Below are 41,375 nucleotides of genomic sequence, written 5' to 3'. Positions count from 1 at the left end.
TCGTGCCGGGGCTGATCATGATGTCGGTGATCACCAACTCCTACGGCAACGTGGTGTCGAGTTTCTTCGGCAGCAAGTTCCAGCGTTCCATCGAAGAACTGATGGTTTCACCGGTCTCGCCACACACGATTCTGATCGGCTACGTCCTGGGCGGCGTGTTGCGCGGGTTGATGGTCGGGATCATCGTGACCTTGTTGTCGCTGTTCTTCACCCATCTGCAAGTGCATCACCTGGGCGTGACCATCCTGGTGGTGGTGCTGACGGCGACGATTTTCTCGCTGCTGGGCTTCATCAACGCCGTGTTTGCGCGCAACTTCGATGACATTTCGATCATCCCGACGTTCGTGCTGACGCCGTTGACCTATCTGGGCGGGGTGTTTTATTCGATTACGCTGTTGCCGCCGTTCTGGCAGACCGTGTCGTTGGCCAACCCTGTTCTGCACATGGTCAACGCCTTCCGCTACGGCATTCTTGGGGTTTCGGATATCCGGATCAGCGTGGCGATTGCCTTCATGGTGGTGGCGACGGTGATTTTGTATTTTGGGTGTGCGCGGTTGTTGGTGAGTGGGCGGGGGATGCGGACCTGAGGATGTTTTTCTTGGGGATTTTGGGTGTATATCCGTTTCTGCGGTAACGGCCACTTATGGTTTCGCCCTTACGGCGAGTCACTTTTTTACAAGCGCCAAAAAAAGTAACCAAAAAACGCTCGCCCCTTACGTACGGCCCCTCGCTGGGGCTCGGGGTACCTTCGCTCCGGCATTCATCCGGGGGCATCGCCTCCGGTCTGCTTCGCGACGACCTCCTCTCGATGTGTGCGGCTGCGCCGCACGGCGCTACGCGCCCACCCCCGGATAAACGCCTCCACTCAGCCTGCCGATGGGGCGGGTGAAACAAGAGGGCCGAGGCGGCCTACCGGCCGGCCTGTTTGTCTGGATTGTACGCATTTCAAGTGGGAGCTGGCTTGTCGGGTCGCCGCATCGCAGCGATGACGGCCTGACAGCCGACCAATCTCTACCTGATACCCCCCATCCCATTGTAGGAGCGAGCCTGCTCGCGAAAAACGTCCAGACACCGCGACCATCCAGCCAAGGCGCGTTATCGTTGACGACCATCGCGAGCAGGCTCGCTCCTGCATGGGAACGGCTATATCCGCAAAATCATGGCTGATTGTCAGGCCGCCATCGCTGCGATGCGGCGACCCGACAAGCCAGCTCCCACAAGGGGCGCGGTGCCGTATGGGAATGCATTCGACCTCAGCGAGGTCGGCTCGAATGCTGTATCGGTATGTACACGACCCACCTGAAAGACACCCCATTACATCCGACTCTGCTTGCGCCGCCTCCACTGCCGCGCGACCCACCACCGCCAATACAGCATCACCAGGCAATAAGCCAACGCTCCCAACACCACCCCCGTCACCACCGACCCCAGCAAAAACGGCTGCCACAACGTCGACAGCTCGCCGCTGATCCATTCCCAGGTCAGCTCATCCGGCAGATGCCGCGCGGGAACATCCAGCAACCACGCGCCGGTCTGATAGGTACAAAAGAACACCGCCGGCATGGTGATCGGATTGGTCAGCCAGACCAGGCTTACTGCAATCGGCATATTGCCGCGCACCACGATGGCAAGAGTCGCGGCCAGCAGCATCTGCAACGGAATCGGCAGAAAAGCCGCAAACAAGCCAACCGCCATGGCCCGTGCGACGGAGTGGCGATTGAGGTGCCAGAGGTTCGGGTCATGCAGCAGCGTGCCGAGAAAGCGTAAGGATTTATGTTCCCTGATGCTGGTCGGGTCTGGCATGTAACGTTTGAATAATCGCCGGGGCATAGGGATTCTCGGTCGGTCAAGGCGGCAAGTATGTCTCGATTCCATGAAGCGCCCATTCAGACTTTGTGACAATTGATAACGACGAGCGTGCCGCCAGACGACTATGCCTAAGGTCGGGACTCTCAAGGACGGGCTTATGCGCACAGGGATGATGGCGCTGGCGTTGGGTCTGCTGGCCTTGCGTTTTTTACCGGCATTGCCGCCGGTCGGGTTGTGGCTGTTGATGCCGGTTGTGGGTTTGATGTTGCTGCCGTTCAGAACTTATCCGGTGGCGTTTTTTCTGTTCGGTTTGAGTTGGGGTTGCGCGCAGGCCCATTGGGCATTGGATGACCGCTTGACGCCGGATCTGGACGGTGAAACCCGATGGGTCGAAGGGCGGGTGACGGGATTGCCCGAGAACGGCGAGGCGGTTGTTCGATTTGAATTGGCGCAGGCAACGTCGCGACACGCAGACGTGCCGTCGCTCATGCGCCTGGCCTGGTACGACGGCCCGCCGGTGAAAAGTGGCGAGCGCTGGCGATTGGCGGTCAAGTTGAAGCGTCCTGCCGGCTTGCTCAATCCGCATGCCTTCGATTACGAAGCTTGGCTGTTGGCGCAGCGCATTGGTGCGACGGGTACGGTCAAGGATGGCGCGCGACTGGTTGAGGCGCGATGGGCCTGGCGTGACGGCATCCGCCAAAGATTGCTGGCGGTGGATGCACAGGGTCGAACGGGGGCACTGGCGGCGTTGGTGCTGGGCGATGGTGCCGGGCTCAGCCGCGAAGACTGGCAAGTGTTGCAAGACACCGGCACCGTGCACTTGCTGGTGATTTCCGGTCAGCACATTGGATTGCTGGCGGGCGTGGTGTACTTGCTGATCGCCGGTCTGGCCCGCTATGGACTCTGGCCAACTCGCCTCCCTTGGCTGCCCTGGGCTTGCGGCCTGGCATTCATCGCCGCGCTGGTTTACGGATTGTTGGCCGGGTTTGAAGTCCCGGTTCGCCGTGCCTGTCTGATGATCGGTCTGGTGTTGTTGTGGCGTCTGCGTTTTCGTCACCTGGGTGCCTGGTGGCCGTTATTGCTGGCGCTCAATGGCGTATTGCTGCTAGACCCGCTGGCCAGTCTGCAACCGGGATTCTGGCTGTCCTTCGCCGCAGTCGCGGTTTTGATTTTTACCTTTGGCGGTCGTCTCGGCCCCTGGCGTTGGTGGCAAACATGGACCCGCGCCCAATGGCTGATCGCCATCGGTCTGTTACCTTTGCTGTTGGTGCTGGGATTGCCGATCAGTGTCAGCGGACCATTGGTCAATTTGCTGGCAGTGCCATGGATCAGTCTGCTGGTATTGCCTCCTGCATTGCTCGGCACTCTGTTATTGCCACTGCCTCACGTAGGGGAAGGCCTGTTGTGGCTGGCGGGCGGTTTGATCGATTTTTTGTTCAAGGGGTTGGCATTGGTCGCTGGGCGGATTGCAGCGTGGGTGCCCATGGCGATCCCGTTCTGGGTAGGGTGCGTGGGGGCCATGGGCGCCTTACTTCTGTTGTTGCCCCAGGGCGTGCCAATGCGTCCGTTGGGGTGGCCGATGCTGCTGTTGCTGGTGTTTCCTCCACGGGCAGAGTTGCCCGAAGGAATCGCCGACATCTGGCAGCTGGACGTCGGGCAAGGCCTGGCGATCCTGGTGCGCACTCGCCATCAGGCCTTGCTGTATGACACCGGCCCGCGCTTCGGTGATTTCGATCTGGGCGAGCGGGTGGTGTTGCCTTCATTGCGCAAGCTTGGCGTAAAAGAGCTCGATTTGATGCTGATCAGCCACGCCGACGCCGATCATGCCGGCGGCGCCCTGGCGGTCGCCAAGGGGTTGGCTGTGAAGCGTGTCATCAGTGGCGATCCGCTGGCACTGCCTGCCGAGTTGCAAGCCCAGGCCTGTGAAACCGACCGGCAATGGATCTGGGACGGGGTGAAGTTCCGGCTCTGGCAATGGTCATCAGCCGGTGACAGCAATCAAAAGTCCTGTGTTTTGCAGATCGAAGCCAATGGCGAGCGCTTGTTGTTGACCGGTGATATCGATGCCGCCGCCGAGCGATCGCTGCTCGACAGTCCACTGGCCGTACCGACCGACTGGTTGCAGGCACCGCATCATGGCAGCCGCAGTTCGTCGTCCATGGCGTTGCTCAATGGCTTGCAGCCTAAAGCGGTGCTGATTTCTCGTGGGCATGGCAATTCATTCGGCCATCCGCACCCAACCGTCGTGGCGCGCTATCTCAAGCGTGGCATTGCGATCCATGACAGTGCGCATGAAGGTGCCATTCATCTGCAACTGGGGCGGTTTGAATCTCCCCGCTCGATGCGTCTGGAGCGGCGGTTCTGGCGCGTCCCGCCAGTATCGGTTCAATAACCGAGCGTTACTAAAGCCCGACCGGATGCGACATCACGGTCTTCGGTGCGTCCACCCCCTATGTTAGAGTGGCGCACTTTTTCGAGGGGACTGACACTGTGTGGGAATTGGTCAAATCCGGCGGCTGGATGATGCTGCCGATCATCCTGAGTTCCATCGCGGCCATGGCAATCGTTGCCGAGCGTCTGTGGACCCTGCGGGCCAGCCGCGTGACGCCGGAGCATTTGCTCGGTCAGGTCTGGGTCTGGATCAAGGACAAGAAACTCAACAAGGACAGGCTCAAGGAACTGCGCGCCAACTCGCCGTTGGGTGAAATCCTGGCCGCGGGCCTTGCCAACTCCAAGCATGGTCGCGAGATCATGAAAGAGTGCATCGAAGAAGCTGCCGCACGGGTCATCCACGATCTGGAGCGCTACATCAACGCGCTCGGCACAATTGCCGCCATGGCGCCGCTGCTGGGCTTGCTCGGTACGGTGTTGGGCATGATCGATATTTTCAGCGCATTCACCGGCAATGGCATGACCACCAACGCGTCGGTGCTGGCCGGTGGTATCTCCAAGGCCCTGATCACCACGGCTGCCGGTTTGATGGTCGGTATCCCGGCAGTGTTCTTCCATCGATTCCTGCAACGCCGGATCGATGAGCTGGTGGTGGGGATGGAGCAGGAAGCGATCAAACTGGTCGAAGTGGTGCAGGGCGACCGCGACGTGGATCTGGCTGAGGGCAAAGCGTGAAATTCCGCCGCAAACCGCGGGAAACAGTGGACATCAACCTCGCGTCGCTGATCGACGTGGTGTTTATCCTGCTGCTGTTTTTCGTTGTGACCACCACATTCACCCGTGAAACCCAGCTGCGCGTCGATCTTCCCGAAGCGGTCAGTGGATCGCCCGCCGAAGACCAGAACAAGCCGCTGGATATCGCCATCAGTGCCGACGGCGTGTTCTCGGTCAACAACCAGGTGCTGCCCAAAAGTGATCTGGCCAGCCTGATGGACGCATTGCAGAAGGAGTCCAACGGCGATACCAGCCGGCCGCTGTCGATCAGTGCCGATGGTAAGTCCCAGCATCAGTCCGTCGTCACCGCGATGGACGCCGCTGGCAAACTTGGCTTCAGCCACTTGCGCATGACCACAGTCGAGGCGGCGCCGCCCGCGCCCTGATGGCCATGTCCGATCGCCTGTTAGCCGCATGGTACCGAGGCCATCCCGCGCTGAAGCTGTTGCAGCCACTGGAGTGGTTGTATCGGCGTGTGGTCGATAAAAAGCGCAAACGCTTTTTGGCGGGCGAGGGGGAAATCTATCAGCCACCGGTGCCGCTGATCGTGGTGGGCAACATTACAGTCGGTGGCACCGGCAAGACGCCGTTGATTTTGTGGATGATCGATCACTGCCAGCGCAGCGGTTTGCGGGTGGGTGTGGTCAGTCGTGGCTACGGCGCCAAACCGCCGCAGTTGCCATGGCGAGTCGAAGCGCAGCACAGCGCGGAAACTGCCGGTGACGAACCGCTGTTGATTGTCCAGCGCACCGGCGTGCCGCTGATGATCGACCCGAACCGCAGCAACGCCGTCAAAGCCTTGCTGGCGAGTGAACCGCTGGACTTGATCCTGTCCGATGATGGCATGCAGCATTACCGAATGGCCCGGGATCTGGAGCTGGTGTTGATCGACGCCGCCCGTGGCCTGGGTAATCGGCGTTGTTTGCCGGCCGGGCCTTTGCGCGAACCGGCCGAGCGCCTGCAAAGTGTGGACGCGGTGCTCTACAACGGCGCCACCGCCGATCGTGAGGATGGGTTTGCTTTTCAATTGCAACCCACTGCGCTGGTCAATCTGCGAAGCGGCGAACGACGTCACCTCGATCACTTTCCCTCGGGCCAGGCATTGCACGCGGTGGCCGGGATCGGCAATCCGCAGCGTTTCTTCAAGACCCTCGAAACGCTACACTGGCAACCAGTCCCGCACGCGTTCGCCGACCATGCCGAATACAGCCTGCAGGCCTTGAATTTCACCCCGTCATTGCCGTTGGTGATGACCGAAAAGGACGCGGTGAAGTGCCGTGCCTTCGCCGCTGCCGACTGGTGGTACCTGGCGGTCGATGCTGTGCCGACGCCGGCCTTCGTGGCCTGGTTCGATACGCAATTGATGCGCCTGTTGCCGGCTCGTCTCTTGCCTTAAATCCGTTTTTATCCAGGGAATGCTCATGGACACCAAATTGCTCGACATCCTCGCTTGCCCGGTCTGCAAAGGCCCGCTCAAGCTCAGCGCCGACAAGACCGAGCTGATCAGCAAGGGCGCTGGCCTCGCATACCCGATTCGCGACGGCATCCCGGTGATGCTCGAAAGCGAAGCGCGCACCCTGACCACCGACGAGCGTCTGGATAAATGACCACAGCCTTTACCGTTGTCATTCCCTCGCGCTACGCCTCCACCCGCTTGCCGGGCAAACCGCTGCTGTTGATCGCCGGCAAGCCGATGATCCAGCACGTCTGGGAACAGGCGAGCAAAAGCAGTGCCCAGCGTGTGGTGGTTGCCACTGATGACGCGCGCATCGTCGAGGCCTGCGAGGGCTTTGGTGCCGAAGTGGTGCTGACCCGTGAAGACCACAACTCCGGCACCGATCGCCTGGCGGAAGTCGCGGCGAAACTGGGCCTTGCTCCTGACGCTATCGTAGTCAATGTCCAGGGTGATGAGCCGTTGATCCCGGCGAGCGTGATCGATCAAGTCGCCGCCAACCTGGCTCTGCATACCGAAGCGCGCATGGCCACCCTGGCCGAGCCGATCGACGACGTGGAAACCCTGTTCAATCCCAACGTGGTGAAAGTGGTCAGCGACCTCAATGGCCTGGCGCTGACCTTCAGTCGTGCCACGCTGCCATGGGCACGGGACGCGTTCGCCCAGAGCCGCGAGCAATTGCCGGAAGGCGTGCCGTATCGTCGCCATATCGGCATCTACGCCTACCGCGCCGGTTTCCTGCATGACTTCGTCAGCTGGGGGTCATGCTGGCTGGAAAACACTGAGTGCCTGGAGCAGTTGCGGGCCCTGTGGCACGGCGTGCGGATTCATGTCGCCGACGCCCTGATCGCGCCACCTCCGGGCGTCGATACTGTTGAAGACCTTGAGCGCGTTCGTCGCCTGCTGGAGGCCTGATGCGGGTTCTGTTTGTCTGCCTGGGGAACATCTGCCGTTCACCCACGGCTGAAGGCGTGTTACGCCACAAACTGCGTGAGGCGGGGCTGGCCGGCCAGGTCGAAGTCGCCTCTGCCGGCACCGGCGACTGGCACGTCGGCAGGGCGCCGGACAAGCGCAGTCAGGCGGCGGCGAAGCTGCGTGGCTACGATCTGTCGACCCAACGCGCCCAGCAAGTGACCAAGGCTGATTTCGCCACCTACGACCTGATCCTGGCGATGGACAACAGCAACCTGCTCCACCTCAAGGCTTTGCAACCGGCAAAGGGCAAGGCCGAGCTGGATTTGTTCCTGCGCCGTTATCAGTCGGAAATCGACGAAGTTCCGGACCCGTATTACGACGGCGACCAGGGCTTCGAGCAGGTGCTGGACCTGATCGAGCGTGCGAGTGATTTGCTGGTGATCGAACTGAAGGGAAGGCTATGAGTTTGCAGGTTCGGTCGCAGGTTTCGCTCAAACCGTTCAATAGCTTTGGCGTGGATGTTCAGGCCCGGTTGTTTGCCGAAGCCCACAGCGACGCGGATGTACGGGAAGCTCTGGCCTACGGGTTGGAACATCAGGTGCCGGTGCTGGTGATCGGCGGCGGCAGCAATTTGCTGCTGACGGCGGATATCCAGTCATTGGTGCTGCGCATGGCCACCCGCGGGATTCGCGTGGTGAGCGATGACGGCAGCAAGGTGGTGATTGAGGCCGAGGCCGGTGAGCCCTGGCATCCGTTCGTGCAGCACACGTTGGCACAGGGGTTGTCGGGCCTGGAAAACCTCAGCCTTATTCCCGGCACAGTCGGTGCGGCACCGATGCAAAACATCGGCGCCTACGGGGTTGAGATCAAGGACGTGTTCGCCGGTCTGACCGCGCTTGATCGCCAGAGTGGCGAACTGCGCGACTTCAGCCTGCAAGAGTGCAACTTCGCCTACCGCGACAGTTTGTTCAAACAGCAACCGGGGCGCTGGCTGATTTTGCGCGTTCGCTTTGCCCTCAACCGTGTCGCGCCATTGCATCTGGAATACGGCCCGGTGCGTCAGCGCCTGACCGAGCAAGGCATCGAACACCCGACCGCCAGCGATGTCAGCCAGGCCATTTGCAGCATTCGCAACGAAAAACTGCCGGACCCGGCGGTACTGGGCAATGCCGGCAGTTTCTTCAAGAATCCGTTGGTGCCAGCGGCGCTTGTCGCGCAGCTCAAAATCCAATACCCGGATCTGGTGGCCTATGCGCAACCCGACGGGCAGATGAAAATCGCCGCCGGTTGGCTGATCGAGCGGGCAGGCTGGAAAGGTTTCCGTGATGCCGACGCGGGCGTGCATAAATTGCAGGCGCTGGTGCTGGTCAACTACGGCAGCGCCACGGGGTTGCAATTGCTCGACCTGGCGCAGCGTATTCAGAAAGACATTTCAGAACGTTTTCATGTCGAATTGGAAATGGAGCCGAACCGGTATTGAAGCTAAGCTTTCAGGACTGATTCTCAAGCCCTGCACAATGACCATTGTGCAGGGCTTTTTTGTTAATGCTGGGTTAACTTAGTCAGCTAACGATGCAAACGATTTGTTCTACCAAAGGCCCGGTGCAGACGCTGCCGTTTGCGCAAGAGAGCCGATTAGCCTGAGCCGATCTGCGTTCCGAACCAAGATCCAACGGCAGATTGCTCGACCCCATAACTCAAGAAATATGCGGGCGTGCCCATGATTACCCTGAAACTCAACGGTCAAGACCATCAACTCGACGTCACCGAGGACATGCCGCTGCTCTGGGCTATCCGCGACGTGGCGGGCTATAACGGCACCAAATTCGGCTGCGGCATGGGCCTGTGCGGCGCGTGCACCATTCATATCGGAGGTGCGCCGGCGCGTAGTTGCATCACGCCGATCGGCTCGGTGGTCGGACAGAACGTCACCACCATCGACAACCTGCATGCCGACCCGGTAGGTAAAGTGGTGCAACAAGCCTGGCTCGATACGGCGGTGGCCCAATGCGGTTACTGCCAGGGTGGACAAATCATGTCCGCCACGGCCCTGCTCAAGACCAACCCGAACCCCAGCGACGAACAGATCGAAGAGGCGATGGTCGGCAATATCTGCCGCTGCGGCACTTATAACCGCATCAAGACTGCCATCCGCCAGGCATCCACCCACCTGAAGGAGGCCAAGGCATGAGCCAGTTACCAATGGATTTCGCCCTGAGCAACCTCAGTCGCCGTGGTTTTCTCAAGGGCGTGGGCGCTGCGGGTGCCCTGGTGGTTGCCGCAAGCTGGGGCTGGCAAGACGCGTTTGCCGAAGAAGTGAAGAAATTCGGCGCCGACGGCATGCCCAATGGTTGGGTGGATGACCCCAAGGTGTACGTCAGCATCGCCGCCGATGGCACGGTAACCGTTGTTTGCAACCGTTCGGAAATGGGCCAGGGCGTGCGCACCAGTCTGACCATGGTGGTTGCCGATGAACTGGAAGCTGATTGGGCGCGAGTCAAAGTGCGGCAGGCGCCGGGTGACGAAGTGCGCTTCGGCAACCAGGACACCGACGGTTCGCGCAGCATGCGCCACTGGTACGAGCCGATGCGCCGCTGTGGCGCCGCCGCGCGGACCATGCTGGAGCAGGCCGCTGCCGATCAGTGGAAAGTGCCGGTCGGCGAATGCCATGCGCAGCTGCACAAAGTCATCCACAAGCCGTCCGGCCGTGAACTGGAGTATGGCGCGCTGGCCGCAGCCGCCGGTGCCTTGGCCGTTCCGCCGCGGGACAGCCTGAAGCTCAAGCAACCGTCGGAATTTCGCTACATCGGCAAGGAAGGCAGCAAGGCCATCGACGGTGACGACATTGTCAACGGCCGGGCAGTGTATGGCGCCGATGTGCATTTCGACGGCATGTTGTACGCCACCATTGCCCGGCCTGCGGTCTACGGTGGCAAGGTCAAAAGCTTCGATGCCACTGCGGCGATGAAAGTCCCGGGCGTGGTCAAGGTGCTGCAGATCGAAAGTCGTCCGCTGCCATCGGAGTTCCAACCATTGGGCGGAATCGCCGTGGTGGCGAACAATACCTGGGCGGCGATCAAGGGCCGCGAAGCGCTGAAAATCGAGTGGGATGACGGCGCCAATGCCAGCTACGATTCGATCGCCTACCGCAAGGAACTCGAAGCCGCCTCCCTCAAGCCAGGCAAAGTCGTCCGCAATACCGGCAACATCGACGAAGCCATGAGCAGCGCCGACAGCACGCTGGAGGCCTCCTACTATCTGCCGCACCTGTCGCAATCGCCAATGGAGCCGATGGTCGCCATCGCCCGCTACAAGGATGGCGCCTGTGAAGCGTGGGGGCCAAGTCAGGCGCCACAGGTCACCCGCGAACGGATCGGCGAGCGTCTGGGTCTGCCGTTCGATAACGTCACGTTCAACGTGACCTTGCTTGGCGGCGGTTTCGGTCGCAAGTCCAAACCCGACTTCATCATCGAAGCGGCCATTCTCGCCAAAGAGTTTCCCGGCAAGGCTGTGCGTGTGCAATGGACCCGTGAAGACGATATCCATTGTTCCTACTTCCACACCGTCTCGGCCGAATACCTCAAGGCCAGCCTGAACAAGGACGGCCTGCCATCCGGTTGGCTGCACCGGACGGTTGCGCCGAGCATTACCGCATTGTTCGCGCCGGGCATGAATCACGAGGCGGCTTTCGAGTTGGGCATGGGCTTCACCAACATGGCCTACGCCATCCCGAATGTGCGCCTGGAAAACCCCGAAGCCACCGTGCACACCCGCGTGGGCTGGTATCGCTCGGTGTCGAACATCCCGCATGGTTTCGCGATCCAGAGCTTTATCGACGAACTGGCGCACAAGGCCGGGCAAGACCCGCTCAAGTACCAGATCAAGTTGCTCGGACCGGACCGGCAGATCGATCCGCGCACCCTGAGTGAGGAATGGAACTACGGCGAATCGCCCGAGCGCTATCCGATCGATACCGGGCGACTGCGTACCGTGCTGGAAACCGCTGCCAAAGCCGCGGGTTGGGGCCGCGAGTTGCCGAAGGGCCGGGGCCTGGGGCTGGCGGTACATTACAGCTTCGTCACCTACGTGGCGGCGGTGATCGAGGTCGAAGTCAAAGACGATGGCACGTTGCTCGTGCACAAGGCTGACATCGCCGTGGATTGTGGGCCGCAGATCAACCCCGAGCGGATTCGCGCGCAGTTTGAAGGCGCTTGCGTGATGGGGCTGGGCAATGCGGTGCTGGGCGAGATCAGCTTCAAGGATGGCAAGGTCCAGCAGGATAACTTCCACATGTACGAAGTGGCGCGCATGTCGCTGGCACCGAAGGAAGTCGCTGTGCATCTGGTCACACCACCCGGCACCGTACCCTTGGGCGGTGTGGGTGAGCCGGGTGTGCCGCCGATTGCCCCGGCGCTGTGTAACGCGATCTTCGCCGCCACCGGCAAACGCATTCGCGACCTGCCGGTTCGCTATCAACTGCAAGACTGGCGCAAGGCGCAAGCCTGATGGACAGCGTCGATCTGAACGTCCTGCGCAGCGTGCTGGAGTGGCGCCGCGCCGGAAAGCGAGTGGTGTTGTACAGCGTGGTCCAGACCTGGGGCACCGCGCCCCGGGCGCCGGGTGCGATGCTCGCGTTGCGCGAGGACGGTGTCGTGATCGGCTCAGTGTCCGGCGGTTGCGTCGAAGATGACCTGATTGCGCGGTTGCATGACGGTCGAATGCCCTGCGACGGGCCGCCGGTACAGTTGATTACCTATGGCGTCACCCGCGAGGAGGCCGCACGCTTCGGTTTGCCCTGTGGTGGCACGTTGCGTTTGACCGAAGAGCGGGTCGGCGATGCGGATTGGGTGGCCGAGTTGCTGACACGCTGCGAGGATCATCAAATCGTCGCGCGTTCGCTGGATATCGAATCGGGCAAAGTGCTTTTGCAAGCGGCCGACAAATCGGACGTGCTGACGTTTGATGGAAAGACGCTGCGGGCCATTTATGGTCCGCGCTGGCGCCTGCTACTGATCGGCGCGGGACAATTGTCCCGATATGTCGCCGAAATGGCACGACTGCTGGATTTCGAAGTGCTGATCTGCGATCCGCGCACTGAATTCGTCTACGGTTGGGAGGAGCAGCACGGGCGCTTCGTCTCGGGCATGCCCGACGACGCAGTGCTCAGCATCCAGACCGACGAGCGCACAGCGATTGTTGCGCTGACGCACGACCCGCGGCTGGACGACATGGCGCTGCTCACCGCCCTGGATTCCAAAGCATTCTATGTTGGCGCATTGGGCTCGCGGATCAACAGCCACAAGCGCCGGGAAAACCTCGCGCAGCTGGGGTTGTCGCAACAGTCCATTGAACGGCTGCATGGCCCGATCGGCCTGCACATTGGCAGCCACAGCCCGGCGGAAATCGCGTTGTCGCTGATGGCCGAGATTGTGGCGATCAAGAACGGTGTTGAGTTGAAACAGAAAAAACCGTTGCGGGAGGGCGTATGAGCGAGCCCATCGGAGTCATCGTTCTGGCGGCGGGGCAGGGCAGTCGGTTCCGGCAGGTGGCGGGTGAGGAAAAAGACAAGTTGCTGGCGGACTGTAAAGGGCGGGATGGCGCTGTCCGTTCGGTGATCGAGCAGGTGCTGGTGAATCTGCCGGCCACGTTGGACCAACGTGTGCTGGTCACCACGGCGGATCGCCCGCAGGTGATTCGGATGGCCAAGGCTTATGGCTGCGAGATCGTGCTGGTCGAATCCACGGGAATGGGTGACAGCATCGCCGCTGGCGTGGCGGCTTGTGCGCAGCTCGGTGGGTGGTTGATGGTGTTGGGGGATATGCCGTTCATCCTGCCTTCGAGCATTGAACACGTTGCGGCGCAGGTGGCTGACGACTGTATCAGTGTGCCGGTTCAGGACGGCGAATATGGCCATCCGGTGGGTTTTGGCCGCAGTTTTGGTTCAGGGTTGATGGCGCTGTCAGGTGATCGCGGGGCCAAGCCGCTGTTTGCACAGGGGCGAGTGGTTGAAGCCGCGGTGGATGATCCTGGTGTGTTGTGGGACGTGGACGTGCCGGAGAAGTTGATCTTCGATTAAACATAAAAAAGCCCCGCCTGGGTTCACCAGGCGGGGCTTTTTACTGACCGACGGAATCAGACGAGTGGTTTAGGCTCGTGTTCCTTTTCCTCGGCTTGTTCGTGTTGCTCTACCGCTTCCTGTACGGAGCGCGGTGCTTCCTCGATCACCGACTCAACCTGCTCGGCGGCGACTTCGGCAGCCGGGACAGGTGCTGCCTCGACCACTTCGGCAGCAACCGGTGCCGCGACAGCAGCTTCAGTCTGAGCAGCAGCGGCAGCCAGTTCGGCTTCCTTCTGCAGGCGCTCTTCTTCACGCTTGCGACGACGCACTTCACGCGGGTCGTTCGGCGCACGGCCGCTTGGCGTCAGGGCGCTGACCGGAGCCGCTTCAACGACAGGTGCTGGCGCTTCGGCGACAACCGGTGCTTCTACCACTGGAGCTGGCTCGGCAGCGGCAACCACTGGCTCGGAAACCGACGCTGCAGGCACTTCAGCTTCGGCAGCCGGTGCTGGAGTTTCGGCAACGGCTGGCTCGGCGACCCAGTTGAACGCCGTTTGCTCTTCGCGGACTTCACGAACGGTTTCAGTCACGGTTTCAACAACCGGTTCTGCAACCACCGCAGGCGCTTCGGCAACCGCGGCTGGTTCAGCAGGCGCTTCAACCACAGGTTGTGCTTCTGGTGCCTGGGCCACTTCGATTTCCGGCGAAGCGGTTACTTCTACCGGCGTGGTCGCTTCAACGACTGGCGCTTCAACTGGAGCAGTCTCCAGGGTGGTGGCAGTGGCGCGTTCGGCTTGCTCGTGAGCTTGTGCTTCGGCCGGAGCGCTGATCACGCTGCTGGCAACGGCTGCGGTAACAGCCAGGCCGGCGGCCAGATCGGCAGTGCTTGGCGCTTCAGCGTTGTCGCCAGCTTCGGACTCTTCCGAACCTTCGATCACGTTGCCGTTGGCATCACGCTGACGCTCGCGACGGTTGCTGCGGCGACGCTGACCACGGGAGCGGCGGCGTGGACGATCGCCTTCGGCGCCTTCCTGACCATCTTCCTGCAGTTGCTCTTCGTTGGTTGGCAGTTCTTCTTCGGCTACAGCGGCAGCGGCTTGCTCGGCACGCGGCTGACGTTCTTCACGCGGTGGGCGTGGAGCGCGTTCTTCGCGTGGCTGGCGGGCCGGACGTTCTTCCACGCTCGCAGCAGCGGCCGGGGCAGCATCCAGTGGCTCACGCAGTTCACGTACGCGTTCTTCACGCTCGCCACGTGGCTTGCGATCTTCACGTGGAGCGCGTGGTGCACGTTCTTCACGCGGAGCGCGTGGAGCGCGTTCTTCACGGGCTACGGCTGGAGTCTCTTCCCGGGCTTCGCGTGGTTGACGCTCTTCGCGTGGTTCACGTGGTGCGCGTTCTTCACGCGGTGCACGTTCCTCGCGCGGCTTGCGTTCTTCATCGCGGCGACCGTTACGGTTGCGGCTCTGTTGGCGACCGTTGCGACGCTCTTCGTTGCGAGCAGGACGCTCGGTAGCCGGCTTCTCGACCACAACGGGAGCCACCGGCTCTTCCTTGGTGGCGAACAGGCTGACCAGCGACTTCACCAGGCCCTTGAACAGGCTTGGCTCTGGCGCGGCGGCAGGGGCGGCAACAGGTGCTGCGACCACTTCGGTCGGAACCGGAGCATTGGCGCGGGCCGGTGCGGTCTTGACCGCGGCTTCCTGGCGAACCAGGGTGCGGGTGGCGGCAGCTGGCTGGACTTCTTCGACTTCGGCAGCGGCTGCAGCGATTTCGTAGCTGGACTGGTTGGTCGCGGCTTCCGGGCTGTCATCACGCAGGCGCTGCACTTCGAAGTGCGGCGTTTCGAGATGATCGTTCGGCAGGATGACGATGCGGGCACGGGTGCGCAGTTCGATCTTGGTGATCGAGTTGCGTTTTTCGTTGAGCAGGAAAGCGGCCACCGGGATCGGCACTTGTGCGCGAACTTCGGCGGTGCGGTCTTTCAGGGCTTCTTCTTCGATCAGGCGCAGGATCGCCAGGGACAGCGATTCAACGTCACGGATGATGCCGGTGCCGTTGCAACGCGGGCAGACGATGCCGCTGCTTTCGCCCAGGGATGGACGCAGGCGCTGACGGGACATTTCCAGCAGGCCGAAGCGCGAGATGCGACCGACTTGCACGCGAGCGCGGTCGGCTTCCAGGCATTCGCGGACTTTCTCTTCCACGGCGCGCTGGTTCTTGGCAGGGGTCATGTCGATGAAGTCGATGACGATCAGGCCGCCGATGTCGCGCAGGCGCAACTGACGGGCGATTTCTTCGGCGGCTTCAAGGTTGGTCTGCAGGGCGGTTTCTTCGATGTCGCTGCCTTTGGTGGCGCGCGCCGAGTTGATGTCGATGGACACCAGGGCTTCGGTCGGATCGATGACGATGGAGCCGCCGGAAGGCAGTTCGACAACGCGCTGGAAGGCGGTTTCGATCTGGCTTTCGATCTGGAAGCGGTTGAACAGCGGAACGCTGTCTTCGTACAGCTTGATCTTGCTGGCGTACTGCGGCATCACCTGGCGGATGAAGGTCAGGGCTTCGTCCTGGGCTTCAACGCTGTCGATCAGCACTTCGCCGATGTCCTGGCGCAGGTAATCGCGGATGGCGCGGATGATCACGTTGCTTTCCTGGTAGATCAGGAACGGCGCGGCGCGGTCCAGCGAGGCTTCTTTGATGGCGGTCCACAGTTGCAGCAGGTAATCGAGGTCCCACTGCATTTCTTCGCTGCTGCGGCCCAGGCCGGCAGTGCGCACGATCAGGCCCATGTCGGCCGGTGCAACCAGGCCGTTCAGCGCTTCACGCAGTTCGTTGCGCTCTTCGCCTTCGATGCGACGGGAGATGCCGCCGGCACGCGGGTTGTTCGGCATCAGCACCAGGTAACGACCGGCCAGGCTGATGAAGGTGGTCAGGGCGGCGCCCTTGTTGCCACGTTCTTCTTTTTCGACCTGAACGATGACTTCCTGGCCTTCGCTCAGGACGTCCTTGATATTGACGCGACCTTCCGGGGCTTTCTTGAAGTATTCGCGGGAGATTTCTTTGAGGGGCAGGAAGCCGTGGCGCTCGGAGCCGAAATCGACAAAGGCAGCCTCAAGGCTTGGTTCGATGCGAGTAATCCGGCCTTTATAGATGTTGGCCTTCTTCTGCTCGCGTGCACCGGATTCGATGTCCAGGTCGTAGAGGCGTTGGCCATCTACCAGTGCAACACGCAACTCTTCAGGTTGAGTTGCGTTAATCAGCATTCTTTTCATGTAGTACCGTCGGTTTCCGGGCTGCCGGAAACGGCGTTCGGCACACACGACTTCTCACGGTCGGTGTCAGGTGCGTCGGGAGTGGTTGGCCATTCCCGTGTCCAGCGATGTCCGGCCAATGTGGGCCTGCATCGCGACGTACGCGTCCTGCTTGCTGTGGCTACTTAAGCACTCAGTCAGGAGGAGGAATCAACCGGCGGCTGTGGACGAGATGAAGCGTCTTGATAAAGCCTATTGCTACACAGTCCAGCGGTTGTGCATCTCCACCCTACACGTATCCCTGATAATTCGGGTGCTGCCGCGCGCAGAATCCGCAGCGGGTTGGCATTTACCGTGAGCTCCGAAAGGGGAGGTCACGCATCATGGCTAATTTAGGCAATGTTTCCGAAGCGTTCGCTCGGGGTCATTCGCAGCTGACTGCACTTTGTGAACTGGCCGTGAATATGGCGCGCAAAACGAGTCAAAACTCTGCTTTGCGGCGTGATTCAGGCCTCATGTCACCTGCGCTCGTTACACCTGCAAACTCCACCGTTACGTAGCGAAAGCCCCGTAGGACGGCCTCGCGTCCTGGTGAATTGCGTTGGTCAGGGTCGGTTTTTGACCGTTGGTCCGCTGTCCAGGCCGCTTTTGGCGGCGTTCGCGACTATAGCAGCAATGATTAAGTGCTTCAATTCCATAAAAAATTGTTATCATCCGCGCCATGACGACTACTGCCCCTTCGACCCCAGGCGTACAACTGCTTGAGGTCTCGCCGGAATATGCCGGCCAACGTATTGATAACTTCCTTCTCGCTCGGCTCAAAGGCGTGCCCAAGACCTTGATTTATCGCATTTTGCGCAAAGGCGAAGTGCGGGTGAACAAAGGTCGGATCAAGCCCGAATACAAGCTGCAGGCGGGCGATATCGTGCGCGTGCCGCCGGTTCGCGTGCCTGAGCGCGACGAACCCGTGCCGCTGGCACAAGGCCTGCTGCAGCGACTCGAGGCCTCGATTGTCTACGAAGACAAGGCGCTGCTCGTGATCAACAAGCCTTGCGGCATCGCGGTTCACGGCGGCAGTGGCTTGAATTACGGGGTGATCGAAGCCTTTCGTCAGTTGCGTCCCGATTGCAAGGAGCTGGAACTGGTTCACCGTCTGGACCGCGACACTTCCGGCCTGCTGATGATCGCCAAGAAGCGCAGCATGTTGCGTCACTTGCATACGGCACTGCGCGGCGATGGCGTCGACAAGCGCTACATGGCGCTGGTTCGCGGTAACTGGGCGTCCTCGATCAAGCAGGTCCGGGCTTCGCTCGGCAAGAGTAACCTGCGCTCCGGCGAGCGAATGGTCGAGGTGGACGAGGAAGAGGGCAAGGAGTCCGTGACCGTGTTCAAGGTCCTGCGTCGCTTTGGCGACTTTGCCACCCTGATCGAAGCCAAGCCTATTACCGGCCGTACCCACCAGATCCGCGTTCATACCTTGCACGCCGGGCACTGCATTGCCGGCGACAGCAAGTACGGTGATGACGATTTCAGCAAGGAAATCCGTGATCTGGGCGGCAAGCGGTTGTTTCTGCACGCCTACATGCTGACCGTGCCGCTGCCCGATGGCGGTGAGCTCAAATTGCAGGCGCCGGTCGACGAAATGTGGGCCAAGACTGTGGAGCGATTGAGTGCGCCCATCTGATTACAAGCTGCTGATATTCGATTGGGATGGCACCCTGGCTGATTCCATTGGTCGGATTGTCGAAGCGATGCATGTGGCGTCCGAGCGATCCGGTTTTCAATTGCGCGATGATCTCGCCGTCAAGGGCATCATCGGGCTGGGGTTGCCGGAGGCGATCCGCACGCTGTATCCGGACATCAGCGATAGCGAGCTGATCGCCTTTCGCGAGCATTATGCCGACCACTACATCGCCTCGGAGGCGGTGCCTTCTCCGTTGTTCGAGGGGGTGGTTGAATCGATGCAGGCGTTTCGCGCCGAGGGATATCACCTGGCAGTCGCAACGGGCAAGGCTCGGCGTGGGTTGGATCGGGTGTTGAATGCGCACGGTTGGGCTGACTATTTCGATATCACTCGTGCCGCCGACGAAACCGCCAGCAAGCCTCACCCACTGATGCTTGAGCAGATTCTTGCGCATTGCCAGGTTCGCCCGGAACAGGCGCTGATGGTCGGCGACTCATCCTTCGATTTGCAGATGGCGCGCAACGCCGGCATGGATTCGGTCGCGGTCAGCTATGGCGCCCAATCGATCGAGTCGTTGAAGCTGTTCGAGCCTCGCTTGGCCATCGATCACTTTTCAGAATTGCATGCCTGGCTGAGTCAGCCGGCTTAATACGTTTTTGCTGGGGTAGATGTCATGACCGACGAATGGAAAGCACCCGCCAAGGCGAGCGCAGAGAGCGGTGACGAGAAGAGCTGGAAGCTGTTGGAAAAAACCTTGCTGGCGGGCGTTCAGGAGCAGCGCCGTTCCCGGCGTTGGGGGATTTTCTTCAAGCTGTTGACCTTTGTATACCTGTTTGGCGCGCTGTTGTTGTTCTCACCGCTGATGGACATGGAAAAAGCCGCTACCCGCAGCGGCAACTACACCGCGCTGATCGACATCAATGGCATGATCGCCGACAAGGAGCCGGCCAGCGCCGACAATATCGTTGGCAGTCTGCGTGCGGCCTTTGAGGACAAGAAGGTCAAAGGTGTCATCCTGCGCATCAACAGCCCGGGTGGCAGTCCGGTGCAGTCAGGCTACGTCTATGACGAGATCCGTCGTTTGCGCGGTCTGCACCCTGATACCAAGCTCTACGCAGTGATTTCCGATCTGGGTGCTTCCGGTGCCTACTACATCGCCAGTGCTGCCGATCAGATCTACGCCGACAAGGCGAGTCTGGTGGGTTCCATCGGTGTGACGGCGGCCGGGTATGGTTTTGTCGGCACCATGGAAAAACTGGGTGTCGAGCGTCGCACCTACACCTCGGGCGAGCACAAGTCCTTTCTTGATCCGTTTCAGCCGCAAAAGCCTGAAGAAACAGCGTTCTGGCAAGGCGTGCTCGACACCACGCACAAGCAGTTCATCAACAGCGTCAAGCAGGGTCGGGGCGATCGCCTGAAGGACAAAGAGCATCCGGAGCTGTTTTCCGGTCTCGTATGGTCTGGCGAGCAGGCTTTGCCGCTGGGGCTGGTGGATGGCCTGGGCAATGCCAGTTCGGTTGCGCGTGATGTGATCGGGGAAAAAGAACTGGTCGACTTCACCGTTCAGGAATCGCCATTCGACCGCTTCTCGAAAAAGCTTGGTGCCAGCGTGGCTGAGCATTTGGCGATGTGGATGGGGTTCAGCGGTCCGTCGTTGCGCTGATTTCGACACAATCAAGAAAACCGGCCCCACATTTGCGTAATGCTGTTCACTTGAGGGTGAACATTGTACCCGTGGCGAGGGAGCTTGCTCCCGCAGGGGCGCGAAGCGGCCCCAAAAGCGATCCGACAAGCTCCCTCGCCACAGGATGCCTCAGGGGATTTGCACGCCCTCGGCCAGCAGCATGTCGATCAGGCGGATCAGCGGCAGGCCGACAAGGCTGGTGGCGTCGGTGCCTTCGGTGCTTTGAAACAGGCTCACACCCAGGCCTTCGGCCTTGAAGCTGCCCGCGCAATCGTAGGGCTGCTCGGCGTGCAGGTAGCGTTCGATGCGCGCTGCCTCGAGTGTGCGCATGTGTACGGTGAACGGCACGCAGTCGACCTGGCAGTGGCCGGTCTCGCTGTTGAGCAGCGCCAGTCCAGTCAGGAAGGTCACGCTGGCACCGCTTGAGGCCAGCAGCTGTTCGCGGGCCTTTTCGAAGGTGTGGGGTTTGCCGATAATCTTGTCGCCGAGTACGGCGACCTGGTCGGAACCGATGATCAGATGAGCGGCATGGCTGTGCGCCAGTGCGCGGGCTTTGTGCTCGGCGAGACGTTTTACCAGATCAATGGCAGGCTCGCCGGGGCGATGGCTTTCATCAATGTCCGGAGAGCTGCAAGTGAACGGCAGCCGCAGGCGGGCCAGCAAATCCCGGCGATAGACCGAGCTGGAAGCAAGTAATAAAGGCAGCATGCGCAACTCCAAATGGCAGGTGCGAATTCTAGCGAGGCTTCCAAGTGACGGACAGGGCTGAATTTCCTTTGACATGGGCGGGTGCATCCCTATAATGCTGCGCCTATGTTGAATGACCCGATTCCACCTCACGTTGACCCGCGCAAATTGGCTGACCGTGGCACCACCCTTCAAGGTGAAATGCTGCTGGCCGATTTGGAGAGACTCTGCGACCCGCTTTCCGACAATGTCGGTACGGTGCAGGCTAAATTCGTTTTTGAACGAGATGAACGTAAATCTGTGGTAATTCACAGCTTTATCGACACTGAAGTCAAAATGGTTTGCCAGCGTTGTCTTGAGCTGGTCACCCTGCCGATCCATAGCGAATGCAGTTATGCTGTGGTGAAGGAGGGTGCGAATACCCAGTCGTTGCCGAAAGGTTATGACGTGCTGGAACTGGGCGAAGATCCATTGGATCTGCAGTCACTGATCGAGGAGGAGCTTCTGCTCGCCTTGCCCATTGTGCCTGCTCATCATCCGGAAGAATGCCAGCAGCCGGCGGGAGCAGATGAGCCCGAACCGAGCGAGGACGAGGTAACGCGGTCCAACCCGTTCAGTGTATTGGCGCAGTTAAAGCGTGACCCAAACGTTTAGGAGTTAATCAATTATGGCTGTTCAGCAGAACAAAAAATCCCGCTCTGCCCGTGACATGCGCCGTTCGCACGACGCTCTCGAGGCTAGCACCCTGTCTGTAGAAAAAACCACCGGTGAAGTTCACCTGCGTCACCACGTATCGCCAGAAGGCGTATACCGTGGCCGTAAAGTGATCGACAAGGGCGCTGACGAGTAATCACTTGTCCGCTCAAGTCATCGCGATTGACGCAATGGGCGGGGACTTCGGTCCCCGCAGCATTGTTCAGGCCAGTCTCGCTTGCCTGTCTGCTACACCCTCGCTGCACCTGACCCTCGTCGGTCAACCCTCCCTTCTTGAAGAACTGATCGCTGGCCATTCGGCTGTGGATCGCGCGCGCCTGTCGATTGCTCCGGCGTCCGAAGTCATCACCATGGACGAGAAACCTGCCCAGGCCCTGCGTGGCAAGCCCGATTCGTCGATGCGCGTGGCGCTTGAGTTATTGCGCGACGGCAAGGTTCAGGCGTGTGTCAGTGCTGGCAATACTGGCGCGTTGATGGCGTTGTCGCGGTTTGTGCTCAAGACGTTGCCGGGTATCGATCGCCCGGCCATGGTGGCGGCGATTCCGACGCAGAAAGGTTACTGCCAGTTGCTCGACCTGGGGGCCAATGTCGATTGCAGTGCCGAACATCTGCTGCAATTTGCAGTGATGGGCTCGGTCGCGGCAGAAACCTTGGGTATTGTTCGTCCACGGGTGGCCTTGCTGAACATCGGCACCGAGGACATCAAGGGCAATCAGCAGGTCAAGCTGGCTGCAACCTTGTTGCAAAGTGCCCGAGGTATCAACTACATCGGTTTCGTCGAAGGTGACGGCTTGTACCGTGGCGAGGCGGACGTGGTGGTGTGCGACGGGTTTGTCGGCAATATCCTGCTCAAGTCCAGCGAGGGGCTGGCGACCATGATCGCCGGGCGAATCGAAGCGTTGTTCAAGAAAAGCCTGCCTTCACGCATGGTGGGGGCGTTGGCGCTGCCGCTGATGAAGCGACTGCAGGCTGACCTGGCGCCGGCACGACATAACGGTGCGAGCTTTCTCGGCTTGCAGGGTATTGTCGTAAAAAGCCACGGTTCCGCCGGGGTGCAGGGTTTTCAGAGTGCTATTTCCCGCGCCTTGATCGAAATTCAGGAAAATCTGCCAGAACGCATTCACGGTCGTCTGGAGGATTTGTTGCTTTAGGCGTTTTCGTCGGACAATGCTTAAATGTGACCGCTCAGTTCAATTGGCCATCCAACTGTCAGTTTCTTGCGTCCCCGATGGCGGGACGTCAATTCTCCGACGACAAGATCATTAGGGGCTTGTTACATGTCTGCTTCCCTCGCATTCGTCTTTCCGGGACAAGGTTCGCAGTCCCTCGGCATGCTGGCCGAGTTGGGCGCGCAACATCCGGTTGTCCTCGAAACATTCAAAGAAGCCTCCGATGCTCTGGGTTACGACCTGTGGGCACTGACCCAGCAAGGGCCGGAAGAGCAACTCAATCAAACCGATAAAACCCAACCGGCAATCCTGACCGCTTCGATCGCCCTGTGGCGCTTGTGGCTGGCAGAAGGCGGCGCGCGCCCGGCTTATGTTGCCGGTCACAGCCTGGGTGAATACAGCGCACTGGTTGCCGCTGGCAGCCTGAGCCTCGGCGACGCGGTGAAGCTGGTCGAGCGTCGTGGTCAGTTGATGCAGGAAGCCGTTCCGGCCGGGCAGGGCGGCATGGCCGCGATCCTTGGTCTGGACGACGCCGATGTGCTGGCAGCCTGCGCCGAAGCGGCGCAAGGTGAAGTGGTCAGCGCGGTCAACTTCAACTCCCCTGGCCAGGTGGTGATCGCCGGTGCCAAGGCCGCGGTCGAGCGTGCCATCGAAGGTTGCAAGGCGCGTGGTGCCAAGCGTGCCATGCCGTTGCCGGTCAGCGTGCCGTCGCACTGCGAGCTGATGCGTCCGGCTGCTGAGCGTTTTGCCGAGTCGATCGCAGCGATCGACTGGAAGGCTCCGCAAATTCCGCTGGTGCAGAACGTCAGTGCCGATGTGCCTGCCGATCTGGAAACCCTCAAGCGCGATCTGCTTGAACAGCTTTACAAGCCTGTACGCTGGGTCGAGTCGGTCCAGGCGCTGGCAGCCAAGGGTGCGACCAATCTGGTCGAGTGCGGTCCTGGCAAAGTGCTCGCCGGCCTGAACAAACGCTGCGCCGAAGGCGTATCGACTTCCAACCTCAATACCCCAGACGCTTTCGCTGCCGCCCGTGCAGCGTTGGCCTGAATCAGGAGAAACTTGCATGAGTCTGCAAGGTAAAGTTGCACTGGTCACCGGTGCAAGCCGTGGCATCGGCCAGGCCATCGCCCTGGAGCTGGGTCGTCAGGGCGCCATCGTAGTTGGCACCGCGACCACCGCTTCGGGTGCCGAGCGTATTGCCGCCACGTTGAAAGAAAACGGTATCCAGGGCACCGGCATTGAGCTCAATGTCACCAGCGACGAGTCCGTGGCGGCTGTCCTGGCGAGCATTCAGGAGCAGTTCGGTGCGCCGGCGATTCTGGTCAACAATGCCGGTATCACCCGCGATAACCTGATGATGCGCATGAAAGACGACGAGTGGCATGACGTTGTCGATACCAACCTGAACAGTCTGTTCCGCCTGTCCAAGGGCGTTTTGCGCGGTATGACCAAAGCCCGTTGGGGACGAATTATCAGTATTGGCTCGGTTGTGGGTGCCATGGGCAACGCAGGCCAAGTAAACTACGCTGCCGCCAAGGCCGGTCTGGAAGGTTTCAGCCGTGCACTGGCGCGTGAAGTCGGTTCGCGTTCGATTACGGTAAACTCGGTGACTCCAGGGTTCATTGATACCGATATGACCCGCGAACTGCCCGAGGCACAGCGTGAAGCCTTGCAGACGCAGATTCCGCTGGGTCGTCTGGGACAAGCTCAAGAGATCGCGTCTGTGGTCGCTTTTCTTGCCTCCGACGGTGCGGCTTACGTTACTGGGGCTACAATCCCGGTGAACGGCGGGATGTACATGAGTTAAATGTGACGGATTGCTTCAAAAAAATGTCATACGAGCTGTCTAAAATCCGTTATAAAGCTGCAATCTATTTATAGGCAGAGGGTCACCGGGTTTGAGGAGTGAAGCTTTCAGTTGAAAAACTGAAAAGTCTTTCTATACACTTACCCACTGGCCAGCTGCCTGAATTTGTCCATTAGGAGTGAAAACAAGGTATGAGCACCATCGAAGAGCGCGTCAAGAAAATCGTTGCCGAGCAACTGGGCGTTAAAGAAGAAGAAGTGGTCAACACTGCTTCCTTCGTTGAAGACCTGGGTGCTGACTCCCTTGACACCGTTGAGCTGGTGATGGCTCTGGAAGAGGAATTCGAGACCGAAATCCCTGACGAAGAAGCTGAGAAGATCACTACTGTACAAGCTGCAATCGACTACGTTACTAGCCATCAGGCGTAATAGTTTGTAATCGTTGCTTGCTGTCATGGAAAAACCGCACTGCCATCATGGCGTGCGGTTTTTTCTTTAGGCCTGATGCAAAGTCGTCATTTGAAAAAAGGAGAGTGCTGTGTCGCGTAGACGCGTCGTAGTCACCGGTATGGGTATGTTGTCGCCACTGGGCACGGATGTGCCGAGCAGTTGGCAGGGCATTCTGGCTGGCCGCAGTGGCATTGGTCTGATCGAACACACCGACCTTTCTGCCTATTCCACCCGTTTTGGCGGCTCGGTAAAGGGCTTCAATGTCGAGGAATACCTGTCGCTCAAGGAAGCACGCAAGCTCGACCTGTTCATTCAGTACGGTCTGGCCGCAGGTTTTCAGGCAGTGCGCAATGCGGGCCTGGAAGTCACCGACGCCAACCGCGAGCGCATCGGCGTGGCCATGGGTTCGGGTATTGGCGGCTTGACCAATATCGAAGAAACCAGCCGCACGCTGCACGAAACCGGCCCGCGACGGATTTCTCCGTTTTTCGTACCCGGCTCGATCATCAATATGATTTCCGGCTTCCTGTCCATCCACCTGGGTGCACAGGGTCCTAACTATGCCATCGCCACGGCGTGTACCACCGGTACGCACTGCATCGGCATGGCAGCGCGCAACATCATGTACGACGAAGCTGACGTGATGATTGCCGGTGGCGCCGAAATGGCCGCCTGCGGCCTGGGCATGGGCGGCTTTGGTGCCTCCCGCGCACTGTCGACCCGCAATGACGAGCCGACCCGCGCCAGCCGTCCATGGGACAAGGGCCGCGATGGCTTCGTATTGTCCAACGGTGCCGGTGCGCTGGTTCTGGAAGAACTGGAGCACGCCAAGGCCCGTGGCGCGACCATTTATGCCGAGCTGATCGGTTTCGGTACCAGCGGCGATGCTTACCACATGACCTCGCCACCCGCCGACGGCGCCGGTGCTGCCCGCTGCATTACCAATGCGCTGCGCGATGCCAAAATCAATGGCGACCAAGTGCAGTACATCAATGCCCACGGTACTTCGACTCCTGCCGGCGACCTCGCGGAAGTCAATGCAATCAAGTCGGTGTTCGGCGAGCACGCCTACAACCTGGCGGTCAGCTCTACCAAGTCGATGACCGGTCACCTGCTCGGCGCGGCCGGCGCGGTTGAAGCGATCTTCAGCGTGCTGGCGATCAACAGCCAGGTGGCACCACCGACCATCAACCTGGATGAGCCGGATGAAGGCTGCGATCTCGATTTCGTACCGCACACGGCGCGCAACATGGAAATCGATGTGGTCCTGTCCAACTCCTTCGGTTTTGGCGGCACCAACGGCTCGCTGGTGTTTCGCCGGTTCGCAGGCTGATGGAAAGCTGGGTCGACGGTCAGCCGGCTGACACGCTGTCGCTGAAAGATCGCGGCCTGGCTTACGGCGATGGTTTGTTCGAAACCATTGCCGTGCGCAATGGTTTCCCGGTGATGCTGGATCGCCATGTATTGCGGTTGACCAGAGGGTGTCAGCGGCTGGCAATCAACCTCGATCATGGCACCATGGTTACAGAGCTGCTCAACTACGCTGCAAAGCTCGACGAAGGCGTTCTCAAGCTGATCATCACCCGTGGTGACAGTTTGCGCGGATATGCCTTTGACCCCTCTGTTCAAGCCCGCCGCATCTTGCTGGGTAATCCTCCGGCGACCTATCCAGCCGCGCATGCCGAGCAAGGCATCCGCTTGTTTCCCTGTACTACACGCCTTTCAGATCAGCCCCTGCTTGCCGGACTCAAACACTTGAATCGGTTGGAACAGGTGCTCGCCCGTTCCGAATGGCAAGATAGCGACCATGCCGAGGGCTTGCTGCTCGACCGGGCTGGCCGCGTCATCGAGGGAGTGTTCAGCAACCTGTTCATGGTATGCGATGACGTGCTGATCACCGCCGATCTGAACCGCTGCGGCGTGGAAGGGGTGATGCGTGCCGAATTATTGTTTCAAGCCGAGTCACTGGGCATTCCCACGCAAATAACCGATATCACGCTGGATCAGCTGCAATCGGCAGATGAAGTCTTTGTCTGCAACAGCGTTTATGGCGTGTGGCCAGTGCATGCCTGTGGTGCACTGAGCTGGCCGGTTGGGCCGCTCACCCGTAAACTTCAAACCATTGCCCGTGCGCTACTGGATGTTTGATACGTGAGACGTAAATTCTTGCTGCTGCTGGAAACCGGACTGGTTCTGGCGGGGCTGATGTTGGGTGCTTCTGCCTGGAAAATTCATTCGGCGCTGGTTCAGCCGCTGAACATTACTCAGGAAGAATTGCTGGAGGTGCCCAAAGGCACCACACCGAACCGCACCTTTTTGCGAATGGAAGCCGACGGCATCATCAAGGATGCGTTCTGGTTGCGCGTTTACTGGCGCTTCAACCTGCCCAAGCAGCCTTTGCACAGCGGCGAATACCGCATGACGCCCGGCATGACTGTCGAAGGTCTGATCGACCTGTGGAAGCGCGGTGAAATGGTGCAATACAGCCTGACGCTGGTCGAAGGCTGGAATTTCCATCAAGTCCGTGCGGCGCTGGCCAAAGAGGAAAAGATCGAGCAAACCCTTGACGGTCTGAGCGACAGCCAGGTCATGGACAAGCTTGGTCATACCGGGGTTTTCCCGGAAGGGCGGTTCTTCCCCGACACCTATCGTTTCGTGCGGGGCATGACCGACGTCGAGCTGCTGAAGACGGCCTACGACCGTCTCGATGAAGTGTTGGCGAAGGAGTGGAATCAGCGTGCCTCCGATTTGCCCTACAGCGGTCCGTATCAAGCCCTGATCATGGCCTCGCTGGTGGAGAAGGAAACCGGCGTGCCACAGGAGCGCGGGCAGATTGCCGGCGTGTTCGTGCGGCGCATGGCGATGGGCATGCTGTTGCAGACTGATCCGACGGTCATTTATGGCCTGGGCGATCGATACAACGGCAAGCTGACACGCGCCCATCTGAAGGAAGCGACGCCTTACAACACCTATATGATTTCCGGCCTGCCGCCGACTCCGATAGCCATGGTTGGCCGTGAAGCGATCCACGCGGCGCTGAATCCGGTGGAGGGCAGCAGCCTCTATTTCGTTGCTCGCGGTGATGGCAGCCATGTGTTTTCCGATGACCTGGATGCCCACAACAATGCCGTGCGAGAGTATCAGCTCAAGCGTCGCGCCGATTACCGTTCCAGCCCCGCACCGGTGACTGCGCCCGAATCGCCGGAAAATGCGATTGAGGAACCTCAAACCGAAGAGCCTCAGGCTGAGCCGGACCAGGCGCCGATCCCGGCTGCATCTCCCGACACTACTCCCGAGGCTTTGCCGCAAGTGCCGCCACAAGAACCTGCACCTACGCCCGCACCGGATGCAGCCGCGCCGCAAAACCCGCAATGATTCTGACTAAGGACCGCCTGTGACTGGCTTGTTTATTACGCTGGAAGGCCCGGAAGGCGCCGGCAAGAGCACCAATCGTGAATACCTGGCCGAGCGCCTGCGCGCAGCCGGTATCGAGGTCGTGCTGACCCGTGAGCCGGGAGGTACACCATTGGCCGAGCGCATTCGTGAAGTGCTGCTGGCCCCGGTCGATGAGGTGATGAATCCGGACACCGAACTGCTACTGGTATTTGCAGCGCGTGCCCAGCATCTGGCCGAGGTGATTCGCCCGGCGCTGGCCCGTGGTGCGGTGGTCTTGTGTGATCGTTTCACGGATTCGACTTATGCCTATCAGGGTGGTGGCCGCGGCTTGTCACTGGAGCGAATCGCCGCGCTGGAAACCTTTGTCCAGGGTGATCTGCGCCCCGACCTGACGCTGATCTTCGATCTGCCGGTGGAAGTCGGTCTGGCCCGCGCCAGTGCACGCGGACGTCTGGATCGTTTTGAGCTGGAGGGCCGGGCCTTTTTCGATGCCGTGCGCAATGCCTTCCTCACGCGCGCAGCTGCGGAGCCGGCACGTTATGTCCTGGTCGACGCCGCGCAATCGCTGGCGCAGGTTCAGCTGGCTCTGGACGCCTTGCTCCCACGTCTGCTGGAGTTGACCCGTGGCTGAAGCCTATCCGTGGCAGGACAGTCTGTGGCAACAACTGGCCGGTCGTGCTCAGCACGCGCATGCCTATTTGTTGCACGGCCCGGCCGGGATCGGCAAGCGGGCGTTGGCCGAGCGTTTGATGGCCAGCCTGTTGTGCCAGCGTCCAACTGCTCAGGACGCCTGTGGAGAATGCAAATCCTGCCTGTTGCTCAAGGCAGGCAGTCATCCGGACAACTACATCCTGGAGCCGGAAGAAGCCGACAAGGCGATCAAGGTCGATCAGGTTCGCGACCTGGTCAGTTTCGTGGTGCAGACCGCGCAGTTGGGCGGACGCAAAGTGGTGCTGATCGAGCCGGTCGAGTCGATGAACATCAACGCGGCCAATGCCTTGCTCAAAAGCCTTGAAGAACCTTCAGGCGACACGGTGCTGCTGTTGGTCAGTCACCAGCCCAGCCGTCTGCTGCCGACCATCAAGAGTCGCTGCGTGCAGCAGGCCTGTCCGCTGCCAAGCGAAGCCATGAGCCAGGCCTGGCTGGCCAAGGCCTTGCCCGATTGTTCGGAAGACGAACGGGTTGAATTGCTGACGTTGGCTGCCGGCTCTCCTCTGGCCGCCGTCAACCTGCAGGCCCAGGGCGTTCGCGAGCAGCGTGCGCAAGTGGTCGAAGGGGTAAAGAAATTGCTCAAGCAGCAGCAATCGCCGACGCAACTGGCCGAGGGTTGGAATGCGATCCCGCTATTGTTGCTCTTCGACTGGTTCTGCGACTGGTCGAGTCTGATCCTGCGCTATCAGTTGACCCAGGATGAAGAAGGCTTGGGGCTGACCGACATGCGCAAGGTGATTCAGTACCTGGCTCAGAAATCGGCGCAAGACAAAGTCCTGAATATCCAGGACTGGATTCTCGCCCAGCGCCAGAAGGTGTTGAGCAAGGCCAACCTCAATCGGGTCTTGCTGCTGGAGGCCCTGCTGGTGCAATGGGCATCCTTGCCTACCCAGAGGTGACGGTCTGCGCCTAGACTCTGTGCATCAGCAGTGGAGGTCAGCATGAACGAATCTGTCAGCCCGGGGCCACGCAACGGCATTTTGTCGCTCACCATCAAGGACAAATCCGTGCTTTACGCGGCCTACATGCCGTTCATCAAGAACGGTGGCCTGTTTATCCCGACCAACAAGAGCTACAAGTTGGGCGATGAGGTATTCATGCTGCTGCATCTTATGGATGAGCCGGAAAAAATCCCGGTGGCCGGAAAGGTCGCCTGGGTCACGCCCAAAGGCGCGCAGGGTAACCGTGCCGCCGGTGTCGGCGTACAGTTCGGCGACGGTGACGACACCGCTCGCAGTCGAATCGAAACCCATCTGGCCGGAGCACTGAAGTCCGACCGTCCCACTCATACGATGTAAGTTGCAGCCATTTTTATGCTCGTAGATTCCCATTGCCACCTTGATCGACTTGACCTTGCCGCCCACGACGGTTCCCTCGATGCCGCACTGGATGCGGCACGTCAGCGCGGGGTAGGGCACTTTCTGTGTATCGGCGTCAGCGTCGACAACGCTGCCGAGGTCAAAGCCCTGGCCGAGAAATACGACGACGTGGACTGCTCGGTCGGCGTGCATCCGCTGGATGTGCAGCCCGGCGCCGCACCCGCGCTGGACTGGCTGTTGCAGGAACTCAATCACCCACGCGTAGTGGCGATCGGGGAAACCGGTCTGGATTATCACTACGAGCCCGAGGCAGCCGAGTTACAGCAGCAATCGTTCAGGCTGCACCTGCAAGCGGCAAAGCAGACTGGCAAGCCAGTGATCATTCATACCCGTGGTGCGCGCGCCGACACCTTGAACCTGCTGCGCGAAGCGGCGTTGCCTCAGGCAGGCGTGCTGCACTGTTTCACCGAAGATTGGGACATGGCGAAAGCCGCGCTGGACATGGGGTATTACATTTCCCTGTCGGGGATAGTCACGTTCCGCAACGCGGACGCATTACGTGATGTGGCGAGCAAGGTGCCGGCGGACCGCTTGCTGGTGGAAACCGATTCGCCGTACCTGGCACCGATTCCTCATCGCGGCAAACCGAACCTGCCGCAGTACGTGCGAGAGGTTGCGGAATTTCTGGCAATGTTGCGCGGCGAGTCCTACGAGCGATTTGCTGAACAGACCACCGAAAACTTCCAGCGATTGTTTCCCCTGGCGCATGTCAGGGCAGCGTCGTAACGCCAGAAACAAATCGCAGCCTGGGGCCGCGCCCACGGGGCTTTGGTCGTTAAATCGCAGGCAAAAAAAACCCGGGTTCTGGGGGGTGAATCCGGGTTAAGACCATTAGGAGTAAAACAATGGTACGCGGTCCGTTGGTACCAATATCGGCGTGACACTTGGGGGAGATGTCCCGCCGACAGTTCAAGTATTGATCAGTATTGCGCCCAGTCCAGTTTGAGAACCGGGGTTTTTAAACAAATTTGGAATACGGGCGCTTCGGAAGAGTTCTCATCAACCTTGCGGCGTGCGCAAAATGACCAGAAAACACAGATATGGTCGGATGATCCGTGCATTTTGGCGCAAGTTAGGCATAATACGCGGCTTCGAATTTTGACCCCTACAGACCTTTTCTTATGCATAAAGAACCTCGTAAGGTCCGTGAGTTTCGTCGCCGCGAGCAAGAAATTCTCGATACCGCGCTCAAGCTGTTCCTCGAACAAGGTGAAGACAGTGTCACCGTCGAGATGATTGCTGATGCCGTCGGTATCGGCAAAGGCACGATCTACAAGCACTTCAAATCCAAGGCCGAGATTTATCTGCGCCTGATGCTCGATTACGAGCGCGATTTGAACGAATTGCTGCATTCCGCCGACGTCGACAAGGACAAGGAAGCCCTGTCCCGCGCCTATTTCGAATTCCGCATGCGCGATCCGCAACGTTATCGCTTGTTCGATCGCCTGGAAGAAAAGGTGGTCAAGGGCAACCAGGTCCCGGAGATGATCGAGGAGCTGCACAAGATCCGTGCCTCGAACTTCGAACGCCTGACCCTGTTGATCAAGGGCCGGATCAGCGAAGGCAAGCTCGAAGACGTGCCGCCGTACTTCCATTACTGCGCGTCCTGGGCGTTGGTGCACGGTGCGGTAGCGCTGTATCACTCGCCGTTCTGGAGCAATGTGCTGGAAGATCAGGAAGGGTTCTTCCAGTTCCTGATGGACATCGGTGTGCGCATGGGCAACAAGCGCAAGCGCGACACCGACACCCCGAGCAGCTGAGCCATTCAGCAGCCTTATTGCCCCATGATTTCGCTACATGAGGCAGTACCGCAGGAATATACTCAGGCATAGGACTTGCTAAAACTTGATTTGTGAGTCAAGTTTTAGCAATCCGAATATCCTTTCGCCGGAGTGGCCATGATCGTTGACCGTCAAGGCAGGCGTTTTCGCAATTTGCGAGTCAGCCTGACATCAGCCTGCAATTACGCCTGTACCTACTGCGTGCCCAATGGCAAGCGGTTGGTGGCTGCGCAGGATGAACTGTCGGCAGAGGCCATGGCGCGTGGTGTGGCCTATCTGATCGAAGCGGCCGGCATCGAGCGTTTGCGCATCACCGGTGGCGAACCGCTGGTCAGCCCCAAACTCGAAACCTTCATGAATGCGGTCGGGCAGATGGGCCTGCAAGACATCAGCCTGACCACCAATGGTCAGTTGCTGGCGAAGAAACTGCCGCTGTTGGTGGATGCAGGTATTCGGCGCATCAACGTTTCCCTCGATACCCTCGACGCCAGCGCCTTCCGCAGCATTGCCCGTGGCGGCGACCTGGCTACCGTGCTCGACGGCATGGATCAGGCACGCAAGGCCGGCATGAAGATCAAGGTGAACATGGTGCCGCTGCGCGGGCAGAACCTCGATCAGGTGATGCCGTTGCTCGATTATTGCCTGGAGCGGGGTTATGAGTTGCGCTTCATCGAGTTGATGCGCATGGGCCACCTGGCCAGTGACTCCAATGGCTTTCTGCAACAGTTCGTCAGCCTGCAGCAATTGCTGAGTCTGATCGGCGAGCGTTATGAATATTTGCAGGCCGATGCGCCGGTGGATGCGACGGCGGTGCGCTACGAGATTCCCGGGCTTGGGCATTTCGGCGTGATCGCCAATGAAAGCGTGCCGTTCTGTCGGACTTGTTCGCGCTTGCGTCTTTCCTCCACGGGATGGCTGCATGGCTGCCTGTCGTCGAGCAATCGCCACTATGTCGGCGATCTGCTGGACAAGCCGCGCCATCAGGCGTTGCCGGCCTTGCAGCGATTGCTGGTGAAAGCTCTTGGGGACAAGCAGGAGGTGGCGTTCTCAGGTGGCGCTACCGTCATGAAGATTATCGGCGGCTGATTGACCCCTGTGGCGAGGGAGCTTGCTCCCGCTGGGGTGCGAAGCAGCCCTAAATGATCAAATACACAGTATTCCTCAGTATTTACGACTGCTGCGCAGCCGAGCGGGAGCAAGCTCCCTCGCCACATGATCAATCCGGAAATATCCGTGATCGCGAGGAATGGCGCAAAATCTGCATCCCACGGCCATTCGCCGGTTTTCCGTCACCGGCCTCTGGAGGATAGGATGCGTAGCCTGGTTTTGCTGCTGGCCGTTTTGGCGCTCGGTGGCTGCATGAACGTCAGCGATATGGCCGAAGGGACTCGCTACCATATGAGCGATGCAGGCCTGCTTGATCACAGCGACAGCCGCCGCGTGAACAACCTGCGCATTCAGCCGGACTCGTTCGTCTACATCGCTCAGGGCGCGTTCGTGCCGCCGGGCAGTGCCGTGTACCCTCGGCCAAACGTGATCGCCGAAGTCGCCTTCGACGGCTTCATCGAATACTTTCCGATGGTGCGCCGCGCGCGCGTGCCGGAAGGCCTCGATCAGGCGATGAGCGAAGCCCGTGCCCTGGGTGCGCATTATCTGCTTTACACGCGATTCGCCAAATCCGATGACCGCATCGGCAACTCCGATGAGTGGCTGGATCAGGAAGCCGTGGATCGCCTTGGCGTCGATACCGGCGTGATTCAAATCATGTTGATCGAGACCAGCACCCAGTATTTGATTGATACTGCACGTATCAAGAGTCGTGGCGGTTTACTGACGTTCCACGACAACAAGCCAGAAGACTTGCTGGGCCCGCCGCTGGAGCAATACGCTCGTAGCCTGCTGGGGCTCAGCGACCAGTAAATCAAAGGAGAACGCCATGAGTGGCCCGCAAAAAGCCAACGACCTGTTGGGGCAAATCCCCAAGACCAAAGGCTTGCCACCGGTCCACTTGTGGAATCCTGACTTCTGCGGCGATATCGATATGCGCATCGCCCGGGACGGTACCTGGTACTACCTGGGCACGCCGATTGGACGCAAGCCGATGGTCAAGCTGTTCTCCACGATCATTCGCCGCGACGGCGATGATTACTTTCTGATTACCCCGGTTGAAAAGGTCGGCATCAAAGTCGATGACGCGCCGTTTGTGGCGATTGCCGTGGACGTGGAAGGCGAGGGTGAACAGCAGGTTTTGCGCTTCACCACCAATGTCGACGAAACCACCGAAGCCGGTGCTGAACACCCGATTCGCGTGGTGATTGATCCGCTCACACAAGAACCCGCGCCCTATGTGCATGTGCGCACCAACCTCGAAGCGCTGATCCATCGCAATGTGTTCTATCAATTGGTGGAACTGGCGGTGAGTCGCGAACTGGACGGGCAGCGTTGGCTGGGTGTTTGGAGCGGCGGCGAGTTCTTCCCCATTGGCCTCGAGCCCTGACGCAAAACCCTGTAGGAGCGAGCCTGCTCGCGATGAGGTCGTGACATTCAACATCCTGGTTGCTTGTTACATCGCCATCGCGAGCAGGTTCGCTCCTATTGGGGGTTGTGTGTTCAAAAAATCAAATTGACAACCAATCATATGATGATTAGCGTGGGCATCCATTGCGAACGGCTTTGAGGTGTCCATGTCCAGCAGCTTTCATGCGTCGACGGTCGATTGGCTGGGTTGCTGGATCGCGACCGGGCAGATCAAACCCGGGGAAACGCTCAAGGTCGAAGCCGATCTCGGCGAGCAGCTCGGGGTCAGCCGCACCGTCATTCGCGAAGCCATCAAGACTCTGGTTGCCAAGGGCATGCTCGAAGTCGGGCCGAAAGTCGGCACGCGGGTGTTGCCGGTGCGGCGCTGGAATCTCTTCGATCCACAAGTCGTAGGCTGGTTGTCACGCAGCGGATTGCCGGAAAACTTCGTCGATGACTTGCTCGACCTGCGTCGCACCATCGAGCCCATGGCCGTGCGCTGGGCTTGCGAGCGGGCGAATGCCGAGCAGGTTAAAGCCGTGCTGCTGGCCTACAACGCCCTGGAAAGGGCGGTGGAAAGCGGTGTCGATTACAACCGCGCGGATCAGATATTCCATGAGTGCATTCTTGCTGCCAGCCACAACCAATTCATTGAACAAATGATCCCGGCCCTCGGTGCGCTATTGGCGGTGTGTTTCGAAGTGTCCGCTGCCGACCCCGACGAACTGCGCCGCACCTTGCCCATTCATAAAGACATGGCCGATGCCATCGCCGCCCGGGATGCCGCGCGGGGCGTCTGGGCTTGCATGACCCTGATCGATAACGCCGACCTGGCGATCAAGCGCTATTACCCGCAAGTCATGGCCGATAAAAAAGCGGGCTGACAAAAAGCACCACGGATAAAAACAATAACAATGCAGGAGGTTTCATGACGTTGACCGCGGTCACCGAACACCGGGCACAGCTGGGCGAAGGCCCCTTCTGGGATGCGCCGACCCAGGCGTTGTACTGGGTGGATATCGCCGGCAAGCAAGCGTTGCGGCTGATCGGCGCGAATGTGCAGATCTGGCAGATGCCTGAGCATGTTTCTGCGTTTATCCCCTGTGAAAGCGGTGATGCTCTGGTGACGTTGAGCAGCGGCGTGTACCGCCTTGATCTTGATTCCCCAGGGCTCGAGCCGCGGCTGACGCTGTTGTGCGTTGCCGATCCGCAACCGGGCAACCGCGCCAACGAAGCCCGCTGCGATGCTCAGGGTCGGCTCTGGCTTGGCACCATGCAAAACAACATCGGCGAACAGGGCGAAGACTTGCCCATCGAGCGCCGCTCGGGTGGGTTGTTCCGTATTGATAGCGATGCGCGGGTGACGCCGTTGCTGCGCGGATCAGGCATTCCCAACACGCTGCTGTGGAGCGATGACGCGACCACCGTGTATTTCGGCGACAGCCTGGACGGCACGTTGTATCGGCACTTCATCCGCACCGACGGCAATCTTGAGCCCGCGCAACCCTGGTTCGGCCCTCATGCACGCGGCGGCCCGGACGGCTCGGCGATGGATGCCGAGGGATTTATCTGGAACGCCCGCTGGGACGGCAGCTGCCTGCTCAGGCTGACGCCGGACGGCAAAGTCGATCGGATAATCGAATTGCCTGTCAGCCGTCCGACCAGTTGTGTGTTCGGCGATGCCGATCTGAAAACCCTGTACATCACCAGTGCCGCGAGCCCGCTCGGTCACCCGCTGGATGGGGCAGTTTTAGCGATTCGGGTGGACGTGCCAGGAAAGCTGTGTACTCGGTTCTCGGGATAAATCCCTAAATATGGGATGCAAATATATATATTGAGATTATCTGCGAGCCGGGTTTATAGTCGGCTCCATCAGTTACACGCACTCACACTTAAAAAAACAAAACAGGTGAAGTGATGCAGCGATCCATGGCTGAACCCCTTTCCTTGCCGGCGGCGCCCACTCCGCCCAAGGGCGAGCGTCTGAAAAACAAGGTAGTGCTGCTGACCGGCGCCGCCCAGGGCATCGGCGAGGCGATTGTTGGGTCTTTTGCGTCGCAACAGGCCAAGCTGATCATCAGCGATATCCAGGCCGGGAAAGTCGAAGCAGTCGCCGCGAATTGGCGAGGCCAAGGGGCCGATGTGCTGGCGATCAAGGCCGACGTTTCGCAACAGCAAGATCTGCATGCCATGGCCAGACTGGCTGTAGAACGTCACGGTCGGATCGACGTGCTGGTCAACTGTGCCGGGGTCAACGTGTTTCGTGACCCACTGCAAATGACCGAAGAGGACTGGCGCCGCTGCTTCGCCATTGATCTCGATGGCGCCTGGTTCGGCTGCAAGGCTGTTTTGCCGCAGATGATCGAGCAAGGCGTCGGCAGCATCATCAACATCGCGTCCACTCATTCTTCTCATATCATTCCGGGCTGTTTTCCCTATCCGGTGGCCAAGCACGGCTTGCTCGGCCTGACCCGTGCCCTGGGGATCGAATACGCGCCCAAAGGTATCCGGGTCAACGCCATCGCCCCGGGCTACATCGAGACTCAATTGAACGTCGACTACTGGAACGGTTTTGCCGATCCACACGCTGAGCGTCAGCGCGCTTTGGAATTGCATCCGCCCAAGCGCATCGGCCAGCCGCAAGAAGTGGCCATGACGGCGGTATTCCTGGCCAGTGATGAAGCGCCGTTCATCAACGCATCCTGCATCACCATCGATGGTGGTCGCTCGGTGATGTACCACAACTGAATGAACGGATTGAGGTGGAAAATTACGCCTGAAATCCAATCATCATACGATATGACTATTAGTAGTACGGCTACACCGCCTTATGGCTTTCAAAGAACGCTCAAGAAAAATAACAAGGAGTCAGCTTATGAATCGTCGTCATGCCATCCGAACCCTGTGCTGTGCCGCCCTGGCGGTTTCGGCGGTCAGCCTGAGCAGCACGCTGCTGGCGGCTGAAGAGGTGAAAATCGGATTTCTGGTCAAGCAAGCGGAAGAGCCCTGGTTCCAGACGGAATGGGCGTTTGCCGAAAAGGCCGGCAAGGACAAGGGCTTTACCCTGATCAAAATCGCCGTGCCGGACGGCGAGAAAACCCTGTCGGCCATCGACAGCCTGGCGGCCAACGGCGCCAAGGGTTTCGTGATCTGCCCGCCGGATGTGTCACTCGGTCCTGCAATCATGGCCAAGGCCAAGCTCAACGGCCTGAAAGTGATTGCTGTGGATGACCGCTTTGTCGATGCCAGCGGCAAGTTCATGGAAGAGGTGCCGTACCTCGGCATGGCCGCCTTTGAAGTTGGCCAGAAGCAGGGCAGCGCCATGGCCACCGAGGCGAAAAAACGCGGCTGGGAATGGAAAGACACCTACGCGGTGATCAACACCTACAACGAACTCGACACCGGCAAGAAACGCACCGACGGTTCGGTCAAGGCGTTGGAAGATGCCGGCATGCCAAAAGACCATATCCTGTTCGCCGCCCTGAAAACCCTCGACGTACCGGGCAGCATGGACGCTACCAACTCGGCGCTGGTGAAACTGCCGGGCGCGGCGAAAAACCTGATCATCGGTGGCATGAACGACAACACCGTGCTCGGCGGCGTGCGTGCCACGGAAGCCGCCGGCTTTACCGCAGCGAACGTGATCGGCATCGGCATCAATGGCACCGACGCCATCGGCGAACTGAAAAAGCCCAACAGCGGCTTCTTCGGTTCGATGCTGCCGAGCCCGCACATCGAAGGCTACAACACCGCCAGCATGATGTACGAGTGGGTCACCGCCGGCAAAGAGCCGCCGAAATACACGGCGATGGACGACGTAACGCTGATCACCCGCGACAACTTCAAGCAGGAACTGGAAAAGATCGGCCTGTGGAATTGAAGGCTGGTTGATTTCATCGGCGGCCTCGGCAACGGGGCCGCCCGTTCTGTGTGAAGAGGTGGGCTATGCACGCGCAAACACAAATACAACACAATGCAGGCGGCAGCTTGCGCTTCAACGGGATCGGCAAGACCTTTCCCGGGGTGAAGGCGCTGGACAACATCAACTTCGTCGCTCATCCGGGGCAGGTTCACGCCTTGATGGGCGAGAACGGCGCCGGCAAGTCGACGCTGCTTAAAATTCTCGGCGGCGCTTACATCCCCAGCAGCGGCAATCTGCAGATCGGCGAGCAGACGATGGCATTCAAATCCACCGCCGACAGCATCGGCAGTGGCGTCGCGGTGATCCACCAGGAGCTGCACCTGGTGCCGGAAATGACCGTGGCGGAAAACCTGTTTCTCGGACATTTGCCGGCCAGTTTCGGCCTGATCAATCGCAGCACGTTGCGTCAGCAGGCATTGGCCTGTCTCAAGGGCCTGGCCGACGAAATCGACCCGCAGCAGAAGGTCGGGCGGTTGTCGCTTGGCCAGCGGCAACTGGTGGAAATCGCCAAGGCGCTGTCCCGTGGCGCCCATGTCATAGCTTTTGACGAACCCACCAGCAGCCTGTCGGCGCGGGAGATCGATCGCTTGATGGCGATCATCGGCCGCCTGCGCAATGAAGGCAAAGTGGTGCTCTACGTTTCTCATCGCATGGAAGAAGTGTTCCGTATCTGCAACGCGGTGACGGTGTTCAAGGACGGCCGTTACGTGCGTACTTTCGAAGACATGCGCGAGCTGACCCACGATCACCTGGTCACGTGCATGGTCGGTCGCGATATCCAGGACATCTACGATTATCGCCCGCGCCCGCGTGGCGCGGTGGCGTTGAAGGTTGACGGCCTGCTCGGCCCGGGTCTGCGCGAACCGGTGAGCTTCGAAGCGCACAAAGGCGAGATCCTCGGGTTGTTCGGTCTGGTTGGGGCGGGGCGCACGGAGTTGTTCCGGATGCTCAGCGGCCTGGAACGCAACACGGCAGGGCGCCTGGAGTTACGCGGTCATGAGCTGAAACTGCGCTCGCCCCGCGACGCGATTTCGGCGGGGATTCTGCTGTGTCCCGAAGACCGCAAGAAGGAGGGCATCATGCCGCTCTCCAGTGTTGCCGAGAACATCAACATCAGCGCACGCGGCGCGCACTCCACCTTCGGTTGCCTGTTGCGCGGCCTGTGGGAAAAGGGCAATGCCGACAAGCAGATCAAGGCGCTGAAAGTGAAGACGCCGAGCGCAGCACAGAAAATCATGTACCTGTCCGGCGGCAATCAACAGAAGGCCATTCTCGGCCGCTGGCTGTCGATGCCGATGAAAGTCCTGCTGCTCGACGAGCCGACCCGTGGCATCGACATCGGCGCCAAGGCCGAGATCTACCAGATCATCCATAACCTGGCGGCGGACGGTATTTCGGTGATCGTGGTGTCCAGCGACCTGATGGAAGTGATGGGCATTTCCGACCGCATCCTGGTGCTGTGCGAAGGCGCGCTGCGTGGCGAACTGAGCCGCGAACAGGCCAATGAATCCAACTTGCTGCAACTGGCTTTGCCGCGCCAACGCGCTGACGGCGTGGCGAACTGAGAGGTGACTATGATGACAACCCAAAACGAAACCCTGCCGACTGCGCGCAAACCCCTGGACTTGCGGCGCTTTCTCGATGACTGGGTGATGCTGCTGGCGGCCGTAGGGATCTTCGTGCTCTGCACTTTGCTGATCGACAACTTTCTTTCGCCATTGAACATGCGCGGGTTGGGGCTGGCGATTTCAACGACCGGGATCGCGGCGTGCACCATGTTGTATTGCCTGGCGTCCGGGCACTTCGACCTGTCGGTGGGATCGGTGATCGCCTGCGCCGGGGTGGTTGCGGCGGTGGTGATGCGCGACACCGACAGCGTGTTGCTGGGCGTCGGCGCGGCGTTGGTGATGGGCCTGATCGTGGGTCTGATCAACGGTATCGTGATTGCCAAGCTGCGGGTCAATGCGTTGATCACCACGCTTGCAACGATGCAGATCGTCCGCGGCCTGGCGTACATCTTTGCCAACGGCAAAGCGGTGGGCGTTTCCCAGGAGTCGTTCTTCGTCTTCGGTAACGGCCAACTGTTCGGCGTGCCGGTGCCGATCCTGATCACGATCGTCTGCTTCCTGTTCTTCGGCTGGTTGCTCAACTACACCACCTATGGCCGCAATACCATGGCCATCGGCGGGAACCAGGAAGCGGCGCTGCTGGCCGGGGTCAACGTTGACCGGACCAAGATCATCATCTTCGCCGTGCACGGTGTCATCGGTGCGTTGGCCGGGGTAATCCTCGCCTCGCGCATGACCTCCGGTCAGCCGATGATCGGCCAGGGTTTCGAGCTGACGGTGATTTCTGCGTGTGTGCTGGGTGGGGTTTCGTTGAGTGGCGGGATTGGCATGATCCGGCACGTGATCGCCGGGGTGCTGATTCTGGCAATCATCGAGAACGCGATGAACCTGAAGAACATCGACACCTTTTACCAGTACGTGATCCGCGGCTCGATCCTGTTGCTGGCGGTGGTGATCGACCGTCTCAAACAGCGCTAACCCCTCAGCTGATCGTTCCCACGCAGAGCGTGGGAACGATCATCACAGTGCTGATTCCTTTGTAGTAGAGAGCTTTTGTGGCGAGGGAGCTTGCTCCCGCTGGGCAGCGAAGCGGCCCCAAAAGCGCTTGTCGCGGTGAGTCTGGTAGACCGCACTTTCCGGGCTTACGACTGCTGCGCAGCCGAGCGGGAGCAAGCTCCCTCGCCACGGTTCTGTGGGCCAATCATTCCCACGCAGAGCGTGGGAACGATCATCACAGTGCTGATTCCTTTGTAGTAGAG

At 59.9% G+C, this 41,375-nt stretch carries 42 protein-coding genes; 39 read left to right on the top strand and 3 right to left on the bottom strand.

What is annotated here, in order from left to right; genetic code table 11:
- A partial coding sequence (locus D8V06_RS11810) for an ABC transporter permease (RefSeq protein ID WP_130931010.1) occupies positions 1-587 on the top strand: 587 nt, incomplete at its 5' end.
- Between the two features lie 727 nt (positions 588-1,314).
- On the opposite strand, the gene D8V06_RS11800 is transcribed toward D8V06_RS11810, so the two are convergent.
- A complete protein-coding gene (locus D8V06_RS11800; protein WP_056855952.1) occupies positions 1,315-1,830 on the bottom strand; it encodes a DUF2062 domain-containing protein in 516 nt (171 codons plus the stop codon).
- A 136-nt stretch (positions 1,831-1,966) separates the two neighbouring features.
- Here D8V06_RS11800 and D8V06_RS11795 point away from each other — a divergent pair, with 136 nt between their 5' ends.
- The 12 genes from D8V06_RS11795 (at position 1,967) to D8V06_RS11740 (ending at position 13,418) form a co-directional block, all read left to right on the top strand.
- Complete coding sequence (locus tag D8V06_RS11795; RefSeq protein WP_130931009.1) at positions 1,967-4,201, top strand: DNA internalization-related competence protein ComEC/Rec2; 2,235 nt, start codon at positions 1,967-1,969, stop codon at positions 4,199-4,201.
- A 98-nt stretch (positions 4,202-4,299) separates the two neighbouring features.
- Positions 4,300-4,935, top strand: coding sequence for a MotA/TolQ/ExbB proton channel family protein (locus D8V06_RS11790; RefSeq protein ID WP_056855950.1), 636 nt, complete (start codon positions 4,300-4,302; stop codon positions 4,933-4,935).
- Positions 4,932-5,360, top strand: coding sequence for a biopolymer transporter ExbD (locus D8V06_RS11785; protein ID WP_056855949.1), 429 nt, complete (start codon positions 4,932-4,934; stop codon positions 5,358-5,360). Before D8V06_RS11790 ends, D8V06_RS11785 begins: the two co-directional genes overlap by 4 nt.
- On the top strand, positions 5,360-6,370 hold the full coding sequence (lpxK, locus tag D8V06_RS11780) for a tetraacyldisaccharide 4'-kinase (protein WP_130931008.1): 1,011 nt from the start codon (positions 5,360-5,362) through the stop codon (positions 6,368-6,370). Before D8V06_RS11785 ends, lpxK begins: the two co-directional genes overlap by 1 nt.
- Before the next feature lie 25 nt (positions 6,371-6,395).
- Positions 6,396-6,581, top strand: coding sequence for a Trm112 family protein (locus D8V06_RS11775; protein ID WP_003179363.1), 186 nt, complete (start codon positions 6,396-6,398; stop codon positions 6,579-6,581).
- Positions 6,578-7,342, top strand: coding sequence for a 3-deoxy-manno-octulosonate cytidylyltransferase (gene kdsB / locus D8V06_RS11770; RefSeq protein ID WP_130931007.1), 765 nt, complete (start codon positions 6,578-6,580; stop codon positions 7,340-7,342). Before D8V06_RS11775 ends, kdsB begins: the two co-directional genes overlap by 4 nt.
- Positions 7,342-7,806 carry a low molecular weight protein-tyrosine-phosphatase gene (locus D8V06_RS11765; protein WP_130931006.1) on the top strand — a complete coding sequence of 155 codons (465 nt, stop codon included), beginning with the start codon at positions 7,342-7,344 and terminating at the stop codon, positions 7,804-7,806. The genes kdsB and D8V06_RS11765 overlap by 1 nt, the downstream gene beginning before the upstream one ends.
- Positions 7,803-8,822, top strand: coding sequence for a UDP-N-acetylmuramate dehydrogenase (gene murB, locus D8V06_RS11760; protein WP_130931005.1), 1,020 nt, complete (start codon positions 7,803-7,805; stop codon positions 8,820-8,822). Before D8V06_RS11765 ends, murB begins: the two co-directional genes overlap by 4 nt.
- Positions 8,823-9,062: 240 nt before the next feature.
- A complete protein-coding gene (locus D8V06_RS11755; RefSeq protein ID WP_056855944.1) occupies positions 9,063-9,533 on the top strand; it encodes a (2Fe-2S)-binding protein in 471 nt (156 codons plus the stop codon).
- Positions 9,530-11,848, top strand: coding sequence for a xanthine dehydrogenase family protein molybdopterin-binding subunit (locus D8V06_RS11750; RefSeq protein ID WP_056855943.1), 2,319 nt, complete (start codon positions 9,530-9,532; stop codon positions 11,846-11,848). The genes D8V06_RS11755 and D8V06_RS11750 overlap by 4 nt, the downstream gene beginning before the upstream one ends.
- A complete protein-coding gene (locus tag D8V06_RS11745; RefSeq protein ID WP_130931004.1) occupies positions 11,848-12,831 on the top strand; it encodes an XdhC family protein in 984 nt (327 codons plus the stop codon). Before D8V06_RS11750 ends, D8V06_RS11745 begins: the two co-directional genes overlap by 1 nt.
- Positions 12,828-13,418 (top strand): nucleotidyltransferase family protein, encoded by a 591-nt coding sequence (locus D8V06_RS11740; RefSeq protein ID WP_130931003.1) that lies wholly within the window; start codon positions 12,828-12,830, stop codon positions 13,416-13,418. Before D8V06_RS11745 ends, D8V06_RS11740 begins: the two co-directional genes overlap by 4 nt.
- A gap of 56 nt (positions 13,419-13,474) precedes the next feature.
- Here the strand turns inward: D8V06_RS11740 and rne are convergent, their stop codons facing one another.
- Positions 13,475-16,669 (bottom strand): ribonuclease E, encoded by a 3,195-nt coding sequence (gene rne / locus D8V06_RS11735; RefSeq protein ID WP_130931002.1) that lies wholly within the window; start codon positions 16,667-16,669, stop codon positions 13,475-13,477.
- Between the two features lie 700 nt (positions 16,670-17,369).
- Between rne and rluC the strand changes: the two genes are divergently transcribed.
- The 3 genes from rluC to D8V06_RS11715 are packed head-to-tail and all read left to right on the top strand — an operon-like array spanning position 17,370 to position 19,995.
- On the top strand, positions 17,370-18,332 hold the full coding sequence (gene rluC, locus D8V06_RS11725; protein ID WP_056855939.1) for a 23S rRNA pseudouridine(955/2504/2580) synthase RluC: 963 nt from the start codon (positions 17,370-17,372) through the stop codon (positions 18,330-18,332).
- Positions 18,319-18,981: an HAD-IA family hydrolase gene (locus D8V06_RS11720; protein ID WP_130931001.1), complete on the top strand. Its 663-nt coding sequence runs from the start codon at positions 18,319-18,321 to the stop codon at positions 18,979-18,981. Before rluC ends, D8V06_RS11720 begins: the two co-directional genes overlap by 14 nt.
- 24 nt (positions 18,982-19,005) lie before the next feature.
- The gene (locus tag D8V06_RS11715; RefSeq protein WP_130904430.1) at positions 19,006-19,995 is read left to right on the top strand and encodes a S49 family peptidase; all 990 of its coding nucleotides are present in this window, start codon (positions 19,006-19,008) and stop codon (positions 19,993-19,995) included.
- A 150-nt stretch (positions 19,996-20,145) separates the two neighbouring features.
- Here D8V06_RS11715 and D8V06_RS11705 read toward each other — a convergent pair whose 3' ends face one another.
- Complete coding sequence (locus D8V06_RS11705) at positions 20,146-20,724, bottom strand: nucleoside triphosphate pyrophosphatase (RefSeq protein WP_130931000.1); 579 nt, start codon at positions 20,722-20,724, stop codon at positions 20,146-20,148.
- A 105-nt stretch (positions 20,725-20,829) separates the two neighbouring features.
- On the opposite strand from D8V06_RS11705, the gene D8V06_RS11700 reads away from it, so the two are divergent.
- From D8V06_RS11700 to araH, 23 genes are all read left to right on the top strand, one after another.
- Positions 20,830-21,357: a YceD family protein gene (locus tag D8V06_RS11700; RefSeq protein ID WP_007942001.1), complete on the top strand. Its 528-nt coding sequence runs from the start codon at positions 20,830-20,832 to the stop codon at positions 21,355-21,357.
- Between the two features lie 13 nt (positions 21,358-21,370).
- Positions 21,371-21,553: a 50S ribosomal protein L32 gene (gene rpmF, locus D8V06_RS11695; protein ID WP_003179396.1), complete on the top strand. Its 183-nt coding sequence runs from the start codon at positions 21,371-21,373 to the stop codon at positions 21,551-21,553.
- A 4-nt stretch (positions 21,554-21,557) separates the two neighbouring features.
- Positions 21,558-22,568 carry a phosphate acyltransferase PlsX gene (gene plsX / locus D8V06_RS11690; protein WP_082557643.1) on the top strand — a complete coding sequence of 337 codons (1,011 nt, stop codon included), beginning with the start codon at positions 21,558-21,560 and terminating at the stop codon, positions 22,566-22,568.
- A 126-nt stretch (positions 22,569-22,694) separates the two neighbouring features.
- Entirely contained in the window at positions 22,695-23,633 is a 939-nt protein-coding gene (fabD, locus tag D8V06_RS11685; protein WP_130930999.1) for an ACP S-malonyltransferase, read from the top strand.
- Positions 23,634-23,649: 16 nt separating this feature from the next.
- Positions 23,650-24,393 carry a 3-oxoacyl-ACP reductase FabG gene (gene fabG, locus D8V06_RS11680; protein WP_056855934.1) on the top strand — a complete coding sequence of 248 codons (744 nt, stop codon included), beginning with the start codon at positions 23,650-23,652 and terminating at the stop codon, positions 24,391-24,393.
- 191 nt (positions 24,394-24,584) lie between these two features.
- Positions 24,585-24,821: an acyl carrier protein gene (gene acpP, locus D8V06_RS11675; RefSeq protein ID WP_003175607.1), complete on the top strand. Its 237-nt coding sequence runs from the start codon at positions 24,585-24,587 to the stop codon at positions 24,819-24,821.
- 109 nt (positions 24,822-24,930) lie between these two features.
- Positions 24,931-26,175, top strand: coding sequence for a beta-ketoacyl-ACP synthase II (gene fabF, locus D8V06_RS11670; RefSeq protein ID WP_130908374.1), 1,245 nt, complete (start codon positions 24,931-24,933; stop codon positions 26,173-26,175).
- The gene (gene pabC, locus D8V06_RS11665) at positions 26,175-26,990 is read left to right on the top strand and encodes an aminodeoxychorismate lyase (RefSeq protein ID WP_130908375.1); all 816 of its coding nucleotides are present in this window, start codon (positions 26,175-26,177) and stop codon (positions 26,988-26,990) included. Before fabF ends, pabC begins: the two co-directional genes overlap by 1 nt.
- Positions 26,991-26,993: 3 nt before the next feature.
- Entirely contained in the window at positions 26,994-28,217 is a 1,224-nt protein-coding gene (gene mltG, locus D8V06_RS11660) for an endolytic transglycosylase MltG (protein ID WP_130904427.1), read from the top strand.
- Between the two features lie 19 nt (positions 28,218-28,236).
- Positions 28,237-28,869: a dTMP kinase gene (gene tmk, locus D8V06_RS11655; protein ID WP_056855930.1), complete on the top strand. Its 633-nt coding sequence runs from the start codon at positions 28,237-28,239 to the stop codon at positions 28,867-28,869.
- Positions 28,862-29,848: a DNA polymerase III subunit delta' gene (locus D8V06_RS11650; protein WP_056855929.1), complete on the top strand. Its 987-nt coding sequence runs from the start codon at positions 28,862-28,864 to the stop codon at positions 29,846-29,848. Before tmk ends, D8V06_RS11650 begins: the two co-directional genes overlap by 8 nt.
- Positions 29,849-29,890: 42 nt before the next feature.
- Positions 29,891-30,247 carry a PilZ domain-containing protein gene (locus D8V06_RS11645; protein WP_056855928.1) on the top strand — a complete coding sequence of 119 codons (357 nt, stop codon included), beginning with the start codon at positions 29,891-29,893 and terminating at the stop codon, positions 30,245-30,247.
- A gap of 15 nt (positions 30,248-30,262) precedes the next feature.
- Positions 30,263-31,054: a TatD family hydrolase gene (locus D8V06_RS11640; protein ID WP_130904426.1), complete on the top strand. Its 792-nt coding sequence runs from the start codon at positions 30,263-30,265 to the stop codon at positions 31,052-31,054.
- A 395-nt stretch (positions 31,055-31,449) separates the two neighbouring features.
- A complete protein-coding gene (locus D8V06_RS11635; protein ID WP_034149949.1) occupies positions 31,450-32,088 on the top strand; it encodes a TetR/AcrR family transcriptional regulator in 639 nt (212 codons plus the stop codon).
- Between the two features lie 138 nt (positions 32,089-32,226).
- Positions 32,227-33,195 carry a radical SAM protein gene (locus D8V06_RS11630; RefSeq protein ID WP_056855926.1) on the top strand — a complete coding sequence of 323 codons (969 nt, stop codon included), beginning with the start codon at positions 32,227-32,229 and terminating at the stop codon, positions 33,193-33,195.
- A gap of 225 nt (positions 33,196-33,420) precedes the next feature.
- Positions 33,421-34,029: a DUF4823 domain-containing protein gene (locus tag D8V06_RS11625; protein ID WP_130930998.1), complete on the top strand. Its 609-nt coding sequence runs from the start codon at positions 33,421-33,423 to the stop codon at positions 34,027-34,029.
- Positions 34,030-34,045: 16 nt separating this feature from the next.
- Positions 34,046-34,606, top strand: a complete 561-nt coding sequence (locus D8V06_RS11620; RefSeq protein WP_056855924.1) for a DUF1285 domain-containing protein — start codon at positions 34,046-34,048, stop codon at positions 34,604-34,606.
- 187 nt (positions 34,607-34,793) lie between these two features.
- The gene (locus D8V06_RS11615) at positions 34,794-35,510 is read left to right on the top strand and encodes a FadR/GntR family transcriptional regulator (RefSeq protein ID WP_056855923.1); all 717 of its coding nucleotides are present in this window, start codon (positions 34,794-34,796) and stop codon (positions 35,508-35,510) included.
- A gap of 44 nt (positions 35,511-35,554) precedes the next feature.
- On the top strand, positions 35,555-36,430 hold the full coding sequence (locus D8V06_RS11610; RefSeq protein ID WP_130904424.1) for an SMP-30/gluconolactonase/LRE family protein: 876 nt from the start codon (positions 35,555-35,557) through the stop codon (positions 36,428-36,430).
- A 125-nt stretch (positions 36,431-36,555) separates the two neighbouring features.
- A complete protein-coding gene (locus D8V06_RS11605) occupies positions 36,556-37,374 on the top strand; it encodes an SDR family oxidoreductase (protein WP_130930997.1) in 819 nt (272 codons plus the stop codon).
- A 127-nt stretch (positions 37,375-37,501) separates the two neighbouring features.
- The gene (locus D8V06_RS11600) at positions 37,502-38,506 is read left to right on the top strand and encodes a substrate-binding domain-containing protein (protein ID WP_130907210.1); all 1,005 of its coding nucleotides are present in this window, start codon (positions 37,502-37,504) and stop codon (positions 38,504-38,506) included.
- A gap of 65 nt (positions 38,507-38,571) precedes the next feature.
- Positions 38,572-40,113: an L-arabinose ABC transporter ATP-binding protein AraG gene (araG, locus tag D8V06_RS11595; RefSeq protein WP_130930996.1), complete on the top strand. Its 1,542-nt coding sequence runs from the start codon at positions 38,572-38,574 to the stop codon at positions 40,111-40,113.
- 12 nt (positions 40,114-40,125) lie between these two features.
- On the top strand, positions 40,126-41,094 hold the full coding sequence (araH, locus tag D8V06_RS11590; protein WP_056856300.1) for an L-arabinose ABC transporter permease AraH: 969 nt from the start codon (positions 40,126-40,128) through the stop codon (positions 41,092-41,094).
- Positions 41,095-41,375: the final 281 nt, after the last annotated feature.

Origin of the sequence: Pseudomonas sp. Sample_24 (genome assembly GCF_004307605.1) — a bacterium.
Taxonomy (GTDB): Bacteria; Pseudomonadota; Gammaproteobacteria; order Pseudomonadales; family Pseudomonadaceae; genus Aquipseudomonas.
Note: the sequence above shows the minus strand (reverse complement) of the source record. Positions and strands in the feature narration are given on the sequence as shown.

Coding starts and splice junctions, on each gene's coding strand:
- D8V06_RS11635 (WP_034149949.1), top strand. CDS start 31,450: ATGCATAAAGAACCTCGTAAGGTCCGTGAGTTTCGTCGCCGCGAGCAA.
- D8V06_RS11740 (WP_130931003.1), top strand. CDS start 12,828: ATGAGCGAGCCCATCGGAGTCATCGTTCTGGCGGCGGGGCAGGGCAGT.
- rluC (WP_056855939.1), top strand. CDS start 17,370: ATGACGACTACTGCCCCTTCGACCCCAGGCGTACAACTGCTTGAGGTC.
- araG (WP_130930996.1), top strand. CDS start 38,572: ATGCACGCGCAAACACAAATACAACACAATGCAGGCGGCAGCTTGCGC.
- D8V06_RS11630 (WP_056855926.1), top strand. CDS start 32,227: ATGATCGTTGACCGTCAAGGCAGGCGTTTTCGCAATTTGCGAGTCAGC.
- D8V06_RS11745 (WP_130931004.1), top strand. CDS start 11,848: ATGGACAGCGTCGATCTGAACGTCCTGCGCAGCGTGCTGGAGTGGCGC.
- D8V06_RS11800 (WP_056855952.1), bottom strand. CDS start 1,830: ATGCCCCGGCGATTATTCAAACGTTACATGCCAGACCCGACCAGCATC.
- fabG (WP_056855934.1), top strand. CDS start 23,650: ATGAGTCTGCAAGGTAAAGTTGCACTGGTCACCGGTGCAAGCCGTGGC.
- fabD (WP_130930999.1), top strand. CDS start 22,695: ATGTCTGCTTCCCTCGCATTCGTCTTTCCGGGACAAGGTTCGCAGTCC.
- D8V06_RS11600 (WP_130907210.1), top strand. CDS start 37,502: ATGAATCGTCGTCATGCCATCCGAACCCTGTGCTGTGCCGCCCTGGCG.
- acpP (WP_003175607.1), top strand. CDS start 24,585: ATGAGCACCATCGAAGAGCGCGTCAAGAAAATCGTTGCCGAGCAACTG.
- rpmF (WP_003179396.1), top strand. CDS start 21,371: ATGGCTGTTCAGCAGAACAAAAAATCCCGCTCTGCCCGTGACATGCGC.
- pabC (WP_130908375.1), top strand. CDS start 26,175: ATGGAAAGCTGGGTCGACGGTCAGCCGGCTGACACGCTGTCGCTGAAA.
- rne (WP_130931002.1), bottom strand. CDS start 16,669: ATGAAAAGAATGCTGATTAACGCAACTCAACCTGAAGAGTTGCGTGTT.
- D8V06_RS11615 (WP_056855923.1), top strand. CDS start 34,794: ATGTCCAGCAGCTTTCATGCGTCGACGGTCGATTGGCTGGGTTGCTGG.
- D8V06_RS11775 (WP_003179363.1), top strand. CDS start 6,396: ATGGACACCAAATTGCTCGACATCCTCGCTTGCCCGGTCTGCAAAGGC.
- D8V06_RS11610 (WP_130904424.1), top strand. CDS start 35,555: ATGACGTTGACCGCGGTCACCGAACACCGGGCACAGCTGGGCGAAGGC.
- murB (WP_130931005.1), top strand. CDS start 7,803: ATGAGTTTGCAGGTTCGGTCGCAGGTTTCGCTCAAACCGTTCAATAGC.
- D8V06_RS11640 (WP_130904426.1), top strand. CDS start 30,263: ATGCTCGTAGATTCCCATTGCCACCTTGATCGACTTGACCTTGCCGCC.
- D8V06_RS11705 (WP_130931000.1), bottom strand. CDS start 20,724: ATGCTGCCTTTATTACTTGCTTCCAGCTCGGTCTATCGCCGGGATTTG.
- D8V06_RS11750 (WP_056855943.1), top strand. CDS start 9,530: ATGAGCCAGTTACCAATGGATTTCGCCCTGAGCAACCTCAGTCGCCGT.
- D8V06_RS11755 (WP_056855944.1), top strand. CDS start 9,063: ATGATTACCCTGAAACTCAACGGTCAAGACCATCAACTCGACGTCACC.
- D8V06_RS11645 (WP_056855928.1), top strand. CDS start 29,891: ATGAACGAATCTGTCAGCCCGGGGCCACGCAACGGCATTTTGTCGCTC.
- D8V06_RS11625 (WP_130930998.1), top strand. CDS start 33,421: ATGCGTAGCCTGGTTTTGCTGCTGGCCGTTTTGGCGCTCGGTGGCTGC.
- D8V06_RS11605 (WP_130930997.1), top strand. CDS start 36,556: ATGGCTGAACCCCTTTCCTTGCCGGCGGCGCCCACTCCGCCCAAGGGC.
- D8V06_RS11765 (WP_130931006.1), top strand. CDS start 7,342: ATGCGGGTTCTGTTTGTCTGCCTGGGGAACATCTGCCGTTCACCCACG.
- D8V06_RS11700 (WP_007942001.1), top strand. CDS start 20,830: ATGTTGAATGACCCGATTCCACCTCACGTTGACCCGCGCAAATTGGCT.
- D8V06_RS11795 (WP_130931009.1), top strand. CDS start 1,967: ATGCGCACAGGGATGATGGCGCTGGCGTTGGGTCTGCTGGCCTTGCGT.
- D8V06_RS11620 (WP_056855924.1), top strand. CDS start 34,046: ATGAGTGGCCCGCAAAAAGCCAACGACCTGTTGGGGCAAATCCCCAAG.
- kdsB (WP_130931007.1), top strand. CDS start 6,578: ATGACCACAGCCTTTACCGTTGTCATTCCCTCGCGCTACGCCTCCACC.
- lpxK (WP_130931008.1), top strand. CDS start 5,360: ATGGCCATGTCCGATCGCCTGTTAGCCGCATGGTACCGAGGCCATCCC.
- araH (WP_056856300.1), top strand. CDS start 40,126: ATGACAACCCAAAACGAAACCCTGCCGACTGCGCGCAAACCCCTGGAC.
- D8V06_RS11715 (WP_130904430.1), top strand. CDS start 19,006: ATGACCGACGAATGGAAAGCACCCGCCAAGGCGAGCGCAGAGAGCGGT.